The sequence below is a fragment of the Nocardia noduli genome (genome assembly GCF_019038455.1).
Taxonomy (GTDB): Bacteria; Actinomycetota; Actinomycetes; order Mycobacteriales; family Mycobacteriaceae; genus Nocardia; species Nocardia noduli.
Map to the genome: position 1 here is coordinate 1 of NZ_JAFMPL010000033.1, position 55,204 is coordinate 55,204.

The 55,204-nt window shown below is 66.6% G+C and carries 61 protein-coding genes and 1 pseudogene (1 of these 62 cut by a window edge); 37 read left to right on the plus strand and 25 right to left on the minus strand.

Features of this window, described 5'->3' with window-relative positions; translation table 11 throughout:
- From JZ792_RS19265 to JZ792_RS19290, 6 genes and pseudogenes are all read left to right on the plus strand, one after another.
- Positions 1-860, plus strand: a pseudogene (locus JZ792_RS19265) (glutamine synthetase family protein); the annotation flags it as partial.
- The gene (locus JZ792_RS19270; protein ID WP_308165362.1) at positions 841-1,575 is read left to right on the plus strand and encodes a gamma-glutamyl-gamma-aminobutyrate hydrolase family protein; all 735 of its coding nucleotides are present in this window, start codon (positions 841-843) and stop codon (positions 1,573-1,575) included. The pseudogene JZ792_RS19265 and the gene JZ792_RS19270, both read left to right, overlap by 20 nt.
- Positions 1,572-2,930: an aldehyde dehydrogenase family protein gene (locus tag JZ792_RS19275; RefSeq protein WP_216911909.1), complete on the plus strand. Its 1,359-nt coding sequence runs from the start codon at positions 1,572-1,574 to the stop codon at positions 2,928-2,930. The genes JZ792_RS19270 and JZ792_RS19275 overlap by 4 nt, the downstream gene beginning before the upstream one ends.
- A gap of 26 nt (positions 2,931-2,956) precedes the next feature.
- Entirely contained in the window at positions 2,957-3,724 is a 768-nt protein-coding gene (locus JZ792_RS19280; protein ID WP_308165363.1) for a 3-oxoacyl-ACP reductase, read from the plus strand.
- Between the two features lie 209 nt (positions 3,725-3,933).
- Entirely contained in the window at positions 3,934-5,274 is a 1,341-nt protein-coding gene (locus tag JZ792_RS19285) for an MFS transporter (RefSeq protein ID WP_254190048.1), read from the plus strand.
- Between the two features lie 101 nt (positions 5,275-5,375).
- On the plus strand, positions 5,376-5,726 hold the full coding sequence (locus JZ792_RS19290; RefSeq protein WP_109528562.1) for an HPF/RaiA family ribosome-associated protein: 351 nt from the start codon (positions 5,376-5,378) through the stop codon (positions 5,724-5,726).
- A gap of 52 nt (positions 5,727-5,778) precedes the next feature.
- Here JZ792_RS19290 and JZ792_RS19295 read toward each other — a convergent pair whose 3' ends face one another.
- On the minus strand, positions 5,779-6,666 hold the full coding sequence (locus JZ792_RS19295) for an NmrA/HSCARG family protein (RefSeq protein ID WP_216911911.1): 888 nt from the start codon (positions 6,664-6,666) through the stop codon (positions 5,779-5,781).
- A gap of 113 nt (positions 6,667-6,779) precedes the next feature.
- On the opposite strand from JZ792_RS19295, the gene JZ792_RS19300 reads away from it, so the two are divergent.
- Positions 6,780-7,610: a helix-turn-helix transcriptional regulator gene (locus JZ792_RS19300; protein ID WP_216911912.1), complete on the plus strand. Its 831-nt coding sequence runs from the start codon at positions 6,780-6,782 to the stop codon at positions 7,608-7,610.
- Here the strand turns inward: JZ792_RS19300 and JZ792_RS19305 are convergent.
- Together JZ792_RS19305 and JZ792_RS19310 are read right to left on the minus strand one after the other, a co-directional pair.
- Positions 7,595-8,017 carry an SUKH-4 family immunity protein gene (locus JZ792_RS19305; protein ID WP_216911913.1) on the minus strand — a complete coding sequence of 141 codons (423 nt, stop codon included), beginning with the start codon at positions 8,015-8,017 and terminating at the stop codon, positions 7,595-7,597. The two genes, JZ792_RS19300 and JZ792_RS19305, sit on opposite strands and share 16 nt — an antisense overlap.
- Positions 8,018-8,105: 88 nt before the next feature.
- The gene (locus tag JZ792_RS19310) at positions 8,106-8,675 is read right to left on the minus strand and encodes a TetR/AcrR family transcriptional regulator (RefSeq protein WP_216911914.1); all 570 of its coding nucleotides are present in this window, start codon (positions 8,673-8,675) and stop codon (positions 8,106-8,108) included.
- 100 nt (positions 8,676-8,775) lie between these two features.
- On the opposite strand from JZ792_RS19310, the gene JZ792_RS19315 reads away from it, so the two are divergent.
- Entirely contained in the window at positions 8,776-9,213 is a 438-nt protein-coding gene (locus tag JZ792_RS19315) for a DoxX-related protein (protein WP_216911915.1), read from the plus strand.
- Between the two features lie 125 nt (positions 9,214-9,338).
- Here the strand turns inward: JZ792_RS19315 and JZ792_RS19320 are convergent, their stop codons facing one another.
- Positions 9,339-10,484, minus strand: coding sequence for a transcription termination factor Rho, short form (locus JZ792_RS19320; protein WP_308165364.1), 1,146 nt, complete (start codon positions 10,482-10,484; stop codon positions 9,339-9,341).
- Positions 10,485-10,817: 333 nt separating this feature from the next.
- Between JZ792_RS19320 and JZ792_RS19325 the strand changes: the two genes are divergently transcribed.
- Positions 10,818-11,675 carry a cyclopropane mycolic acid synthase family methyltransferase gene (locus JZ792_RS19325; RefSeq protein ID WP_216911917.1) on the plus strand — a complete coding sequence of 286 codons (858 nt, stop codon included), beginning with the start codon at positions 10,818-10,820 and terminating at the stop codon, positions 11,673-11,675.
- Between the two features lie 78 nt (positions 11,676-11,753).
- On the opposite strand, the gene JZ792_RS19330 is transcribed toward JZ792_RS19325, so the two are convergent.
- Together JZ792_RS19330 and JZ792_RS19335 are read right to left on the minus strand one after the other, a co-directional pair.
- Complete coding sequence (locus tag JZ792_RS19330; protein WP_216911918.1) at positions 11,754-12,446, minus strand: DUF8020 domain-containing protein; 693 nt, start codon at positions 12,444-12,446, stop codon at positions 11,754-11,756.
- 280 nt (positions 12,447-12,726) lie between these two features.
- Positions 12,727-13,476, minus strand: a complete 750-nt coding sequence (locus JZ792_RS19335) for an SDR family oxidoreductase (protein ID WP_216911919.1) — start codon at positions 13,474-13,476, stop codon at positions 12,727-12,729.
- A 226-nt stretch (positions 13,477-13,702) separates the two neighbouring features.
- On the opposite strand from JZ792_RS19335, the gene JZ792_RS19340 reads away from it, so the two are divergent.
- The 4 genes from JZ792_RS19340 (at position 13,703) to JZ792_RS19355 (ending at position 17,219) form a co-directional block, all read left to right on the plus strand.
- Complete coding sequence (locus tag JZ792_RS19340; protein ID WP_254190049.1) at positions 13,703-14,212, plus strand: sigma-70 family RNA polymerase sigma factor; 510 nt, start codon at positions 13,703-13,705, stop codon at positions 14,210-14,212.
- Between the two features lie 217 nt (positions 14,213-14,429).
- Positions 14,430-15,569 carry an N-acetylmuramoyl-L-alanine amidase gene (locus JZ792_RS19345; RefSeq protein ID WP_216911920.1) on the plus strand — a complete coding sequence of 380 codons (1,140 nt, stop codon included), beginning with the start codon at positions 14,430-14,432 and terminating at the stop codon, positions 15,567-15,569.
- A 176-nt stretch (positions 15,570-15,745) separates the two neighbouring features.
- The gene (locus tag JZ792_RS19350) at positions 15,746-16,834 is read left to right on the plus strand and encodes a CobW family GTP-binding protein (RefSeq protein ID WP_216911921.1); all 1,089 of its coding nucleotides are present in this window, start codon (positions 15,746-15,748) and stop codon (positions 16,832-16,834) included.
- A 193-nt stretch (positions 16,835-17,027) separates the two neighbouring features.
- Positions 17,028-17,219 (plus strand): hypothetical protein, encoded by a 192-nt coding sequence (locus JZ792_RS19355; protein ID WP_109528558.1) that lies wholly within the window; start codon positions 17,028-17,030, stop codon positions 17,217-17,219.
- Positions 17,220-17,236: 17 nt separating this feature from the next.
- Here JZ792_RS19355 and JZ792_RS19360 read toward each other — a convergent pair whose 3' ends face one another.
- The 4 genes from JZ792_RS19360 to JZ792_RS19375 all read right to left on the minus strand — a co-directional run bounded on the left by JZ792_RS19360 (position 17,237) and on the right by JZ792_RS19375 (position 21,051).
- Positions 17,237-18,244, minus strand: coding sequence for an AraC family transcriptional regulator ligand-binding domain-containing protein (locus JZ792_RS19360; protein WP_216911922.1), 1,008 nt, complete (start codon positions 18,242-18,244; stop codon positions 17,237-17,239).
- 93 nt (positions 18,245-18,337) lie between these two features.
- Entirely contained in the window at positions 18,338-18,778 is a 441-nt protein-coding gene (locus JZ792_RS19365) for a molybdenum cofactor biosynthesis protein MoaE (protein WP_216911923.1), read from the minus strand.
- The gene (gene moaCB, locus JZ792_RS19370; RefSeq protein ID WP_216911926.1) at positions 18,765-19,778 is read right to left on the minus strand and encodes a bifunctional molybdenum cofactor biosynthesis protein MoaC/MoaB; all 1,014 of its coding nucleotides are present in this window, start codon (positions 19,776-19,778) and stop codon (positions 18,765-18,767) included. The genes JZ792_RS19365 and moaCB overlap by 14 nt, the downstream gene beginning before the upstream one ends.
- A 67-nt stretch (positions 19,779-19,845) precedes the next feature.
- Positions 19,846-21,051 carry a molybdopterin molybdotransferase MoeA gene (locus JZ792_RS19375; protein WP_216911928.1) on the minus strand — a complete coding sequence of 402 codons (1,206 nt, stop codon included), beginning with the start codon at positions 21,049-21,051 and terminating at the stop codon, positions 19,846-19,848.
- A 153-nt stretch (positions 21,052-21,204) separates the two neighbouring features.
- Here JZ792_RS19375 and moaA point away from each other — a divergent pair, with 153 nt between their 5' ends.
- The 4 genes from moaA (at position 21,205) to JZ792_RS19395 (ending at position 24,586) form a co-directional block, all read left to right on the plus strand.
- Complete coding sequence (moaA, locus tag JZ792_RS19380) at positions 21,205-22,263, plus strand: GTP 3',8-cyclase MoaA (RefSeq protein ID WP_216911930.1); 1,059 nt, start codon at positions 21,205-21,207, stop codon at positions 22,261-22,263.
- Entirely contained in the window at positions 22,256-22,498 is a 243-nt protein-coding gene (locus JZ792_RS19385) for a MoaD/ThiS family protein (protein WP_216911932.1), read from the plus strand. The genes moaA and JZ792_RS19385 overlap by 8 nt, the downstream gene beginning before the upstream one ends.
- A gap of 118 nt (positions 22,499-22,616) precedes the next feature.
- On the plus strand, positions 22,617-23,330 hold the full coding sequence (locus JZ792_RS19390; protein ID WP_216911934.1) for a YciI family protein: 714 nt from the start codon (positions 22,617-22,619) through the stop codon (positions 23,328-23,330).
- A gap of 77 nt (positions 23,331-23,407) precedes the next feature.
- Positions 23,408-24,586: an RNA polymerase sigma factor gene (locus JZ792_RS19395; protein WP_438804349.1), complete on the plus strand. Its 1,179-nt coding sequence runs from the start codon at positions 23,408-23,410 to the stop codon at positions 24,584-24,586.
- A gap of 70 nt (positions 24,587-24,656) precedes the next feature.
- Here the strand turns inward: JZ792_RS19395 and nadE are convergent, their stop codons facing one another.
- Complete coding sequence (gene nadE, locus JZ792_RS19400; RefSeq protein ID WP_216911954.1) at positions 24,657-25,484, minus strand: NAD(+) synthase; 828 nt, start codon at positions 25,482-25,484, stop codon at positions 24,657-24,659.
- A gap of 6 nt (positions 25,485-25,490) precedes the next feature.
- A complete protein-coding gene (locus JZ792_RS19405; protein ID WP_254190061.1) occupies positions 25,491-26,111 on the minus strand; it encodes a TetR/AcrR family transcriptional regulator in 621 nt (206 codons plus the stop codon).
- Positions 26,112-26,271: 160 nt separating this feature from the next.
- On the opposite strand from JZ792_RS19405, the gene JZ792_RS19410 reads away from it, so the two are divergent.
- The 12 genes from JZ792_RS19410 (at position 26,272) to JZ792_RS19465 (ending at position 34,666) form a co-directional block, all read left to right on the plus strand.
- On the plus strand, positions 26,272-26,841 hold the full coding sequence (locus JZ792_RS19410) for an NAD(P)H-dependent oxidoreductase (protein ID WP_216911958.1): 570 nt from the start codon (positions 26,272-26,274) through the stop codon (positions 26,839-26,841).
- 205 nt (positions 26,842-27,046) lie between these two features.
- On the plus strand, positions 27,047-27,292 hold the full coding sequence (locus JZ792_RS19415; protein WP_216911960.1) for a hypothetical protein: 246 nt from the start codon (positions 27,047-27,049) through the stop codon (positions 27,290-27,292).
- Positions 27,293-27,299: 7 nt separating this feature from the next.
- Entirely contained in the window at positions 27,300-28,139 is an 840-nt protein-coding gene (locus tag JZ792_RS19420; protein WP_216911962.1) for an RNA polymerase sigma factor, read from the plus strand.
- Complete coding sequence (locus JZ792_RS19425) at positions 28,117-28,356, plus strand: hypothetical protein (protein ID WP_216911964.1); 240 nt, start codon at positions 28,117-28,119, stop codon at positions 28,354-28,356. The genes JZ792_RS19420 and JZ792_RS19425 overlap by 23 nt, the downstream gene beginning before the upstream one ends.
- A gap of 504 nt (positions 28,357-28,860) precedes the next feature.
- Positions 28,861-29,094, plus strand: a complete 234-nt coding sequence (gene nrdH / locus JZ792_RS19430; RefSeq protein ID WP_109528165.1) for a glutaredoxin-like protein NrdH — start codon at positions 28,861-28,863, stop codon at positions 29,092-29,094.
- A 41-nt stretch (positions 29,095-29,135) separates the two neighbouring features.
- On the plus strand, positions 29,136-29,639 hold the full coding sequence (gene nrdI / locus JZ792_RS19435) for a class Ib ribonucleoside-diphosphate reductase assembly flavoprotein NrdI (protein WP_216911966.1): 504 nt from the start codon (positions 29,136-29,138) through the stop codon (positions 29,637-29,639).
- A 62-nt stretch (positions 29,640-29,701) separates the two neighbouring features.
- On the plus strand, positions 29,702-31,783 hold the full coding sequence (gene nrdE, locus JZ792_RS19440) for a class 1b ribonucleoside-diphosphate reductase subunit alpha (RefSeq protein WP_254190062.1): 2,082 nt from the start codon (positions 29,702-29,704) through the stop codon (positions 31,781-31,783).
- A gap of 284 nt (positions 31,784-32,067) precedes the next feature.
- Positions 32,068-32,340: a hypothetical protein gene (locus tag JZ792_RS19445; RefSeq protein ID WP_216911970.1), complete on the plus strand. Its 273-nt coding sequence runs from the start codon at positions 32,068-32,070 to the stop codon at positions 32,338-32,340.
- Positions 32,333-32,623, plus strand: coding sequence for a YbaB/EbfC family nucleoid-associated protein (locus tag JZ792_RS19450; protein WP_216911972.1), 291 nt, complete (start codon positions 32,333-32,335; stop codon positions 32,621-32,623). Before JZ792_RS19445 ends, JZ792_RS19450 begins: the two co-directional genes overlap by 8 nt.
- Positions 32,620-32,916, plus strand: coding sequence for a type VII secretion target (locus JZ792_RS19455; RefSeq protein WP_216911975.1), 297 nt, complete (start codon positions 32,620-32,622; stop codon positions 32,914-32,916). Before JZ792_RS19450 ends, JZ792_RS19455 begins: the two co-directional genes overlap by 4 nt.
- A complete protein-coding gene (locus JZ792_RS19460) occupies positions 32,913-34,139 on the plus strand; it encodes a DUF6973 domain-containing protein (protein WP_216911977.1) in 1,227 nt (408 codons plus the stop codon). The genes JZ792_RS19455 and JZ792_RS19460 overlap by 4 nt, the downstream gene beginning before the upstream one ends.
- Positions 34,139-34,666: a hypothetical protein gene (locus JZ792_RS19465; RefSeq protein WP_216911978.1), complete on the plus strand. Its 528-nt coding sequence runs from the start codon at positions 34,139-34,141 to the stop codon at positions 34,664-34,666. The genes JZ792_RS19460 and JZ792_RS19465 overlap by 1 nt, the downstream gene beginning before the upstream one ends.
- A 39-nt stretch (positions 34,667-34,705) precedes the next feature.
- Here the strand turns inward: JZ792_RS19465 and JZ792_RS19470 are convergent, their stop codons facing one another.
- Positions 34,706-35,326 carry a TetR/AcrR family transcriptional regulator gene (locus JZ792_RS19470; RefSeq protein ID WP_216911980.1) on the minus strand — a complete coding sequence of 207 codons (621 nt, stop codon included), beginning with the start codon at positions 35,324-35,326 and terminating at the stop codon, positions 34,706-34,708.
- A 151-nt stretch (positions 35,327-35,477) separates the two neighbouring features.
- Here JZ792_RS19470 and JZ792_RS19475 point away from each other — a divergent pair, with 151 nt between their 5' ends.
- Positions 35,478-36,212 carry a nuclear transport factor 2 family protein gene (locus JZ792_RS19475; RefSeq protein WP_216911982.1) on the plus strand — a complete coding sequence of 245 codons (735 nt, stop codon included), beginning with the start codon at positions 35,478-35,480 and terminating at the stop codon, positions 36,210-36,212.
- Positions 36,213-36,225: 13 nt separating this feature from the next.
- On the opposite strand, the gene JZ792_RS19480 is transcribed toward JZ792_RS19475, so the two are convergent.
- The gene (locus tag JZ792_RS19480; protein WP_216911984.1) at positions 36,226-36,591 is read right to left on the minus strand and encodes a DoxX family protein; all 366 of its coding nucleotides are present in this window, start codon (positions 36,589-36,591) and stop codon (positions 36,226-36,228) included.
- A 107-nt stretch (positions 36,592-36,698) separates the two neighbouring features.
- Here JZ792_RS19480 and JZ792_RS19485 point away from each other — a divergent pair, with 107 nt between their 5' ends.
- Both JZ792_RS19485 and JZ792_RS19490 read left to right on the plus strand, forming a co-directional pair.
- Positions 36,699-37,067 (plus strand): winged helix-turn-helix transcriptional regulator, encoded by a 369-nt coding sequence (locus JZ792_RS19485; RefSeq protein WP_216911986.1) that lies wholly within the window; start codon positions 36,699-36,701, stop codon positions 37,065-37,067.
- A gap of 140 nt (positions 37,068-37,207) precedes the next feature.
- Positions 37,208-37,426, plus strand: coding sequence for a type II toxin-antitoxin system VapB family antitoxin (locus JZ792_RS19490; RefSeq protein WP_216911988.1), 219 nt, complete (start codon positions 37,208-37,210; stop codon positions 37,424-37,426).
- 49 nt (positions 37,427-37,475) lie between these two features.
- On the opposite strand, the gene JZ792_RS19495 is transcribed toward JZ792_RS19490, so the two are convergent.
- The 9 genes from JZ792_RS19495 to JZ792_RS19535 all read right to left on the minus strand — a co-directional run bounded on the left by JZ792_RS19495 (position 37,476) and on the right by JZ792_RS19535 (position 47,084).
- Entirely contained in the window at positions 37,476-38,468 is a 993-nt protein-coding gene (locus JZ792_RS19495) for an LLM class F420-dependent oxidoreductase (RefSeq protein WP_216911990.1), read from the minus strand.
- A gap of 206 nt (positions 38,469-38,674) precedes the next feature.
- Positions 38,675-39,628: a TauD/TfdA dioxygenase family protein gene (locus JZ792_RS19500; RefSeq protein WP_216911992.1), complete on the minus strand. Its 954-nt coding sequence runs from the start codon at positions 39,626-39,628 to the stop codon at positions 38,675-38,677.
- A gap of 111 nt (positions 39,629-39,739) precedes the next feature.
- A complete protein-coding gene (locus JZ792_RS19505; RefSeq protein ID WP_216911994.1) occupies positions 39,740-40,066 on the minus strand; it encodes a 4Fe-4S dicluster domain-containing protein in 327 nt (108 codons plus the stop codon).
- Entirely contained in the window at positions 40,063-41,649 is a 1,587-nt protein-coding gene (locus JZ792_RS19510; RefSeq protein WP_216911996.1) for an FAD-dependent oxidoreductase, read from the minus strand. Before JZ792_RS19510 ends, JZ792_RS19505 begins: the two co-directional genes overlap by 4 nt.
- 4 nt (positions 41,650-41,653) lie before the next feature.
- Complete coding sequence (locus JZ792_RS19515) at positions 41,654-42,859, minus strand: MFS transporter (protein WP_216911998.1); 1,206 nt, start codon at positions 42,857-42,859, stop codon at positions 41,654-41,656.
- Between the two features lie 35 nt (positions 42,860-42,894).
- A complete protein-coding gene (locus JZ792_RS19520; protein WP_216912000.1) occupies positions 42,895-44,235 on the minus strand; it encodes an LLM class flavin-dependent oxidoreductase in 1,341 nt (446 codons plus the stop codon).
- A gap of 35 nt (positions 44,236-44,270) precedes the next feature.
- A complete protein-coding gene (locus tag JZ792_RS19525; protein WP_216912002.1) occupies positions 44,271-45,158 on the minus strand; it encodes an ABC transporter permease in 888 nt (295 codons plus the stop codon).
- The gene (locus JZ792_RS19530; RefSeq protein WP_216912004.1) at positions 45,151-46,008 is read right to left on the minus strand and encodes an ABC transporter ATP-binding protein; all 858 of its coding nucleotides are present in this window, start codon (positions 46,006-46,008) and stop codon (positions 45,151-45,153) included. Before JZ792_RS19530 ends, JZ792_RS19525 begins: the two co-directional genes overlap by 8 nt.
- Positions 46,005-47,084 (minus strand): ABC transporter substrate-binding protein, encoded by a 1,080-nt coding sequence (locus JZ792_RS19535; protein WP_216912006.1) that lies wholly within the window; start codon positions 47,082-47,084, stop codon positions 46,005-46,007. Before JZ792_RS19535 ends, JZ792_RS19530 begins: the two co-directional genes overlap by 4 nt.
- 697 nt (positions 47,085-47,781) lie before the next feature.
- Between JZ792_RS19535 and JZ792_RS19540 the strand changes: the two genes are divergently transcribed.
- Entirely contained in the window at positions 47,782-48,279 is a 498-nt protein-coding gene (locus JZ792_RS19540; protein ID WP_254190050.1) for a GNAT family N-acetyltransferase, read from the plus strand.
- Between the two features lie 88 nt (positions 48,280-48,367).
- Here the strand turns inward: JZ792_RS19540 and JZ792_RS19545 are convergent, their stop codons facing one another.
- Positions 48,368-49,102 carry an IclR family transcriptional regulator gene (locus JZ792_RS19545; protein ID WP_216912010.1) on the minus strand — a complete coding sequence of 245 codons (735 nt, stop codon included), beginning with the start codon at positions 49,100-49,102 and terminating at the stop codon, positions 48,368-48,370.
- A 163-nt stretch (positions 49,103-49,265) separates the two neighbouring features.
- Between JZ792_RS19545 and JZ792_RS19550 the strand changes: the two genes are divergently transcribed.
- From JZ792_RS19550 to JZ792_RS19560, 3 genes are all read left to right on the plus strand, one after another.
- The gene (locus tag JZ792_RS19550) at positions 49,266-49,793 is read left to right on the plus strand and encodes a hypothetical protein (protein ID WP_216912012.1); all 528 of its coding nucleotides are present in this window, start codon (positions 49,266-49,268) and stop codon (positions 49,791-49,793) included.
- 389 nt (positions 49,794-50,182) lie between these two features.
- Positions 50,183-51,547: a magnesium transporter gene (gene mgtE / locus JZ792_RS19555; RefSeq protein WP_216912014.1), complete on the plus strand. Its 1,365-nt coding sequence runs from the start codon at positions 50,183-50,185 to the stop codon at positions 51,545-51,547.
- Between the two features lie 137 nt (positions 51,548-51,684).
- Positions 51,685-52,632, plus strand: coding sequence for a dioxygenase family protein (locus JZ792_RS19560; protein ID WP_216912016.1), 948 nt, complete (start codon positions 51,685-51,687; stop codon positions 52,630-52,632).
- A gap of 102 nt (positions 52,633-52,734) precedes the next feature.
- Here JZ792_RS19560 and nrdF read toward each other — a convergent pair whose 3' ends face one another.
- Entirely contained in the window at positions 52,735-53,697 is a 963-nt protein-coding gene (gene nrdF / locus JZ792_RS19565) for a class 1b ribonucleoside-diphosphate reductase subunit beta (protein WP_109528146.1), read from the minus strand.
- Positions 53,698-54,271: 574 nt separating this feature from the next.
- Between nrdF and JZ792_RS19570 the strand changes: the two genes are divergently transcribed.
- On the plus strand, positions 54,272-55,204 hold the 5' portion of the coding sequence (locus JZ792_RS19570; RefSeq protein ID WP_216912024.1) for an MMPL family transporter. It continues 1,188 nt past the right edge of the window; the window shows 933 of its 2,121 coding nt (coding positions 1-933); the start codon lies at positions 54,272-54,274; its stop codon lies off the right edge, out of view.

Consider the following 55,204-nt stretch of genomic DNA (forward strand, 5'->3'; position numbering starts at 1 on the left):
CCGCCAACCAGTACAACGTCGACTACTCGGTGCTCGGCACCGCCCGCGTCGAACCGCTGCTGCGCCGTATCCGCAACGACATGTCGGGCGCGGGTATGTATGTCGAGTCGGCCAAGGGGGAGTGCAATCCCGGCCAGCACGAGATCGCCTTCCGCTACGACGAGGCGCTGGTGACCTGCGACAACCACAGCATCTACAAGACCGGGGCCAAGGAGATCGCCGCGCAGGCCGGTCGGAGTCTCACCTTCATGGCGAAATACGACGAGCGTGAGGGTAATTCGTGCCATATCCACATCAGCCTGCGCGCCGAGGACGGCACGGCGGTCTTCGCGGGCGACGGACCCGCGGGCACTTCGGCCCTGATGCGGCATTTCGTGGCGGGCCAGCTCGACTGCCTACGCGAACTGACCTATCTGCTCGCCCCGAATATCAACTCCTACAAACGTTTCGCGCCGGGAAGTTTCGCTCCGACCGCCCTGACCTGGGGTGTGGACAATCGGACGTGCGCGCTGCGCGTCGTCGGCGACGGTGAGTCGCTGCGGATGGAGAACCGCGTCCCCGGCGGTGACGTGAATCCCTACCTCGCGGTGGCGGCGACGATCGCGGCCGGACTGCACGGCATCGAACACGCGCTGCCGCTGGAGCCGGAGTTCCGCGGCAACGCCTACCGGTCGGATCGGCCCCGGGTGCCGGGGACGCTGCGCGAGGCCGCGCGACTGTTCGGGGAGTCCCCGGTCGCGCGGGCGGCCTTCGGTGATGATGTGGTGGAGCACTACCGCAACGCGGCGCGGGTCGAACTCGACGCCTTCGACGCCGCGGTCACCGATTGGGAGCGAATCCGTGGTTTCGAACGACTCTGACGGTCCCCGTCCGGTCATCGGCCTGCCCACCTACGCCGAGCGTGCCGTTTTCGGCGCGTGGGACACCCGCTGCGCGATCCTGCACCACAGCTATGTCGACATGGTGGCGCGGGCGGGTGGGATTCCGGTGCTGCTGCCGCCGACCGGCGTCGCGCGTCCGGAGTTGGTCGCGCGGCTCGACGGCCTGGTGCTGACCGGCGGCGCGGATATCGATCCCGCTCGGTACGGCGGGTCCGCCGTACCCCATGGCTACACCAGGGCGGATCGCGACGAGTCCGAATTCGAGCTGTTCCGGCTGGCCCGCGCGGCGCGGCTGCCGGTGCTCGCGGTATGCCGCGGATTGCAGCTGGTCAATGTGGCCCTCGGCGGCACGCTGGTCGGCCATCTGCCCGACGTGATCGGCCACGAGGGACACTCCGGTGGTCCCGGCTCGTTCACCCCGGTCTCGGTGACGACCACCGCGGGCAGCAGGGTCGCGGCGGTGGCCGGGGCGAAGGTGACAGCGCACTGTCACCACCACCAGGCCATCGACCGGCTCGCGCCCGGGCTGACGGCCACCGCGCACGCGGCGGACGGCACCATCGAGGCGGTGGAGACAACGAGCGGGCCGTTCCTGATCGGCGTGCAGTGGCATCCCGAGGCCGATTCGGCCGACGATCGCCTGATGCGGGCCGTGGTGACGGCGGCCGCCCGGCGAGAGGAGTGCGCGGCGTGACGACGGCACAGGTGATCAACCCGGCGACCGAGGAAGTGGTCGCCGCGATCGAACTCGCCGACGAGGCGGCCACCGACGCCGCCATCGAACGAGCCGCCGCGGCGGCACCCGCGTGGCGCGCTGTCGCGCCCGGTGATCGCGCGCGACTGCTGCGCCGTTTCGCCGACGCCGTGGACGAGGATCTGGAACATCTGGCCCGGCTGGAGGTGACCAACGCCGGTCACACCATCGGCAACGCGCGCTGGGAGGCGGGCAATGTGCGCGATGTGCTGCACTACGCGGCCGGGATCCCGGAACGACTGCTCGGCCAACAGATTCCGGTCGCGGGCGGAGTGAACATCACCTTCCACGAACCCCTCGGCGTGGTCGGGGTGATCGTGCCGTGGAATTTCCCGATGCCGATCGCCGCGTGGGGATTCGGTCCCGCCTTGGCCGCGGGCAATACCGTCGTGCTCAAACCCGCCGAACTGACCCCGCTGACGGCGATCCGGCTCGGTGAACTCGCGCTGTGGGCCGGGCTGCCCGAAGGCGTATTCCAGGTGTTGCCGGGTAAGGGCGCGGTGGTCGGGCAGCGTTTCGTCACCCATCCGGCCGTGCGCAAGGTCGTCTTCACCGGGTCCACCGACGTCGGCAAACAGATCATGGCCGGATGCGCCGACCGGGTGAAGCGGGTGACGCTCGAACTCGGCGGCAAGAGCGCCAATATCGTCTTCGCCGACGCGGATCTGGAGAAGGCGGCGGCGACCGCACCGTACGGCGTCTTCGACAACGCGGGCCAGGACTGTTGCGCCCGGTCCCGGATTCTCGTGCAGCGCAGCGTTTTCGATCGCTTCCTCGAACTGATGGAACCGGCCGTCGCCGGTGTGCGGGTCGGTGATCCGAACGACGAGGCGACCGAGATGGGCCCGTTGATCTCGGCGGCGCACCGGGAGCGGGTGGCCGGATTCGTCTCGTCGTCGACGAAGATCGCCTACACCGGGACCCGCCGTGACGGCCCCGGATTCTGGTATCCGCCGACGGTGGTGCTGCCCGACGGCCCCGACGACCGGATCCTGACCGAGGAGATCTTCGGGCCGGTGGTCGCGGTGCTGCCGTTCGAGGACGAGGCCGACGCGCTGCGGATCGCCAACGACACCGAATACGGTCTGTCCGGATCCATCTGGACCGGCGACGTCGGGCGGGCGCTGCGGGTCGCGCGAGGGGTTGAGGCCGGGAATCTGTCGGTGAACTCGCATTCCTCGGTGCGGTACTGGACGCCGTTCGGCGGATACAAGCAGTCGGGTCTGGGCCGTGAACTCGGTCCCGACGCGGCGCTGTCGTTCACCGAGACCAAGAATGTCTTCATCGCGACCTAGCGGTATCGACTCGTCGAGAAGGAGATGTGTTGCAGCGCTTACAGGATCGAGTCGCCGTCGTCACCGGTGGCGGTAGCGGTATCGGGCTCGCCACGGTGCGCCGGTTCGCGGCCGAGGGCGCCAGGGTCGTCGTCGCCGATATCGACACCGAGTCCGGTGCGGCCGCCGCGGCGGCGGTGGACGGCACCTTCGTCCGGGTCGACGTCACCGACGAGGAGCAGGTGCGCGCCATGTTCCGCACCGCCGTCGACACCTACGGCGGTCTCGACATCGCCTTCAACAACGCGGGAATCTCACCGCCCGAGGACGATTCGATCCTCACCACCGGGCTCGAGGCCTGGCAGCGGGTGCAGCAGGTCAATCTGACCTCGGTGTATCTGTGCAGTAAATACGCGATCGAGCACATGCTCGAACGCGGTCGCGGTTCGATCATCAACACCGCTTCGTTCGTCGCGGTGATGGGCGCGGCGACATCCCAGATCTCCTACACCGCCTCCAAGGGCGGCGTGCTCGCGATGAGCCGCGAACTCGGCGTCCAATTCGCCCGTCAGGGGATCAGGGTCAACGCGCTGTGCCCGGGGCCGGTGAACACACCGCTGCTGCGGGAATTGTTCGCGAAGGATCCCGAGCGCGCCGCCCGCCGCCTCGTCCACATCCCCACCGGCCGTTTCGCCGAACCGGAGGAGATCGCGGCCGCGGTGGCCTTCCTCGCCAGCGACGATTCCTCGTTCGTCACCGCCTCCCAATTCCTGGTCGACGGGGGTATCTCGGGGGCCTACGTCACACCGCTGTAGGCGGCGTTCGCGGCGATATGTGACTCGGATCACAATTCCTGATATCGGCGCAGGTAGCCCGGGGTGTGCGAAACCGCGCGGAACGCCGCCGTTGTTTGCGTCGCGGCGAACACGGGTATCGGTCCTTGTCGTGCCGGTTCTGGGAAATTTCCCGGGACCGGACGTACCGATCGAGGTCTGCGGGGACGGGCCGGAAGAGGAGACGCGCGATGCCCGACAACTCCACGGAGCTCGAGAAGCAGCCGAGACAACTGCGCCGCTCTGTCGCCGCGTCGGCCATGGGCAATGCCACGGAATGGTTCGACTACGGCGTCTACGCGGCCACCGCGACCTACCTCACCGACGCGTTCTTCCCCGGAGATCTCGGCACCCTCGGCACCATGCTCGGTTTCGCGGTGTCGTTCGTACTGCGTCCGCTCGGCGGTGCGGTCTGGGGCCCGCTCGGTGACCGGGTCGGCCGAAAAGTGGTGCTGGCCACCACGATTCTGCTCATGGCCGCCGCCACCGGTGCGATCGGTCTGATCCCGACCCACGCCACCATCGGTGTGGCCGCTCCGATCCTGCTGATCCTGCTCCGAGTGGTGCAGGGCTTCTCCACCGGCGGCGAATACGGCGGCGCGGCAACCTATCTGGCCGAATGCAGTACCGACCGCAAACGCGGCTTCCTCGGAAGCTTCCTCGAATTCGGCACCCTCGGCGGATTCGTCGGCGGTTCGGCGGTGGTACTGGTCTGCCAGCTCGCGCTCGGCTCGGACGCGATGCACGACTGGGGTTGGCGTATCCCGTTCCTGCTCGCGGTTCCGCTCGGCCTGATCGGCTGGTACCTGCGCTCACGCCTGGACGAGTCCCCGGTCTTCGAGGAGGTCGCCGAGCGCCCGAAGCCGCCCGGCGGTCTGCGCGAGGTGCTGACCACCTACCGCAGGGAGACCCTGACGCTGGCCGGGCTGGTCGTCGCGCTGAACGTGGTCAACTACACCCTGCTCACCTATCAGCCCACCTACCTGGAGAAGACCATCGGGATGGGGGAGTCCGCCACCACCGCGATGATGCTCACCGGGCAGGTGGTGATGATGCTGGTGCTGCCCTTCTTCGGTGGTCTGTCCGATCGGGTCGGCAGGCGTCCGATGTGGTTGGTCTCCCTGATCGGTCTGGCCGTGCTCGCGGTGCCGATGTACTGGCTGATGGGACAGGGAACCGGGTGGGCGATCGCCGGGTTCATCGTGCTCGGCCTGCTCTACGTCCCGCAGTTGTCCACCATCAGCTCGACCTTCCCCGCGATCTTCCCGACCCACGTGCGCTACGCGGGGTTCGCGCTGGCGTACAACGTGTCGACCGCGCTCTTCGGCGGTACCGCGCCGCTGGTGAACGAAGCCGTCATCGAGGCGACGGACTGGGCGCTGTTCCCCGCGCTCTACATGGTCGGCGCCTCCCTGATCGGCCTGGTCGCCTGGAACTTCCTGCGCGAGACCGCGGGCACATCCCTGCGCGGTACGGAGGTACCCGACGCCGAGAACCCGACGTCGGAGTTGGCCGTGCAGTCCGCGACCTGAGCCGATCCCGGCGGGTACTGTCGGGATCGCGGACGGGTAACTGCTCTCGCGGAGGCGCCGTCGCCTTCGCGGGTGAAACACCGAACGAAAGGGAGATGCGCGTGCAGATTCAGATCAACACCGACAGCAATATCCACGGCGGGGAAGACCTGATTCGGCAGGCAGAGGAAAGGATCTCTTCGATACTCGAGCGATTCGAACCGCATCTGACCCGGATCGAAGCCCATCTGAGCGACCAGAACGGCGACAAGGGCGGCCCGGAGGACAAACAGTGCGTGCTCGAAGCGCGCCCCACCGGTCAGCAGCCGGTCGCGGTGACCAATCGTGCCGATACGGTCGAGGCCGCCTACACCGGGGCCGCCGACAATATGGCCAAACTGCTCGACAGCCGTTTCGGACGGCTGCACCAGGCCAAGGGCGGCGAGTCCATCCGCCACCTGCCTGTCGAATGAGCTCCGGCGACCGGGCGAGGTCCGCCCGGTCGTCGCCCGCTCGACCGGGGCGTCACGGCTTCCAGTCGGTGGCCCGCAGCCACGTCGCCAGATCCATCAGGCCGGGGTGGTGTGCCCGCAGCGCGGCCGTGTCGATCGCCTCGTCGGGCCGTTCGTTGAAGTAGGCGAACATCTTTCCGACCTGCGCGTCGAAGGCCGCGACCTGATCCACCGGAATCCGAAGACTGCGGGCGGGCAGATCGGCTGCTCGCCCGAAGGTTTCGGCGATCTGGGGCGGGGTCAGCCTGTCGCCCGCCAGTGGCACGATCCGGCCGCGATAGTCGTCCGGGCGCTCGAACGCGATGGCGGCGAAAGCGCCGATATCGTGCACCGAGATCAGTGACATCGGAATATCCTCTCGGACAGCGAGATTCACGACCAGCTCGCCGTTGCCGTCCACCACCGGCCGGTTGTAGGCGCCGAAATTGTCCATGAAGAAGACCGGCCGCAGAATCGTCGCGGGCAGGCCGAGCTTCTCGATATGCGCCTCGATATTCTCCTTCGCGGCGTAGTACTCGACGCCGGAGTTCTCGCCCGCGCCGCGCAGCGAGCTGTACACCAGGTGTTCGACGCCGGATTCGCCCGCGATATCGGCGACCGCCTTACCCCGTCGCTCCTCGTTCGCGATGCCTTCGGCGGTGATGTGCGGGCCGGTCATCATGGTCAGCATCAGGAAGACGCCGTACGAGCCGTCCATCGCCGCCCGCACCGACGCGCTGTCATCGAGATCGCCGACGACCAGTTCCGCCCCCGCGTCCCGCAGCGCGATCGCGGCGGGCGCTTGCGGGTCGCGTACGAAGGCGTTGACCCGCCTGCCGCTCTCGAGCAGTCGGTATGTGGTGGCGCGGCCCTGCTGACCGGTCGCGCCGATGACCAGAATCGGTCCGTTGTCGTTCGTCATGTCATGCTCCCAGGTGGTGGGCGATTCGGTGTCGATCACCCGTTGGATATGACGTTAGGGACGAGCGCCGCCGTGGTCCTGGCACCAATACTGCTACCCATAAAGGGAACTCGATGAGTGACAACCAGCGGGCCGAACTCGCCGCCTTCCTGCGCGCGCACCGCGCCAAGCTGGCACCGGCCGATGTCGGACTGCCACCGGATCTGGAACCGGGCAGGCGTCGCACCCCCGGATTGCGCAGGGAGGAGGTCGCCGAGATCGCCGGGGTCAGCCATACCTGGTACACGTGGCTCGAGCAGGGCCGCAAGATCGTGGCGAGTTCGCAGGTGGTGGACGCGCTGGCCCGGGCATTGCGGCTCGACGCGGTCGAGCACCGGCACCTGCGCACGCTGGCGGGTCTGTCCGATCCCACGGTGGAACGTGATGTGACCGAGGCGATTTCACGGATGCAACGATTGGCGGACTCGATGTCGCCGAGCCTGGTGGTCGTGCACGACTCGTATTTCGATTTCGTGGTCTGGAACGAGGCGTTTCGTCGGATCCGCACCGACCCCGCCGAACTCGCGCCCGATCGCCGCAATCTGCTGTGGTGGATGTTCACCGACGAGCGCAATCGCGCGGCCATGCGCGAGTGGGAGCGGGCCGCGCGTGCGGTGCTGAGTCAGTTCCGCGCGGTGGTAGGGCGTCGCCCCGACGACGCGCGCCTGGCCGCGATCGTGGCCGGAGTGTCCGAGGCGAGCGCCGAGTTCCGCACCTGGTGGTCGGAGTATCCGGTGCGCGACTTCCGTCCGGCCACCATCGTGATCGAACATCCCGAGGCCGGTCCGATCGAGTTGGCGCTGTATCAGCTACGGCTGGTGGAGAATCCGGATCTGCTGCTGGTGGCGCAACTTCCCGCGACCGAGGCGGATCGGGCGCGGGTCGCCGGTCAGCTCGACTCGTAATCGATGGCGAGGACAGCGTCGTCGACATCCTCGCCGGTGGCGGTGGTGACGAGGTCGAAATCCTCGGGGTCGGGCCAACTGTCCTCGACCACCAGGCGTCCGGTGTCGCGCATCACGGCGTACTGTTCGGCGATCAGGGCGGTCGGATAGGTCGGCCAGAAGGAGATCGCGCCGGTCGATTTGTCGATGACGCAGACCGATCCGCCGATCGCGGGCTTGGGTAGTCTGCCCGCTTCCGCGGTTCCGCGTACGGCGGCCACCGTGAACCCGGCGTCGAATTCCGTCACCACCGAACCGATGTCGTCGGCGGCGTCGTCCGGATCGCGCAGGTGTAGATCGGCGATGCGTCGCGCTTCGGCCAGATCCACCGGCACGGTCGCTTCGGTGGGATAGGCGTGGACTTCCATGGTGCCCCTTTCACTGGTCCCTGCCTATCACCGAGGCAATGGGCACGGCCCAGTGTTCCCGGAAATCGAGGCCGGGAACAATTGCGGTTCAGTCGAACTGAACGGTATCGATCATAGCCCTGGCCAGCGTCTCCGGATCATCGGACGTCGTCAGCGCCGAATTCGCCAAGGCCCCTTCGCGCCACAGCGTGGCGAAGCCGTGCACGAGCGACCAGGCGGCGAGTTGGGTGGCCCGGTCACGTTCCGGTGAACGGCGTGCGGGGAGTTCGGCGACCCCGGCGCGCAAGGCCGCCCCGGAGTCGGTGCGGGCCCGGGTGAGTTCCGGATCGTCGGTGCGTAGCAGGTCGCCGCGGTACATCACGTCGAAATGGCCCCGGTGCCGCAACGCGAAGCGGATATAGGCGACCGCGACCTCGCGGAAATCCGATCCGGCCCCCGTCAGTTCGGCGGCGAGCAGGTCGAAACCCTCGATCGCGAGCGCGGTGAGCAGACCCGCGCGGTCGCCGAAATGGTGGGCGGGCGCCGCGTGCGAGACGCCCGCCCTGCGGGCCAGTCCGCGCAGCGACACCGCGTCGACGCCGTCGGCGGCGATCTGTTCGGCGGCCGCGGCCAGGATGGTCGCGCGCAGATCGCCGTGGTGGTATCCGCTTTTCGTCATTCCCCCATGGTGACGCCCAATCTTGTCATTGACAAGTTCCCTCCGGCGTGGTTAATCTTGCCACTGTCAAGATTGGCCGTGAGATCCCCGGAGGCCCCCGATGGCACCCCTGCTCGTACTCCTCGTCGTCACCGCGCTCGTGCGCCTGGCCGGATGGCTCGGCGATATCGGTCCGCTCGATTCCTTGGCGCGCGCCGCCGCGCTCGGACTGGCCGCGATGTTCCTGCTCACCGGTATCGCCCACTTCCAGCAGCCGCGCCGCGACGCCCTCATCGCGATGGTGCCGCCCCGACTGCCGAATCCGGCCACCCTGGTCACCGTCACCGGAATTCTCGAGTTGGCGGGCGCGCTCGGCCTGCTGATCCCGCCCACCTCGGCACTCGCCGCGGCGGGCCTGGCCCTGCTGCTGATCGCGATGTTTCCGGCGAACGTGCACGCCGCGCGCGCCGGTGTCGGCGTGAAGACCATGCCTCTACCGCTGCGCGGCCTGGTTCAACTCGTCTTCCTCGGCGCGACGGCCCTGGTGATATTCGGATAGCCGCGTCGAACCGACGAAAGGGCCCCGGCGGGCCCTGCTCCCCCCTCCTGGAGCAGGCCCCCACCGGGGCTGAAATAAATATGCCTGGGGTGCCTTGACAGCGGCTTAAAGAGCCCTTAAAGCCGTCAGCGCCCCGGGGTGGAGAGCTGGGTGAGGAATTCGGCGTTGGTCTGGGTGCGGCGCAGTCCCTCGAGAAGTAGTTCGAGGGATTGGCCGCTGTCGACGGCGGCGAGGGTGCGGCGCAGCGCGTGGGTGGCGGCCAATTCGGCCGGGGCCAGCAGTAATTCGTCCTTGCGGGTGCTGGACTGGGCGATATCGACCGCGGGGAAGACGCGCTTGCTCGCGGCGGCGCGGTCCAGTTTGAGTTCGGCGTTGCCGGTGCTCTTGTATTCCTCGAAGATCACGGTGTCGGCCTGCGAACCGGTTTCGACCAGGGTGCTGGCGATGATGGTGAGCGAGCCGCCGTGCTCGATATTCCGGGCCGCGCCGAGGAAGCGCTTGGGCGGGGCGAGGGCCGCCGCGTCGACGCCGCCGGAGAGGATCCGCCCCGACGCGGGTGCGGCGAGGTTGTAGGCGCGGGCCAGGCGGGTCAGCGAATCGAGGAGGACCACCACGTCGCGGCCCATCTCGACCAGACGTTTGGCCCGTTCGATCGCCAGTTCGGCCAGTGCGACATGTTCTTTCGGCGAATGGTCGAAGGTGGCCGCGGCGATATCGGCGGGCACGGACCTGGCCAGATCGGTGACCTCTTCCGGACGTTCGCCGACCAGGACCAGCATGAGTTCGCATTCGGGGTTGTTCTTGGCGATACCGTGCGCGATCGCCTGGAGGACAGAGGTTTTCCCCGCTTTCGGCGGTGCGACGATCAGGGCTCGCTGGCCCTTGCCGATCGGCATGACCAGATCGGCGACCCTGGTGGTCATCTCGTGCTGCTCGGTTTCCAGACGCAGGCGCTGATTCGGGTAGATCGGCGTGAGGTCGGCGAAGTTCGATCGGAGTTTCGCCCGGGCCGGATCGAGGCCGTTGACGGTGTCGACCCGGGTGAGCGGGTCGTGCCGGTCGTTCCTCGACGCGGCGCGGGCGGTTCCGGTGACGAAATCGCCGCGCCGCAAACCGTTGTCGTGGATCAGTCGGGGCGTGACGTGGAGGTCGCGCGGGTCGGGCAGATAGCCCTCGACCCGCAGCGTCGCGTTGTTGCCGACGATATCGAGGATACCGCTGACGGAATATTCAGTGGGACGGGAGTTTTCGTGTGTACTCGTGGGAGAAATGTTGTCTTTCATGGGTTTTCCTCAGGTGGGCGTGGGTGATCCGGAAGGTCGTCGAAGGTTCGGACGAGCCGGAAACGAAGAGGGGAGCCGCGAGTGGCTGCTCGGCGGGTGCCGCAGTGGTCCCGCTGTGACGGCATACAGCCGTACGGGGGAAGAGGTTCGAACTCGCCTGCGGGAGATGCGGCCGGATGAATCGGCCGGGACATTTGTCTACATCCACAAGGAGGTGTCCACCGCGACAGTACCCGGTACCGCACTTCCTGCGCAAATGGTGAACCCCGACGGCGGTCCCGACGTATCCCCTGTAGTCGTCCACAACGAGGGAGGTACGCCATGGGAGCGTTGAAACCGTTCTACGAGGATGTCCAAGCGCACTACGACCTGTCCGACGAGTTCTATCGAATATTTCTCGACCCGTCGATGACCTACAGCTGTGCCTACTTCGAAGACGACGCGATGACGCTGGAACAGGCCCAGACCGCCAAGATCGACCTGGCACTCGGCAAACTCGGGCTCGAACCCGGCATGCTCCTGCTCGACATCGGATGCGGTTGGGGCGCAACGATGTTCCGCGCGGCCGAGAAGTACGGGGTGCGGGTCGTCGGCCTGACGCTCAGCCGCAATCAACACGATCGCGTCGCATCGGAGATCGAACGGCGCGGCCTGTCCGATGTGCGGGTGCGGCTACAGGGCTGGGAGGAATTCGGCGAATCCGTGGATCGGATCGTCAGCATCGGCGCGTTCGAGCATTTCCGGCGCGAACGGTACCAGGACTTCTTCCAGCGCTGCTATCGAATCCTGCCCGCCGACGGGCGGATGCTGCTGCACACCATCGTCGGTCACACTCTCAACGACCTGCGCCGGATGAATATTCCGGTGACCCGCGAGACGGCGCTGTTCCACATCTTCATCAAGCGGGAGATCTTCCCCGGCGGGCAGTTGCCCCAGCCCGCGGTGGTGACCAGATCGGCGGGTATGGCCGGGTTCGGTACGGAGCGGATCCAGCCGCTGCAAGCGCACTACGCCCGCACTCTCGATCACTGGGCGCGCGCCCTGGTAGCCCACCGTGACGAGGCGGTGCGCCTCACGTCCGAACAGGTGTACGCCCGCTATCTGAAATACCTCACCGGCTGCGCGGCGCATTTCCGCAGCGGGCACCTGGATGTCATGCAGTTCACGCTGTCCAAGTAGCGCGTGACCCGTGAGGACACAGATGCCCGGCGCGCCACGTCGAGGTGGCGGCCGGGCGATCGGTGACGCGTGGTGGGATCAGGCCCCGTAGACCGCGTTGTAGAACTGGATGGCGCTGGCGATGCCGACGGGGACGCCGAGCACGATCATGCCCGCCGCCGCGCCGAGCGCGATACCGACGCCCGCACCGGCGACACAGAGGCCGAGCGGTCCGGCGAAGAAGGTGGGAACGACCAGCGGAGCGCCGATGATCGCGCCCGCGACACAGCCGAGGACACCGCCGACCAGGGAGCCGACGAGGGTGCCGATACCGGTCGCGAGACCGAACTGGGTGGCGGCGACGCTCAGCGAGGAGTTGAAGTCGGCGCCGCCGATGTCCTGGGCGGCGACCGGCTGCAGCATGGTCGCCGGACGGGCGTCAGCCACGTCGGTGCTCGGCGTGAAAGTCGCGGTATTTCCGTCGACCTGGGCGGCGATCGGCCATTCCATGCCGTCTTTGAGATAGGTCAGCGGCATTCCGGCAACCAGGTTGCCCTGGCCGTCGAGCACCTGGAACTGCGAGCCCTGGGTCGTCAGCGATCCGGCGTCGGTCTTCAGTACAACGGAGTTGTCCACGATATTCGCGGTGTAGTGAATTCCGGGAAGCACATCGGTCTGGATCGTCGAACCGGGCGCGGGTGCCGGAGCCGGAGCGGCGTAGGCGGTCGCGCTTGTGACGCCAACAGCGGCGATAACCAGGGCAGATGTCGCAGCGAACTTCTTGAGCTTCATGAATTTGGAACACTTTCCTCAGCAGGAGCACCTTCGGCCCCTCGGGGCTCGAGCCGGCGCGGCTCGCAGAAGCAAACCTTCCAGTAGGTTTGTCTTCATTGATTACGGGAAGGTAACGAAACCCGCAAGTAAAGCGTCAATTCGGAGTGAACTGCGTTAGGAAGTTGTTAATTCGGACATTTAGCAAACTTTCAGCGACGTCAAATGTGGCGTAACGCACAACATCGGAGATGGAAATGTGATCCGAGGTTGCTGAGAGGTGTCTATGTCCCGGTATCGCTCAGCCGAGCTTGGCGACGACTGCGCGCGGGAGCAACGGGAGAGCCTTGTCGATGAACCGCCACGGCCAACCGGGCACGCAGGCGCGGATCTGTTCCTTCTCGATCGCGCGAACCATCGCGGCCACACCTTTGTCCAGTGGCGCGACCAGCTTCGCGTCACCGGCCTTGGCAGCCATATCGGTCGCGATGAAACCGGGAAGCAGGGTCGTGACCGCGATGGGGCCGGGCGCCAGTTCGACCGTCAGCGCCTCGCCCAGCGCGGCCAGTCCCGCCTTGCTCGCCGAATACGCGGCCTTGGTGCCGGGAAGTCCGCGCACCGCGCTCATCGAGGAGACGAGAACGAGGTGACCGGCCTGCTGGGCGCGGAAGATCTCCATCGCCGCCTCTATCTGTGCGAGCGCGCCGACGAAGTTGGTGGTCGCGGTGGCGATATTGGCGTCGGCGCGGCCGGTGCCGATCCGCGCGCCCTTGCCGAGGCCCGCGTTGACGATCACCCGGTCCAGGCCGCCGAGATCGTCACGTAATTCACCGAAGACCCGGGGGACTGCCGCGTGATCGTCGACGTCGAGCGCTCGCACCGCGACCGTGATTCCCGGATGCGCCGCGGTGAGTTCGGCGCGCAGACTCTCCAGGGCGTCGAGCCGCCGGGCGCACAGCGCCAGATCGCGGCCCTTACGTGCGAAATCCCGTGCCATGCCCGCGCCGAGGCCCGCGCTCGCCCCGGTGATCAGAATCCTGCTTCTCGTCATGCGGCAGACGATAGCGGCGTGCCGGATCCGCCGGAGATGGTTATCCGCTCGTAGTCGATAGCGGGATTTGCCTCACATACGCTGAGGTGATGGGCCTCGGATCTTCGAAAGATTCGGTCGCGGCGCGGTTGTCATTCCCAGGCTTGCCCGCGATATCGATGGTGTGAGTGGAATACGGTCGGTCGCCGCGGGACCGCGGCGGATGTGTGGCATCCGCTGCGCTGGATTGTGCACGGATGCGGGGATCGCCGCGGTACTGGCCGCCGACCGCGCGCTACTGCACTGGCGCGCGATGCGCGGACTGGGTGGCGATACCGGGCAGGCCGAGCAGGTGGTGCAGGAAACCCTGCTGCGGGCCTGGCGCTCGTGCTCGCGCTTCGACCCGGACAAGGGGTCGGTCCGGACCTGGCTGTTGGCCATCCAGCGCAACGTCATGATCGACCTCGCGCGTTCGCGCGCGATCCGGCCCGGTGACGTTCGATGGGACGAACTCGGCGATACCGGCGACGGGTGCTACGCCAGTCCGGATTTCACCGACAACGTCACCGACGGGTTGCTGGTCGCCGATCTGCTCGCGCGACTGCCCGCCGCCCAGCGCGAGGCCGTCGTCGAGGTGATCCTGCGCGACCGTGCGTATCAGGAGGTCGCCGACGATTTCGGCGTGCCGGTCGGCACGGTGAAGACCCGGGTGCACTACGCCCTGCGGTCCCTGCGCAGACTGCCGCTCGGGGCTTGATTCCCCGCCGTGGCCGCGCCGAGGAAATCGGCGCCGATCCGGTGACCTCTCGGCGATTCGACCCGTCGGCTGGCCCCTGAACAGGCATAATCTCGGTACGTTACGTTTCCGTAACAGTCCTTGCTTGGAGATGAAGACGTTGCAAGAGTGAATTACTGGGTTTGGTGTTACTAGTGGGAAGGGAGGGGTGCTCCGTTCCGGGGCACCGACACCGCACATGAAGCCAAGCATCATCAAGACCGGTATCTGCACCGCCGTGACGGCCGCGGTAGTGGTGACCGTCTCCGGGATGGTTCCGACCGCCGCCGCCGCTCCGGTCTCCCCGGACGCCGCGACCGTGCTCGTGGGCCGGACGATATTCCTCGATCCGGGCCACGCGGGCTCGAACCACAACGAGAATCTGGCACGACAGGTCGACAACGGCCGCGGTGGCACCAAGGATTGCCAGACCACCGGCATGACCTCGCTCAACGGAATACCCGAGCACACCATCAACTGGAATGTCGCCCAGCTGGTGAAGACCTCGCTGGAGAGCATCGGCGCGCGCGTGGTGCTGAGCCGCCAGGACGACGCGGGCTTTGGCGGTTGCGTCGACGACCGGGCCCGCGCGGCGAACGAATCCGGCGCCGCCGTCGCCGTCAGCATCCACGCCGACAGCGCCCCCGCGCAATCCAAGGGTTTCCACCTGATCGTCCCGCAGCTGCCGATTCCGAATGCCAAGGCCGACCAGGTGCAATCCACCCAGGGACTCGCGGCGTCCAAGGCGGTGCGCGACGCCTACGTCCAGGCCGGTTTCCAGCCCGCCGATTACGCCGGGGTGCGCGAAGGTCTACAGACCAGGGCCGATATCGCGGGGCCCGCGCTGACCGCCGTGCCCAATATCTTCCTCGAGATGGGTAACGGCGCGAACGCCGAGGACGCGGCGGCCCTGGAATCCCCGGACGGGCAATTGCGCCACGCCCTCGCGATCACCACCGGTGTCGTCAGCTACCTGCTGTCGGCCACCCCGGCCGCCGCGCCGGGAGCCAGCGGTTCGGCGGGTGACCGCCCGGCCACCGCGCCTGCGAACCCGGTACCCGGGCAGGTCGCGCCGGGAGCGGCGGCTCCGCAGTACAAGACGGCGCCCGGGACCACCGTTCCCGGCGCGCAGTCCACGCCCGGTACCGGCGCCACGCCGGGGACCGGTGCGACCCCCGGCACCGGCGCGACACCGGGCAGTGACGACATCATCGGCAGCATCACGAAGTTGCTCCTGCCGCTGGCGAAGGCACTCGGCATGGACGAATCCGCGATCAGCGGCGAACTGATCAACCTGGCGTACACACTCGCCGCCGCACTGTTCGGTCCCACCGACTAGACGGGGACGAAACGCTCGTCTCCGACGTGACCGCGCGCGGCGGAGACCCGAAAGGCCACGGAGCCGGACCTCTGCACGGGGTCCGGCTCCGCGTCGCGTCCGGGGCGGGGTACGGACCTTCGGTAGCCGATCGCCGCGCGGAAATCACCCCGGCCGCACCGACTAGGGTGGTCCGGGTGGCTGAGCGGATACCTGTCCTGATCGTGGCCGGTTTTCTCGGATCGGGGAAGACGACCCTGCTCAACCACCTGCTGCGCGACAATCGCGGCACCAGGATCGGTGCCGTCGTCAACGATTTCGGTGCGGTGAACATCGACGCCATGCTCGTCGCCGGGCAGGTGGACGCGACGGTGTCGTTGAGCAACGGGTGCGTCTGCTGCGCGGTCGACGTCAGCGAACTCGACGGATTGTTCACCCGGTTGGCGCATCCGAAATCCGAAATCGACGTGATCGTCGTCGAAGCGAGCGGACTGGCCGAGCCGCGCAATCTCATCAGAATGGTGATCGGCAGCGACAATCCGCGCATCCGGTACGGCGGTCTGGTGGAAGTGGTCGACGCCGAGCAGTTCCCGGCGAGTCGCGAGCGTCATCCGGAACTGGCGACGCACCTGAAACTCGCCGATCTGGTCGTGGTCAACAAAGCCGACAGGGTGCCGGAGGACGATCTCGAACGGCTGCGCGCCGAGATCGCGGGCATCGCGGGCCCGGTTCCGGTGTACGCGACCACCTTCGGCCGTATCGATCCCGGTCTGCTCTTCGATGAACCGCTGCGCGAGAAGTCCTCGGCCGCCGAGCAGTTGAGTTTCGACGCGCTGCTCGCCGACGACCACCACGACGGGCACCACGCGGACGGTGGCCACGCGGACGGTGGCCACGCGGACGGTGGCCACGCGGACGGTGGCCATCGCCACATGCACGACGAGTACACGAGCGTGTCGTTCGACAGCGACAGGGAATTGGATCCGCGCAGGCTGGTCGCGTTCCTGGAGGATCCGCCCGCCGGGCTGTTCCGCGCGAAGGGCATCGCCGCGTTCGGGGTCGCCGAGGAACGGCGAAAGTTCGTGTTCCACATGGTCGGACGTCATCTCGTCTTCGAGCCGCGCGGCTGGGGCCGCGGCGAGTCACGGGCCAGCGCGGTGGTTCTGATCGGCACCGGACTCGATTCGGAGACGGTGTCGAAGCGGCTTCGCGACACCGTCCACGACGGCGACGATCCGCTGGATTCGCAGGCCATGCTCGGGGTCTGGCGCTACACACCGCACTGACGCCGAGGATTGGCGCGTTCCGGGCGAAACTGGCGCGTTTCGTGCTTTTCGCGGGGCGTGTCGGCCACGAGACTGGAGCGAGGCCCGCCACGCCGTCGTCCCGGCCCCCTCCGCACCGAGACTGCCGTCGAGCGAGGTCGATGCCCGTAGAACCGTGATCGCCGTTCAGTTCCGCGACCGATTGGAGAGTTCCGTGACCGAGACCTGCGAAAGCGCCACGGCGTACGTGATCGCCGCGCTGGAGGCCAAGGGAACCGCGACGCGCGAGGACTTCGATGTGCCTGCGATCGTGGCCGCCACCCGCGATATCGCGGACAGCTGGGATTTCGGCTCGATCGAGACATCGACCTTCTGGCGGATAGCGGCCACCTTCCTGCGGGTGTAGGGGTGGCGGCGAATCGCTCAGTCGAAACGACCGGTGCGATTCCCGGTGTCGGCGGCGGTCCAACGGCGTGCCGCCCGCCGCATCGATGCGGCGTCGGAATAGCCGACCAACTGCGCCTGCCTGGCACGACTGAGCGGACCGCTCGCGCCGGCCTGGCGCAGGATGGCGTCGCGAGCCCGGTCCAGTTCCTTGCGCCAGGTGGTGCCCGCCTCCATCAGCCGTCGTTGCAGAGTTCTCGGACTGGTCGCCAGCCTGCGCGCCACCCGTTCGAGCGAGGCGTCGCCTTCGGCGAGGGCGTCGGCCAGCGCGTCGGAGACACGGTGCGACCATGCGGAGGCCAGTGGCGGGGGCGGGGGGAGCGCGTCGGCGAGCGGGCGCAGAATGGCGGCGAGAGTCGGATCGCTGGTGATGAGGGGGCGATCCATATCGGAGCTGCGGAAGGTCATCGCGTCGACCGCCGCCTCGAACTCGATCGCGTTCGTGCCGAACACGTCGACGAAGGTGCGGGTGTCCGAAGGCGCGCGCTGGCGCAGGGACACCCGCACCGGCACGAGCGGGCCCGCGATGATGCGACGTGCCCGGCTCAGCACCGCGGTCAGGCCCCAGAGCTGGGTGAGGTCACGGGCACGACCCTCGCCCTCGATCATCTCGAGGTAGAGGCTGGTCTCGTATTCGTTGTCTGCGACCAGGTCGAACCGGTGATTGGTGGTCACCGAGCAGACGTAGGGCCCGCAGGTCGCCAGCCCGGCCCCGAGCGTGGGGGCGGTGGAGAACAGGTAGTCGTAGAGGCCGAGGGCGGGTAGTTCGTAGCGCCGCGCGACCTCGAGCGCGACATTCGGATTGCTCAGCCCGTGCTCGCCCAATTCCCACAGCCGGGAGAAGGTCTGTGACGGCAGGTGGACGTCGTCGCCCGCCATCGTCCACTCCGGCAGGCCGGATTCCCGGATGAGTTTGTCCCGGTCGAGCCCGGCCGCGCTGAGCTGGGAGATGACGAAACGATGCAGCAATACTTGATCGGTACCCACACGCCCTCCTGCCGCACGATCGGACGAACACGCTTCGGGGCCGACGCTATCGTGGCGCTATTGATTCGTCACCGGATTCGTGTCACGGAATGGTTAATGACCACAGGCATTGACCCATTCGGACAGACCATCGGCGAACAACTGACGCTTCCAGATCGGTACATCGTGTTTGATGCGATCGACCAATTCCGCGCAGGTCCGGAACGCCTCGGCACGGTGCGGGGCCGCGACGGCGACCACGATGGCGAGGTCCCCGATCGTCAGCGGACCGACGCGATGGACCGCCGCGACCGGTAGTCCGGAGGAAGCGGCCAGTTCGGCGCAGCACGCCCGCAGGAACCGGGCCGCTTCGGGATGGGCCGAATACTCGAGCGCGGACACCGCCTGACCCTCGTCGTGATCGCGGACCTTTCCGGTGAAGACGACGACCGCGCCGTGTTCGGGCCCGGTGACCGCGGCTTCCACTTCGGCGGGGTCGAGATACTCGTCGCTGATGCGGGCGACGCGGACGAGTGCGTCTTCACGGGTTGTCATGACTGCCGCCTCCGGCTACTTGCGCTAGCAGGTGATCGAGAAGGGGTTCGAGGACGGCGACACCGTCCTTCACCCCGCCGGGGGATCCCGGCAGATTGACCACGACCGACGATCCCGCCAGTCCGGCCACCCCGCGGCTCAGCGCCGCGAGCGGGAATTTCGCGGTGCCGCGCTGCCGGATCGCCTCGGCGACCCCGGGCAGTTCCCGGTCGATGACCGACAGCGTCGCCTCGGGGGTCGCGTCGGTGGGTGACGCTCCGGTGCCGCCGGTGGTGACGACCAGCGACGGGCTCAGGTGCAGGGCGTCGGCCAGTCCGACGGTGATGTCGGCGTCGGCGTACACGAGTGGTCCGCGCACCGAATAGCCCAGTCCGGCAAGCCATTCGACGAGAACGGGACCGGTGGTATCGGCCCGGGTGCCCGCCGCGACACCGGTCGAGGCGACCACGACGGCGGCGGTCCTGATCGCCGCGTCCGGGTCCGCCGGGTGGACGCGCACGGGTGCGGGTGCCGCCGGGCTGTCCTCGGTCTCGGGGCGCTCCCAATGTCCGTGCTTACCACCGTCTTTGGTGAGTAGCCGGACACCATCGATGGTCGCGGCCGGATCGACGGCCTTCACCATGTCGTGCAGCGTGAGCCCGGCGACGGCGACCGCGGTGAGCGCCTCCATCTCCACGCCGGTCGGCCCCTTGGTCTTCGCGCTCGCCTCGATGGTGATGGAGGTTTCGGTGAATCCGAATTCCACCGTCACCGACGACAGCGCGAGCTGATGGCACAGCGGGATGAGTTCGGAGGTCTTCTTCGCACCGGAGATACCGGCGATGCGCGCGGTCGAGAGCACATCGGCCTTCGGCATGTCGTCGGCGCGCACCAGCGCGATCACCTCGGCGGTGGTCCGCAGCTCACCGGCCGCGACGGCGATCCTGGTGCTGTCGGATTTCGCGCTGACATCCACCATGCGGGCCCGGCCCTCGCGGTCGACATGCGACAACTCACTCATACAACCCACCCTGGCACAATCGCGTGTCGCGACGCGAGACGCCCGCGTACACCTCTCGGGGGCGAGGTCACAGCGAGAGCACGCGGACGGTGGCGCCCGCGGGGAGTTCGGTGGTCTCGGCCGCGATATCGATGAGGACATCGGCCCACGCCATCGCCGCCACCAGATGCGAACCCTGACCCGACACCGACTCCACCCCGGCGTCGGTGACGCGCCCGCGCAGGAACTGGCGACGCCCCCCGGGTGAGCGCACCGGCTCGGTCAACGGCAACTCGCGCGTCAGGACCGGCTCCAGACCGGCCAGCCGACGCAGTATCGGTCGCGCGAAAACCTCGAACGAGACCATGGTGCTCACCGGATTGCCGGGGAAACTCAGCACCGGAACGCCGTCGACGACCGTCAGGCCCTGCGGCCCGCCCGGCTGCACCGCGACCGAGCCGAATTCGCCGCCCATCGGTGCCAGCACATCCTTGACCACCTCGAAATCACCCTTGGACACCCCGCCGGAGGTGAACACCAGATCGGCCGAACCCGTTGCCGCGGTGATCAATCGGCGGAAGACATCGGGATCGTCGGTACTGTGCTCGACCGAGACGACGGTGACGCCGTTGGCGCGCAACGCGGCGGCGAGCGCGATGCCGTTGGAGTTGTAGATCTGGCCGGGACGCAACGGCTGTCCGGCGGGCACGAGTTCGTCGCCGGTCGTGATCACCGCGGCGCGCACCGGAGCGAATACCGGCACCTCGGCGAGTCCGACCGCGGCCAGCGCGGCGATATGCCGCGGGGTCAACGCCGTCGCGGCGGGGACGAGCAGATCGCCCACCCGCACATCGGTGCCCGGTTCGCGGATGAACTCGCCCGCCGACCGGCCGCGGTCGATGACGACCTGCGCGCCCTCGGCCCGCGTGTCCTCCACCGGAACCACACAGTCGGCGCCCGGTGGGATCGGTGCGCCGGTCATCACCTTGACGGCCGCGCCCGGCGGCAACGGATCCCGGCCCGCGTCGCCCGCGGCCACCACACCGGCCATCGGCAGTGTCACCGGCGTCACCGCGATCGAGTCGGCGCGGACCGCGTAACCGTCCATGGCGGAATTGCGGAAGACCGGCAACTCGACCGGCGAGCGCACATCCTCGGACAATTGCCTGCCGAGCGCCCGCGGCACCGGTACGGATTCGATCGCGCGCGCCGCCAACGGGCGCAGCAACCGTTCGATGGTGTCGCGGTACTCGTCGACGGACCTGGCCGGGATGCGGACGGGCCGAGAGCTCATGCGAATCAGCCTATCGTTCGCCCCCGGCCGGGCCGCGCGGTCGTCGCCGATCGCGACTCACCGCGTGACATGCTCATTCGTGAGGTCGTGGCGACCCCGTGACGTTTCGCCTCCCCACGGTCCTCCCGGGGTCGGCGTGGTCATAATGGGAGTGTGACGTTGGTCGAGATGGGCATTCCCGCGGTTCGGTCCGGCCGCCCCTCGCTCGACGGACGACCGGAAACGCCGTATCTGGTGGACCGATTCGGGCGGGTCGCGCGGGATCTCCGCGTCTCGATCACCGAGAAGTGTTCACTGCGCTGCACCTACTGCATGCCCGAGGAAGGTCTGCCGCCGATCCCGGTGGACGAACTGCTGACCGTCGACGAGATCGTCCGGTTGGTCGCGCTCGCCGTGACCGAACTCGGTGTGCGTGAGGTCCGGTTCACCGGTGGCGAGCCGCTGCTGCGCCGTGATCTGGAGAAGATCATCGAGGGCTGTCACGAGCGGGCGCCCGAGACACCGCTGGCGATGACGACCAACGGCGTCGGCCTCCGGCATCGCGCGCGCGGTCTCGCGGCGGCCGGACTCGGCCGGGTCAACGTCTCGCTCGATACCGTCGATCGGCTCGGATTCGCCCGGCTGACCAGGCGTGACCGCCTCGATTCGGTGTTCGCCGGTATCAGGGCGGCCCGCGACGCGGGTCTGGCGCCGGTGAAGGTGAACGCCGTGCTGATGCGTGACACCCTGTCCGGCGCGCCGGATCTGCTGCGCTGGTGTCTGGACGAGGGCTGTGAACTGCGCTTCATCGAGGAGATGCCACTTGACGCCGATCACGAGTGGGCGCGCGCGGAGATGGTGACCGCCGCCGAACTGCTCGACGTGCTCGGCGCTCGATTCACGCTCACCGAGGCGGGGCGCAGCGATCCGTCCGCGCCCGCGGAGAAATGGTTCGTCGACGGCGGCCCCGCGACCGTCGGCATCATCGCCACCGTCACCCGCAAATTCTGCGACACCTGTGACCGGACCCGGCTCACCGCCGACGGGATGCTGCGCTCCTGCCTGTTCAGCGATCAGGAGTTCGACCTGCGCCAGGCCCTGCGCGGTGGCGCCGACGACGACGATATCGCCGCCATCTGGCGCGGCGCGATGTGGAACAAATGGGCGGGTCACGGTATCGACGCCGAGAATTTCGTCCCACCGGAACGCACGATGGGAGCCATCGGTGGTTGAGGTCCGCTATTTCGCCGCGATCGCCGATGCCGTCGGCAAGGACAGCGAGGTGCTGGAGCTGCCCGCCGATGCCACCATCGCCGATCTGCGCCTGACCCTCGCCGCCGCCTACGGCCCCGGACTCGACACCATGCTCGGGGTCTGCGCGTACCTGATCGGTGACGAACTCACCCGAGACCCGGCGGCCGCGCTCACCCGCCGCGTCGATGTGCTGCCCCCGTTCGCGGGCGGCTGACCGCGCGCCCGGCCCGTCCGGAAAATATTCGCCGATCGATGTAGAGATCCCGATCCGGCGTTCGTCGTCCTGGTAGAGAGGGGTACGAGATCCCCTCGGCACTGGGAAGGATGGCGACATGTACTACCTGGCGACATTGACCGGACGTGAGGACGGACCCGACGCCCGGCCGGGCACCCCGGAATTCGAGGCGATGGTGGCGCGCTACGGCGCCTTCGAGGAACGGGCGGGAGCCGCGATAGCGGGCGGCGCCGCCCTGTATCCGTCGGCGACGGCGGTGACGGTGCGCCCCGGTGCGGGCGCGGCACTGGTCACCGACGGTCCCTACCCCGAGCAGGCGGAGGTGATCGGCGGTTTCTACGTCCTGGATTGCGCCGACCTGGACGAGGCGATCGAATGTGCCCGCCGGATCCCGGCGGCCGAGGACGGCACCGTGGAATTGCGGCCGATGATCATGTACTCCCCGCACGAGACGCCTGGACCGGACTGGTGGCTGGCGCTGCTGTGGTCGGCGCCGGACACGGTCGTCGCGCCGGAGACCCCGGAATGGGAGACGGCGATGACCGAGCACCAGCGGTTCGGGGAGAAATTCGCCGCGGCGATCCGCGGCGGCGGCGCGCTGACGCCGCCGACGACGGCGACCACGGTGCGGGTACGCGACGGGGAACTGCGCATCAGCGACGGACCGAGCCCCGAATTCACGGACGTGGTCGACGGGATCTACCTGTTCGCGGCTTCGGACCGGGACGAAGCGTCCGAGATCGCGGCCGCGATCCCGCTGGCCGAGCGCGGTCACACCGAGGTGCGTCGCATCGTCGACCTCGCGGGCTGACCGTGCCGGACCCGGCCGAATCGATCGACGGTGTCTACCGTGCCGAATTCGGCCGGGCGCTGGCCACGGTCGCCCGTATGGTCGGCGATATCGCGACCGCCGAGGACGCGGTGCAGGAGGCTTTCGCCGACGCGTTGCGCACCTGGCCCGTCGCCGGGATGCCCGCGAATCCCGGAGCCTGGATCACCACCGCGGCACGCCACCGCGCCCTCGATCGGCTGCGGCGCGAATCCACCCGAACCATCAAGGAACACAATGCCTTCCGGCTCGACGACGGCCGGATCGGCGCGCTCGCCGTCGAGTCGGAGGAGATCGAGATGTCGCCGGTCGTCGACGATCAGCTCCGGATGATCTTCACCTGCTGTCATCCCGCTCTTTCCGTCGAATCGCGAGTGGCGCTGACGCTACGACTGGTGTGCGGGTTGCGGACCGCCGAGATCGCGCGGGCCTTCCTGCAACCCGAACACACGGTCGCGCAACGACTCACCCGCGCCAAGGCGAAGATCCGCGCCGCCGGTATCCCGCTGCGGGTGCCGCCCGCGCATCTGCTGCCCGAACGCACCCCGGCCGTATTGGCGTGCGTCTACCTGGTTTTCAGCGAGGGTTACTTCGCGACCGCCGGACCTTCGGCGATCCGGGACGAACTGTGCGACGAGGCCGTTCGGCTCGGCAGACTGCTGTGTGTCCTGCTGCCGGAGGAACCCGAGGCCCGCGCCCTGCTCGCCCTCATGCTGCTCAACGACAGCCGCCGCGCCGAACGCCGTTCCGCCGACGGCGAACTGGTGCCCCTGGAGGAACAGGACCGCAGCCGGTGGAACCGCGCCGAGATCGACGCGGGCCTGCGCTGTCTGATCTCGGCCGCCGAAACCGGCGGTAGCGGACCGTATCTGGCACAGGCGCGGATCGCGGGCGCGCACGCCCTCGCCGCGACCTGGGCGCGGACCGATTGGCGCGCGGTGGTGGGCGGGTACGACGAATTGCTCCGGTACACCCGCTCACCGGTCGCCGAGGTGAACCGGGCCGTCGCGGTCGGCTTCCGCGACGGATTCCAGGCGGGCTTGACCGCACTGGACGCCGTCGCCGATCACCCGCGCCTCGCCGGTTCGCACCTGGTCGCGGCCACCCGCGCGGATCTGCTGTCGCGCGCGGGTCGCAAGACCGAAGCCGTCGAGTACTACCGGCAGGCGGTGGACCTGGCCGCCAACGACCAGGTCCGCCGATTCCTCACCCGGCGGATCGCGGAGATCACCGGGTGAGCGGAGGCCGTCATCGCCAGCGCACCGACCGAGCGGAGTTCATCGCCCTGCCTCGCACGCCGAATAACGGTCAGCGCCACCAGGTGTCGAGCGGTGTCACCGGAACGGTGCGCTTGTGCCGGGTGTTGCGGTAGATGGTCTCCAGCTTCTCGGCGACCTCGGGAGTGACGTCCATCCCCTCGAGGTAGTCGTCGATCTCGCTGTAGCGCAGGCCGAGGGCTTCCTCGTCCGGCAGCGCGGGCCGGTCGTCCTCCAGATCGGCGGTGGGAACCTTCGACCAGATACTGCTCGGCGCGCCGAGTTCCTGGAGCAGCGCCGCGCCCTGGCGTTTGGTGAGTCCGGTGAGCGGTGTGAGATCGACGCCGCCGTCACCGTATTTGGTGAAGAAGCCGGTGACCGCCTCGGCCGCGTGATCGGTCCCGACGACGAGCAGATTCTCCTGGCCCGCGATGGCGTACTGGACGACCATGCGTTCGCGGGCCTTCACGTTGCCGCGTACAAAATCCCGGAGTTTGTCCACCGACAGCGCCGAGGCCACCTCGCCCGCCACCGCGTTGGCTCCAGGCCGGATATTGACGACCACCGAGCGGTCGGGCTGGACGAACCGCATGGCGACCCTGGCGTCGACCTCGTCGGATTGGACACCGTAGGGCAGCCGGACCGCGACGAAGGTGGCGTCCGCCATCCCGTCCGCGCGCAATTGCTCGACGGCCAGCTGACACAGCCGCCCGGTGAGCGCGCTGTCCTGACCGCCGCTGATGCCGAGCGCGAAACCCCGTGCGGGCGTGCTTCGCAGAAACCCCACGAGGAAATCGACGCGACGTCGGACTTCGACCTTCGGCTCGATAGTCGGCTGGACGCCCAACTCGGAGATTATCTGTTCACGCACACTGCCCATGGCAGCTCACTCTACTGGCGGACGCGGCCCGACGATCCGCTCTATGAAGGCTTCCCAGTTGTCGCCGATCTGTACGCGGTCGTACCCGAGGACCCGCATCTGGTACATCACGAGCGGGGCGTCCAGCACCGCGAGCACGGTATCCGCCAGCAGCGGGATCTCCCCGGTCGCGCCCGCCTCGCGCAGCAATATCGACACGTGGGTCTTCAGCAGGTTGTAGGGGCCGCCGGTGTAGCGTTCGCCCGCCTCGCTGATCTCCGCCGCGCGATGTAGTTCGCCCTCGACCTCGATATCGAGCAGTCGCGCCCGTCCGAACGCGACCAGGCGCCGCACCGCCGGCGCGCCGGGCCCGAGCGGCGGCGGTCCGAACATGAACGCGTCCTGGTATTTGCGTTCGGAATGGTCGAGCAGGGCGCGCATCAGACCCGAACGGCTGCCGAAGCGGCGGAAGACCGTGCCCTTGCCGACGCCCGCGCGTTTGGCGAGTTCGTCCATCGTCAGCGCGTCGACGCCGTGCTCGCGCACCAACTGTTGGGCCGTGTCCAGCAGCAATCGCCGGTTGCGCGCCGCGTCGGCCCGTTCGGTGGGCTCCGGAGCGCCGAGCAGGGGCGCGCCGATGCCGAGCAGACGGGGCGCCGGTGCGGGTTCACCGGGCTCGGCCTCGTCGGGCAGGGGTGTGCTGTAGGTCACGGGCCTGTCGGGCTTTCTGGGGGAATGGAATCGGACCATAGTCCGGTTAGTGCAGAGTGAAAGTTCGGATACAGCATTCAGTAGACCAGGAGTCGTCATGAGCCAGCCCCGCATTCTCGCACTTGTCGGCAGCCTTCGCGCCGCGTCGATCAACCGCAAACTCGCTGAGGCCGCCGTCCAGACCGCGCCCGAGGGTGTCGAGGTCACCATCTACGAAGGGCTCGGGGATATCCCGTTCTACAACGAGGACATCGACGTCCCCGGTTCGGTGCCCGCCGCCGCCCAGGCGCTGCGTGACGCCGTCGCCGCCGCCGACGGCCTGCTGCTGGTAACCCCCGAATACAACGGGACCACCTCCGCGGTACTCAAGAACGCCATCGACTGGGCCTCCCGCCCGTACGGCGCGGGCGCGCTCAAGGATCGCCCGGTCGCCGTGCTGAGCGGTTCGATCAGCCCGAACGCCGCGAAGTGGGCCCACGGCGACACCGTCAAGTCGGTCGGCGTCGCCGGTGGACGGGTCATCGAGGAAGCGCACCTGCACTTCGCCGGTTTCGGCGAGCGTTTCGCCGACGCGCACCCGCGTGAGGACGCGCAGGCGCTGACCGAACTCGCGGGCGCTGTCGCCGCGCTGGTCGAGGCCGCGCGCGGCACCCTGGTCTCCGCCTGACGCACTGACGACGCCTCGGCCGAACGCCGTTTCCTCAGACCGCCTCCGTCCCGGTTTCCGGGCCGGAGGCGGTCTTGTCCGTGTGGCCGACGGTCTCGGTTCGCCCGTGATCATTTCGGTATTGCCTTCGTCGTCGCACGAGTTCACGTTCGGGCCGCCGCACGCCACTACATGGGCAAAGCGGTACGTCTGGAAAGGCAACTCGATGAACGGGGACGTGGTCGGTGCGGTCGTGGTGATCGCGGGTCTCGCCATACAGGTGGTGCAGGCCGGGATCGCGGGTATGCAGTTGCGCAGTACGCTGCGCCGGGATAGGGGGCTGGTGCCGACGTGGCAGTGCGTGCCTCCCTCCGAAGAGTTCGCCGATCCGGGATATCGCGCCCATGCTGGTGGGACAGCTGCGCGACAGCAGGCTCGAACGGGGGCCCGTGATGACGATCTACGTCACTGACCGGTCGATGACCAGCGACCGCACGCCGGAGTCGGCGTGGTCGGTCGGTGGGGGGTGGCGGCTGAGCTGGCTGCCGGAAGTCGAACTGAGCCGACGCGACGCGATGCTCGGCATGACCATCGACGAACTGCTCAGCGATCCGGAACTGGTCGACGACGTGGAGATCTTCCGGATCGTCACCGAACACGCCGAACGGCTCGGCTGCACGGGCGAACAGGCGGCACTCGCGCTGGCGCGGCGCATGCTCGACCGATTGGCCGACGCCTCGCCGCGACTGATCGAGCAGCTCGTGCTCGCCGAGGACGCCGCCGAGCGGGCCAGGGTGCGGGCGGCGGCGCATCGCGCGGGCGTCGACCGCGAGGAGTTCGCCGCCTTCTATCGGGATTTCATGCCGCGACTGGTGGCCTTCGTGATCCGCCACGGCGCGCAGCCCGCCGACGCGGCCGATATCGCGCAGGAGACCATGATCGAGGCCTATCGCTCCTGGCCGAGGATCACCTCCCCGTCGGCGTGGTGCTTCCATGTCGCGCACCGCAAATTCCTGCGGGCAAGGACGTCGCGGTACGAACACCCGCGCGAACTCCTCGCTGAGCAGCGCTCCGCTCTGACACCGCCCGAGGTGGAATTCCTCGGCAACGACACGGCGCAGCGCGTACTGGCACGGCTGCCGGGGCGGCAACGCCAGATCATGGCGTGGATCATGTTCGGATTCACTCCCAAAGAGATCGCGGAGGAGCTGAAGATCAGCCCCGAAGCGGTGCGTGGCAGCCTGAAGAAGGCACGCCGCGCACTGGCGATCATGGCCGGCGACGAGAGGGATCGAGATGACCGAGCAGACAACAGATGAGGTGGTCGAAGCGCTGGCCCGACACGACCGCGCGCTCGTCACCGCCCTCGCCGAAACGCTCGACCTGACCGCCGGTCTGCGGGACGTGTTCCACCGCGCGCCCGTCCGAGCGGGCTGCCCGGCGGCGGAACCGCCGCGTCCGCCCGATTCCGCCCCGCTTGAACCCGCGTATTCGCGCGCCTGGCTGCGACTGCTCGCCGTCGGCCGCCCCGGTTAGCGGGGCTCGACTCGCGTTTGCGACCATCGCCTCCGTGTCCGATCCGGGACGGGGGCGATCTCGTGTGCCCGGTGTTCCCGGGTGCTGCGGCAGGGGCGGGCGATACGGTCGTGGCCGGTGTGACACGGGTGCCGTATGTGTTTGCTGGGAATAAGCTCCGGTATGAAATTGTGATGTATGCCACCCTCGTGTCGGGTGGTGAATCGACTGTCCTGGGACTTACCGCGTGGGAATTACATCCGTGCGACTCGCAACATGTCGTGTTGTATGAATCTGTCGGCCACTAGGTGTAGTGTCTTGCTCACTGGAAGACGGCAGGAATCCACCGCGTGAACCATCTCGGCCCGAAGGGCCTGAGCAGGGGTCGAAGGGGATTTCCGAGTCGGATCCAGGAGTTTGCGCAGCGTACATCGGAGCATGCATCGCCAGCGGCCGTTCACCGGTCGCTCGATCGATCGGCATACGGATCACCGGCTGTGGACTAGGCATAGGAGAGAGGGATATATGACCGTCACCGTGTATACCAAGCCCGCTTGCGTCCAGTGCAATGCCACCTACAAGGCGCTCGACAAGGTCGGGGTGGAATACGAAGTCGTCGACATCTCCGTGAACGACGAGGCCCGTGACTACGTCATGGCGCTGGGGTACCTGCAGGCGCCGGTCGTCGTCGCCGGTGAGGACCACTGGTCCGGGTTCCGGCCCGACCGCATCAAATCTCTCGCGACCGTGGCGGCCTGACCCGTCCCGTTCGTTCCGACAGGGGAGGGGAGGTAGTCGGCATGACCGAAGTTTCCACCCTGGGGTATTCGGGTCACTCCGCAGGCTCCGCTCCCGCCGCGCTGGTGTACTTCTCCAGCGCATCGGAGAACACGCACCGCTTCGTCGAGAAGCTGGGAATCCCGGCGACTCGAATACCACTGCACACCGCCGATTCGCTGCGCGTCGACGAACCGTACGTGCTGATCGTTCCCACCTACGGGGGCGGTCGGCACGTGCTGGGGGGTGACCGATCCGACAAGGATTTCGTCCCGCGGCAGGTCGCCAAGTTCCTCAACGATCCGCACAATCGCGCTCTGCTGCGCGGGGTCATCGCGGCGGGCAACACGAACTTCGGCGATACCTTCTGTTATGCGGGAGAGGTGATCTCGCGCAAATGCGGGGTGCCGTACCTGTATCGCTTCGAACTCATGGGAACCGCTGAGGACGTGGAACGCGTCCGAGAGGGATTGGGATTGTTTTGGCAACAGCAACCACCGCACCGACCGGTAAAGCAGCTCGTCTAGAGCAGGCACCGGTCCGCAACGCGGAGGCCAGCGAGGTACTCGACTACCACGCCCTCAACGCGATGCTGAACCTGTACGGCCCGAACGGCGAGATCCAGTTCGACAAGGATCGGGAGGCCGCGCACCAGTACTTCCTGCAACACGTCAACCAGAACACCGTCTTCTTCCACAATCTGGAGGAGAAGCTGGACTACCTGGTCGACGAGAACTACTACGAGGCAGAGGTTCTCGAGCAGTACGGCCGCCCGTTCATCAAGAAGCTGTTCAAGCAGGCCTACGCGAAGAAGTTCCGGTTCCCGACCTTCCTCGGCGCGTTCAAGTACTACACCTCGTACACGCTCAAGACCTTCGACGGCAAGCGCTACCTCGAGCGGTTCGAGGACCGCGTCGTGATGGTCGCGCTGACGCTGGCCGCCGGTGACGAGGTGCTCGCGAGCAAACTGGTCGAAGAGATCATCGACGGCCGCTTCCAGCCCGCGACCCCGACCTTCCTCAACTCGGGCAAGAAGCAACGCGGCGAGCCGGTTTCGTGCTTCCTGCTCCGCATCGAGGACAATATGGAGTCCATCGGGCGCTCCATCAACTCCGCGTTGCAGCTGTCCAAGCGCGGCGGCGGAGTCGCGTTGCTGCTCAGCAATATTCGCGAGCACGGCGCGCCGATCAAGAAGATCGAGAACCAGAGCTCGGGTGTCATCCCGATCATGAAACTGCTCGAGGACTCCTTCTCCTACGCCAATCAGCTCGGTGCGCGTCAGGGCGCGGGCGCGGTGTACCTGCACGCCCACCACCCCGATATCTACCGGTTCCTCGACACCAAGCGCGAGAACGCGGACGAGAAGATCCGCATCAAGACGCTCTCGCTCGGCGTCGTCATCCCCGACATCACCTTCGAACTGGCGCGCAAGAACGAGGACATGTACCTCTTCTCGCCCTACGACGTGGAACGCATCTACGGCAAGCCGTTCGCCGATATCGACGTCACCGAGAAGTACTACGAGATGGTCGACGACAAGCGGATCCGCAAGTCGAAGATCAAGGCGCGCGAATTCTTCCAGACCATCGCCGAATTGCAGTTCGAGTCGGGCTACCCGTACATCATGTTCGAGGACACGGTGAACCGGGCCAACCCGATCGCGGGCAAGATCACCCACTCGAACCTGTGCTCGGAGATCCTCCAGGTCTCCACGCCGTCGGAGTTCAACGACGACCTGTCCTATTCCAAGGTCGGCAAGGACATCTCCTGCAACCTGGGTTCGCTGAACATCGCCAAGGCGATGGATTCGCCCGATTTCGCGCAGACCATCGAGGTGTCGATCCGCGCGCTGACCGCCGTGTCGGATCAGACCCACATCTACTCGGTGCCCTCGATCGAACAGGGCAACAACCAGTCGCACGCGATCGGCCTCGGCCAGATGAACCTGCACGGATACCTGGCCCGTGAACGGGTGCACTACGGGTCCGAAGAAGGCATCGACTTCACCAACATCTACTTCTACACCGTTGTCTACCACGCGATTCGAGCCTCGAACCGGATCGCGATCGAGCGCGGCAGCTACTTCGGCGGTTTCCCGGAATCGAAGTACGCCACCGGCGAATACTTCGACAAGTACACCGATCGGGTGTGGGAGCCCGCGACCGAACGCGTCGCCCGGCTCTTCGCCGACGCGGGCGTGCGCATCCCGACCCAGGACGATTGGCGCGAGCTGAAAGCCTCGGTCATGGAGCACGGCATCTACAACCAGAACCTGCAGGCCGTCCCGCCGACCGGTTCGATCTCCTACATCAACCACTCCACCAGCTCGATCCACCCGGTGGCGTCGAAAATCGAGATCCGCAAGGAAGGCAAGATCGGCCGCGTCTACTACCCGGCCCCCTACCTCGACAACGACAATCTCGAGTACTACGACGACGCCTACGAAATCGGCTACGAGAAGATCATCGACACCTACGCCGCCGCCACCCAACACGTGGACCAGGGCCTGTCGCTGACCCTCTTCTTCAAGGACACCGCCTCCACCCGCGACCTGAACAAGGCCCAGATCTACGCCTGGCGCAAGGGCATCAAAACCCTCTACTACATCCGCCTGCGCCAAATGGCCCTGGAAGGAACCGAAGTAGAGGGCTGCGTCAGCTGCATGCTGTGATTCTCCAGCTCCGGGTGACCACAGGCAACGGTCGCCCGGAGCTGTTCGCCGTGTGAGGCGCGTTTGCGCTCCGACAGCCTCGGTGCCGGATGCGTGAGTACGCGTAGTGTCCGTGCGCGCGTCCGGTCGGCTGCGATGGTCGGCGCGGATCGCGACAGATCATCCAGGTGACAGCGGGATTCGCGGTCGCCTACTTTTTGCGGACCTTCTTCGAACCGTATACGGTGCGCTGGGGGATTGTGCTGCCCAGGCCGTTCCGAAGGATGCGAAGCAGGGGGTGGGATGTGAGTACTGGGCGAGTCGACACCGAGCTGGACCGGCGGATCGCGTCGATCCGTGGTGAATCGAGCTCCAACGACAGGAGTGTCGCCGTCGAGACCGACCCGGCAGGTCGGATCACTCGGCTCTATGTCGCCGACTACGCGATGGATGACGGGCCGGACCGTTTGGCCGCGATTCTCATGGAGCAGCACCGGATCGCCCACGCCGCGGCCATCGAACAGGCCGTCGACACATTCGAATCGGATTCGTCACGTTCACGGGTCGGCAATGACTGAGGATCTGGATCGGCTCGCCCACCGCGTCGCCGAACTCAACGCAGCCGTCGGCGAGGTCCGCGGCACGTCGTACTCGCCGGACGGCTCCGTTCACATCGAGGTCGATATCTACGGCGCGATCACACATCTGCGGCTGAACGAATTCGCGATGGAGCACGGTCCGGAGCGGTTCGCCGAACTCATCGTCGACTGCCATGATCGCGCGCACGCGGCGGCCGTCATCGATGCCAGAAGTGCCTACGAGTCCGTTCGGGCGCAACAGGATTCGCGAGGAATACGGTGAACGTCGATCCGGTCGAAATGCGAGAGTTGGCGACGAGTTTGCGATGGCAGGCGGGCATCGTCGAAAGCCATCAACCCTTGGCGAAGGCCACGCGTGACGCCGCTCGTGAGGGCACGGACAAATCGCAGACGTTCGCCCGGGTGCAGGAAACACTCGAGGCGCTCGACAAGGTCGTCCGATATCACGCGGACCGGATGCGCGCTGTCGCGAACGAGATCGACACCGCGGCCACCGAGTATGAAGCCAAGGACAGCGCCAACGCGAAGTCGATCGAACAGGCGGGCCCGCGATGACCGACGCGAACCCGATCAGGATATCCACCGTTCTGGAGTGGAAACTCAGTGCCGCTCAACGGCTCCCGACCGAATTGAGTTCGCTGGCCAACATCATCGAGACCGATGTCGAAGCGGCCAACCGTGAGGTCCAGAATTCTCGCGACTTCTTCGACAGCGCGGCCGGTGACGCGATGCGTTCCCGCTTCGAGGTCGACCGGAGAAACGCCCTCGCCACCGTCGATGCGGTCGACTCGATGGCGGCGCCCGTACGCGAAGTCGCTTCACAGTTCGATACAGCCACCGCGACGATCAGAGACACAGTACGGAAGATCGAAGCCTCCGAGTATCAACTCTTCTACAAGGACGACGGGCAGGTGCTGTCGAGAAAGTCGCTGATGGACTGGATTGATGACAACGTCCTCACCGGTCTGACGAAGTCACTGTCGGTCGAGCGAACTCGCCGGGCATACCAGAGCGCGCTGCAAGGTGCGCTGAACGACATCTGGACAGCCGATTTCCTCTACAACGGCAAGATCGGTCTGGTTCTGGAGAATCTCCCCGAATCCGTTCGCGAGGCATTGATTTCCATCCCGACCGATCCCGAGTTGGCTCGCATCCTGCGGGAGAATCAGGTGGCGGCGTCGGATACGACAGTCGTCTTTCCCTCCGGTGACTTGCTCGACAAGATTCGGATGTTCGCCCCGGAGTTCGAGCCGAGGGCGATGTCGAAAGAAGAGGCGGCAGCGCTGGTCGATCTCGCCACGTCGAGTGTGGACGGCCCATTCAAGTTGATGGAGTTCTACGCGATCCAGGACGAGGCGAAAACTGCTGCTGCGAGCGCTTTTCCGAATCTCTCCGAAAAAGAGAACGAACAGTCTCTCTCGGACGGGCATTCCGATGCGTTTCGTCACGCGTACTGGAACGCGCGAATGACGCAGGAGTTCGGTCCGGAATGGACGAGTACCTTCGCGAGCGCGCACGAGATGAACGGGAGTAATCCAGCGGCCCGGGAGGCGATGGATCTCTATAACAACCAGTTGGGTCGAGCGATTGGCGCGCAGAATTCGGATGCGAGTCCCGAGGAACTGCAGCAGAAGGTTCTCGAGGCGATCAACAACAACCAGGCGATCGTCATTCAGAACAGCCCCGATGGTGGGCAGATCGCATTCAGCAATTCCGTTCTTCCCGGAAAGAATGCGATCCTGCCGGGCGGTGGAATTCCGATGCCGGGAGGAAAGTAGTGGTGCGCGTATCGTCTGTCCTGCTCGCGGTCGGCGTTCTGTCGATGGTCGTCGCGTGTGTGCCGGGGGGTTCTGAGTCCAGGGGTGCCGCGTGCACGTCGCAGACCTTTGATCTGAACAGTCGTTCGGAGCCGCTGGGCTCCACAAAGGCTTTGGTTCAAGCATTCGAGGATGCTGTCGAACAGCAGGTGGATTTCACGACGATGGCCGAAACGGCCGGCCGTGCGGGCTGGTCGCCGGAGTGGGACCGGGTTATCTATGTAGGTACTCTTACCACCGATGAGTCGCTGAAGCGTAAATCCGCCACCGACCTCCAGTTGGCCTGCTTTGTCGGCTTGCCGAAATCGAACAGTAATTCCGATCAGCCCGGTCCGCATGCAACCTTGTTCCTGGCAGGTGGCAAACCCGTCCAGGCAGTGTGGTGGAACGAGCCGGAGTCGAGCCTGGATTTCGGAAGTCGAGAGTTCATCTTGTCCGACACCCCGATTCGCTACAACCCCGAGTCTCGAACAATGAGAGTGGAGTGACGATCCTCGTCCGGTGAGCACGGCTCCTTGTCGTCGGCGCTATCTTCGTCGCGTATTCAGGAGTGCCAGAACGACGTCGACCGCTGAATCGACCAGGCGGTCGCGCGGTACGTCGAGGCGGTTGTCGGACCAGTCGAGGTAGAGGGCGATGAGTGCTCCCGCCATCGCGGTGGCGATGATCGCGAGATCCTCTTCGCCGCCGGCCAGTAGCGGTTCGGACTCGGTTCCGAAGATCGGGGCGAGGGCGAGGATGAATGCGGGGCTGCGCTGGGCGCTGTGCCTGCGCAGTGTGTCGTCGCGGCGGGGTTCTCGGAGCAGGATCCGGGCCAGGCGGGGATCGTCCTGGAAGTAGTCCGCGCAGATTTCCAGTGCCACACGGATATCGGCTCGGAGTTCGCCACCGCGCGGTGCGGTGCGCATCCGGTCGAGTAGGCCCGTTTCCACGTGGTCGTATACGGCGGTCAGCAGCGCTTCGATGTTGTCGAAACTCTCGTAGAAATAGCGCGGGCTCAGATTCGCGGACCGGGTGACGGCCCGCATGGTGACGGCGTTCGCGCCTTCGGTGCCGAGCAGATCCAGTGCGACATCGAGCAGTTGTGAACGTCGGTCGGCCGACCGGTCGTGCAGGGTCCGGCCCCTCCACAGCTTGGGTGCGTTCACCGCGTCATCCTCGCATCGACGATCCGGCGGTTGCCGACCACCGCCGGACGATTGACATCACCCGATTCAACATGAATCATATGATTCTAGTTGTCTCGGTTCTGGAGGGCGACCGCGTATCCGGACCTGAAGACGATCAGGAGGATGCGCCGTGTTCGATGAGGAACAGTTCCAGCAGGCCTTGCGGCGTCCGCGACTGTCGCGCCCCGCTCCGGAATTCCTACAGTCCAATCGGGCCGTGCCGATACGGGTGATCACCGAGCCGGAACTCCAGGCGAATACCGAGGAATGGTTCGTCCAGTTCGGCGCGAAACTCGCGTTCTACGAGAAGCTCGGGGTCGATCTGAGCTGGGTGATGGACTGGGCCAAGAAGTATTGGTGGAGTTTCCTGGTCAGGGATATGAGTGTGAACGACGAACTCTATGCCAGGGATGTGCGCTACACCGACGTCACGACTTTCGGGCGCACCATCGTCGGCATCGATGAATTCGTGCGGTACAACTTCGCCTTCTTCGAGGCGATTCCCGATTGGCGTTACGACCCGCTGCCGGGTCAGGTCTACCTGGATATCACGCCGGAAGGCCGGGTGCGCATAGTGATTCGCTACGTCGGCAGCGGCCACTGGGACGGCCCGCTGCGGCTGTACCCGTACGACGACACCGCTCCCGCCATTCACGGCAGCGGGCGGTTCATCCAGTGCACCGCGGTCGACCGCTATCACTTCGACGACAACGGCCTCATGGAGGAGGGAGAAACCCTCTACGACTTCCTCGACGCGACCCAGCGCGGCGGCGTCCTGCCACGTGATGACAGCTGGCAATTCCGCGCGCTGATGTCGGCGTCGAGAATTCCGGCGCTGGTCCGGCGTCTCACCTCGCGCGGTTAGTTCGGCGGTTGGTTCACAGCCACGTGGTCGCGAGCCAGGCGGCCACGCAGGCGAGGACGAGCAGGGCGATATTCAACCCGATCACCTTCACCTCGCCGCGGCTCAGGTGCACCGCGATCCCGCCGACCTGGACCAGCGCGAGCCCGATCGCCGCGACCAGGGCGAGCACCGGTGCGATTCCCGTCAGCGGCGGCAGGATCAATCCCAGCGCGCCGAGAACCTCCAACACGCCGATGGCGCGCACGAAGGCCAGCGGCACCGCATCGATCCAGCCCATCATCGGCCGCAGCTGATCCGCCGATCGCACCACCTTGATGCCGCCGGAGTACAGGTAGAACAGCGCCAGCAAACCGGCGACGATCCAGTAGGCCACGGTCATGTCCGCGCGCTCCTCTCGAGTACCACTTGTCAACAGCGTCATTGTCGACCAGCATCGGAGAGCTTACAAAAGTTACATCCGTGTGCCCGGCCGTCAGCGAGGTAATCATGTCCGACGTCTGTGCGATCAGAGGCGACCAGGGCCGGGCAATTCGCGCGTTACTCGAGCGGATCGCCGACAAATGGGCCCTGGTCATCATCGCGACCTTGCATACCGGGCGATTGCGGTTCACCGGATTGCGTCAGCACATTCCCGGAATATCGCACCGCATGCTCGCGCTCACTTTGCGCAAACTCGAACGGGACGGGCTGGTGATCCGGACCGCGTATGCCGAAGTGCCACCTCGGGTCGAATACGAACTCAGCGAACTCGCCGTCACGTTGATCCCGCACGCGGTGGCGCTGGCGGATTGGGCCATCGAGCACAATCCCGATATCGCGGCGCGCCGTGCGGAATACGACGAGCGCGAACATTGACCACGCCACGAATTCGTCGCGCCCCGGGCAAGAGCAGGCAACGAACCGAACCCGCTCACGCTACGACGCGGGTCGGGGGTACTGCGAAACCCGTTGTCGTCCTACGATTCGGTGGGGGCGGGTGAGCGGGAGGTGCGGGTATGTCCGAGGTGACGATCGATGTGGACGACGCGGTGCTGGCGGTGGTCGGGGCGCTGCTCGGCACCACCACGCCGGAGGACACGGTGCACGCGGCATTGCGACAGGTGCTGGTGCAGCGGCAGCGGATGGCGGTAATGGAACGGATGATGGTGCGTTCCCACGAACGGATCACCGACGATTCGGTGGATCGATGGCGTAAGACGCCCGCGTGGCGGTAGTCGCCGGGGCGGTTCGCGGGACATCACACCGCGAACCGCTCCGCCCCGATCACGCCAACGCCGGCGCGACCTCGCGTTCGAACAACTCCACGCCCGAGGTGTCGTAGGCCGTCTCCGGGAAGTTCAGGATCGCGTACTCGAGTCCGAGTCCCTTGACGGCGGTGAGCTTTTCGATCACCTGCTCGGGAGTGCCGACCGCCGCGCTGGTGCGGTACACATTGTCGATCTGCGCCGCCGCGGCCTCGGCCCCGACGAACTTCGCGAGCCGATCCTGGAGCGTGCGCAACCGCTCCTCGACTTCGGCCTCGGTCGCGCCGATGGCGGCGTTGAAATTCGACGACCGCACGATCGCGTCGAAATCGGTGCCGACATCGGCGCAGTGTGCGCGCAGCAGTTCGGATTTGTGCGTGAATTCCTCGGGGACGCCGCTGAAGTTGGTGTACTGCGCGTATTTGGCCGCGATCTTCAGGGTCACCTTCTCGCCGCCGCCCGCGATCCAGAGCGGAATTCCGCCTTCCTGCAACGGAAGCGGGCGGACGATGGCACCGTCGACCTGGTAGTGCTTGCCGTCCAGGGTCGCCTCGCCCTTGGTCCAGGCCTGCTGGAAGATCTGCACGCCCTCGTCGAGGCGGCGCAGCCGATCGCCCGCGGACGGGAATCCGTAACCGTAGGCGCGCCATTCGTGTTCGTACCAGCCGCCGCCGATACCCATTTCGACGCGGCCGCCGGAGATCAGGTCGACGGTGGCGGCGACCTTCGCCAGGTAGGCGGGATTGCGATAACTCATCGCCGTACACATCTGGCCGAGCCGGATCCGCGAGGTGGTCGCGGCGAACGCCGACATCAGCGTCCACGCCTCGTGGGTGGCTTCCTCGGTCGGCACGGGCACGGTGTGGAAGTGGTCGTAGACCCACAGTGATTCCCAGATGTCGCTCGCGTCGGCGCGCTGGGCGAGGTCGCGCATGACGGTCCACTGTGACGCGGGATCGATTCCGACCAGGTCGAGTCGCCAACCCTGTGGGATGAAGATACCGAAACGCACTGAAATCTCCTCTGTCGTTGCTCGAACCTCGTCGCGGTGACCCCGCGCGATGACGCGCCGCGGTGACGGCGTGGGCCGCCGAACACTGTCGCGGGTGGTCGAACGCGGGTCAAGAGTTCGGCGCTGCCTGCGTGCAACCCCGAGCCTAGGCGACCCGCGCGGACGGGTCCGGCCGAACGACGCTCGACCGGACCCGTCTGTCCGGTCTAGGCGCCGGTGAACTGTTTCCCGGAGATGGAGGTCGACGGGCGTCCATCGACACCGACCGGGATGTCACCCTCGAGGGTGGTGCGGTACAGCACGCGGGTGACGTCGAGGTGGTCCAGATCGCTCGGCGCCAGGTGCGCGGTGGCCCTGTTGTCCCAGAACGCGATGCTGCCCTCTCTCCAGCGGAAACTCACCGTGTAAGCCGGGTTGGAGATCTCGTCGAACAGCAGTTCCAGCAGCGCGTCGCTCTGGCTGGGGCTGAGCCCGACGATGCGGGTGGTGAAACCCGGATTCACGAACAGCGCGCGTTCGCCGGTCACCGGATGCACCCGGACCACCGGATGTTCGGTGACCAGCGGGGCGGTGGCGACCTTCTTGGCGTAGTCGCTGTCATCGCTCCAGGCGGGTTTGCGACCGCCGAAACGATGTTCGGCCCGCAGTCCGTCGAGGAAACCGCGCAGTGATTCCGGCAGGTTCGCGTAGGCGGCGGCCAGGTTGGTCCACCGGGTGTCACCACCGCGCACGGGGGCGATCTCGGCGCGCAGGATCGACGCGGCGGGCGGGTTGATCAGCGATGAGACATCGGTGTGCCAGTGATTGGTGTAGCTGACCTTGCGCACCCCGAACCGCTTCTCGTACAGGCGGCTGTCGACGGCGAGGATCTCCGGGAATTCGGTCGGCGCGTCGGTGTCGTAGGGATGCGACGGGGTGACCGCGCCGAAACGCCGGGAGAAGGCGATCTGCTCGGCGTGGCCGATGTGCTGGTCGCGGAAGAACAGCACCTTGTAGGTGTGCAGCGCGGAGGTGATCGCCTCGACCTGCGCGTCGGTCAGCGTCTCGCGCAGATCGACGCCGGAGATGTCGGCGCCGATATGACCGGCGACCGGCTCGATACGCACGGTCTCGGCGGCTTCGGTGGCGAGGATGGTCGGGTTCTCGTGTACAGCGGTCATGGCGAACTCATTCGGGAGAGTCGGGCGGGCTGGTCTCGGGGCCGATCGTGGGGCGACAGGCACTGCGAAACACGCGCATGAAGTCGACCTCGCGCCGTTTGGTCAGCGGGATCATGGCAGTTCGGGGCCGATGGCGACGCGCGCGCCGAGTTGTCCGCCGCCCCAACCGAGTTTCCTGCGGTAACTGCCGAGCAGTTCGCGTTCGATCAGATAGGACTCGTCGAGTTGCGGGTCGCCCGCGGGCAGCGGTTCGGTGCGCGGCGCGACGAACAGGGCGTCGACCGGGCAGTACGCCTCGCACATGAAGCAGGTCTGGCAATCGGATTGCCTGGTGAGCACCGGAATGCCGTCCGCGCCGCGATCGAAGACGTGGGTGGGGCAGACCTCGATGCATTTATCGCATTCGATGCAGCGTTCGGCCGAGACGACTTCGATCATGCCGACACCAACTCCGCGCCCGCGAGGAATACCGGTTCCGGCGCGGTCCAGATCTCGTCGAGTCCACCGGTGAGCAGTCGGTGGTGCTGCGCGGGATCCAGATCGGGGAATTCCTCGCGCCGCGCCATGCCGCGTGATTCGGTCCTGGCCAGCGCGGCGGTGTACATCCACCTGGCGTGCGCCGTCATCGCGGCGGCCGAGCGGACCTTCGACGGATCGGTGCCCGTGTGATCGAGTCCCTCGCGTGCGGCGAACCACACGTCGTCCAGTGCGGCCAGTGCGGGACGCAGACGGTCGCCGTGGCGCAGGTAGTTCTTCTCGTAGGGCAGCACCTCGCGTTGCACCGCGGCCACGATCTCGCCGTGGGAGAGCCCGGAATCGATCCGTCCGGTGGGGCGCAGACCGATCTCACCGGCGCCGAAGCGTTTGCGGTCGCCGGACGAATTCCCTTGGCGCAGTGCGTATCGAGCCGCGCCCGCACCGGCCCAGCTGCCCGAGGACATGGCCCACGCGGCATTGTGGCTGCCGCCGCCGGTGAACCCGCCGCAGATCAGCTCGCGGGTGGCGACATCGCCGGCGACGTAGAGACCGGGCACGCCGGTCGAGCAGTCCGCCCCCGCCACCCGCACCCCGCCGGTGCCGCGCACCGTGCCCTCCAGCAGCAGCGTGATCGGGAAACGGTCGGTGAACGGGTCGATGCCGAGCCGGTCGAAGGTGAGGAAGAAATTGGGCTGACCCACGCGCATGGCCCGACGCTGGGTCTCGTCGGCCTGATCGAGTGTGCAGAACACCGGCTCGGACAGCAGGGTCCGCGCGATGACGGAACGTCCGCCCTTGCTCGACGCGCCCTTCAAGACCTCGCCGTTGCCGAGATAGAAGGTGGCGAAACCGTAGTACGCGGTCTTGGTGACCGAGGTGAATTCCGGGGCGATGGCGTAGGCGTTGGAGAATTCCATGCCGGACAGCTCGGCGCCCGCCTCCACCGCCATCAACGCGCCGTCGCCGGTATTGACGTTGCAACCCAGCGTTTTCGACAGGAACGCGCAGCCACCGGTGGCAAGAACCACCGCGCGGGCGGCGATATCGACACGCGTTCCGTCCGCGAGTCGGTGCAGGCGCGCGCCCGCGACCGCGCCGTCGGCGGTCCTGAGCAGTTCCAACGCCGGACTGTGATCGAGGATCGTCACACCCGCGCGCTGCACCCGAAGCCGTTGGCGTTTCATATATTCCGGTCCCTGCACGCCGGTGCGCAGCGAGGTGCCGTCCGGGCTCACCGGGAACGGGTAGCGACCGGCCTCGGCGAGTTCGTTGACGCGGTCGTAGGTTTCGTCCAGAACCCGCGTCATCCACTCCCGGTCGGCGAGGTGGCCGCCGAGCGCTTCGCGGCTCGCCATCGCCTTCTCGCGCAGTTCGGCTTCCGGCCGCACGTACCAGATGCCGGTGCCCGCCGCGGCCGTCGCGCCGCTGCTACCGCAGAATCCCTTGTCCGCCAGTGTGACCGAGGCCCCGGTCGCGGCCGCCTTCAACGCGGCCCAGGTGCCCGCCGGGCCGCCGCCGAGGACGAGAACATCGATTTCGGTCATGGTGTCACCTTTGGTTGGAGGGTTCCGATCGTTGCCCGGCGGGTGGCCAGGGGACGTACACCGGGATATAGCGCGCCATCACCGTCGCGCCGAGTGCCGCGACCCCGCCGATGGTCAAGGCCGCCACCGCAAGTGGCGCGGCGGTCGCGAGCGTGCCGATCAGCAGCGGTCCGCCGAACGCGCCGCCGTCGTGGGTGAGACGCCACGCCGCCAGGAATTCCGAGCGGATCGCGGCCGGGGCCACGTCCGCGCCGAGCACCATGATCACCCCGTTGCCGATGCCGTTGCCGATTCCCATCGCGATCGCCACCGCGCCGAGTGTGATCGTCGAATAGGTGAGCGGCACTGCCAGATACGCGACCGAGAGGATGGCCAGCGACGGCACCGCGACGGGACTGCGCCCGAACCGATCCATCAGATGTCCGGCCGGGTAGGCGAAAACCAGTTCCAGCGCCGCTCCTATCCCGAAGAGCAGACTGGCGGTGGCCGCGCCGATGCCGATGTGGTTGGCCCACAGCGGCAGGATCACTTCGCGTGAGGCCCGCGCCGCGCCCATCAGCAGCGATCCCGCGCCGAGGGTGAGAAGCACCCGGTGGTGCAGTCGCCCGACGCCGATCAGCGACAGCGGCGGCGCCGCGACCAGGGCCGGACCGCCGACGCCGGGCAACGGTGTGCGCGCCATCATCCAGCCCGCGAGCAGGAAGGCGACGAACTGCACCGCGAAACCGCCCCTGGTGCCCATCCCGAGAATCGCCAGCGCGCCCAGGAAGGGGCCGACGAAGAACCCCAGTCGCATCGCCCCGCCGAACAGCGACATCGCTCGGGCTCGCCGCTCGAAGACGATGGCCTCGGCCATGTACGTCATCTGCGCCAGCCCCCACACGGCATTGGACAGTCCGACGATCAGCAGCGCCGCGCACAGCACCAACACATTCGGCGCGAGCAGACACAGCAGCACTCCGATCAAACCGACCGTCGTGCCACCGATGGTCGAGGCCCGTTCGCCGACCCGCGCCACCAATTGCCCGGCCGGAATATCGCCGAGTACCTGGCCGAGGCCGACCAGGGCCACCGATAAGCCCGCGACCGCCACCGACGCACCGAGATCGAGCGCGGTGAGTGTCATCACCGGTGCGGCGGCGCCCATTCCGATACCCCGCGCCAGTGTGGGCACGTAGACCGTGAACACCAACGGGCGCAGGGAATCCATCGGCGTGGGTAGCGGTGCGGACTCCGAACACGAGGTCATGCGCTCGCTTCGGTGCGAACTTCGGCGAACTGGCTCTCGACCGCGTCGAGCCCGTAATGCCCACGCAGCGTGTCGGATTCGTAATCGGTCCGGAACAGTCCGCGCTCCTGCAGGATCGGGACGACCTTGTCGACGAAATCCTCCAGGCCGCCGGGCAGATACGGCGGCATGATGTTGAATCCGTCCGCCGCGCCGTTCTCGAACCAGCTCTGCAATTCGTCGGCGATCTGGGTGGGAGTGCCCGCGAAGGACCGGTGCCCGCGTCCACCGCCGAGTTTGCCGATCAGCTGACGCACCGTGAGGTTCTCGTTCTCGGCCAATTCCTTGACCAGGCTGAACCGGCTCTTGTTACCTTCGAATTCGGTGACCTCGGGCAGTGGGGGCAGCGGTGCGTCCAGCGCGTGCTGGGTGAGGTCGACGCCGACCAGTCGTGAGAGCTGACCGAGCGCGTAATCGGGGGAGATCAGATCGGTGAACTCCTGTTCCAGCGCCTTCGCCTCCTCCTCGGTATCGGCGATATAGGGCACCAGTCCCGGCAGCACTTTCAGTTCGTCGGCCGAACGCCCGTATTTGGCCAGCCGTGACTTCAGGTCGCGGTAGAAGGCCTGTCCCTCGGCGAGGGTGCGCTGCGCGGTGAACACCGCCTCGGCGTACCGCGCAGCGAAATCCTTACCGCTCTCCGAGGACCCGGCCTGTACCAGCAGCGGACGTCCCTGCGGGCTGCGCGGGGAATTCAGCGGTCCGCGCACCCGGAAGCGCGGACCGTCGTAATCGATGGTGTGCACCTTCGACGGATCGGCGAAAACGCCTTCCTTCGGGTCGAGCACGATCGCCGACGATTCCCAGCTGTCCCAGAGTCGAACGGCGACATCGACGAATTCCTGAGCCCGTTCGTAACGCCGCGCGTGCTCTGGAATCTCGTCGTAACCGAAGTTCAGCGCCTCGTCCTCACCGGCGGAGGTCACGATATTCCACCCGGCCCGCCCGTGGCTGATGTGATCGAGCGAGGCGAATTTGCGGGCGAGGTTGAACGGCTCGTTGTAGGTGGTCGACGCGGTCGCGATGAGCCCGACCTTCGAGGTGACCGAGGCGATGGCGGCCAGCAGGGTCACCGGCTCGAATACCGCGAGGGTATTGCGTTCGATACGTGGCCCCACCGCGAGTCCGTCGGCGAAGAACACCGAATCGAGTTTGCCGCGTTCGGCGATCCGCCCGAGTTCCTGGAAATGGGCGACATCGAGTACGCGCTGCTCCTCGGTCCGAGGATGACGCCACGCGGCCTCGTGATGCCCGACTCCCATGAGGAAGGCGTTGATGTGGAATTGCTTCGGGGACATGGGTGGATCTGTTTCCTAACCGGTGGAACGAATTGTCAGTGGTTGGATTCGACGCGCCAACGCGAGAACCGGCGTTCGAGAGTGACCAGCAGACCGTTGAACGACAGGCCGAGCAGCGAGATCGCGAGAATGCCCGCGTACATGTTCGGGATCTGGAAATTCTGCTGTGCCGCGGTGATCAGGTAGCCGAGACCGGCACGGGCGCCGACCATCTCGGCGGCCAGCAGCACCAGGATGGAACTCGCCGCGGCCATCCGCAGACCGGTGAAGATGGACGGGATCGCGGCGGGCAGGATCACCTTCTGGAACAGCCGGATCGGCGTCAGCCCCAGTGACACAGCCGATTTGATCAGCAGCGGGTCCACGGTGCGCACACCGGTGATGGTGTTGAGCAGGATGGGGAACACACTCGCGTAGACCACGAGCGCGACCTTGGAGGTCTCGCCGATACCCAGGATCAGGACGAAGACCGGAAGCAGCGCGAGCGCGGCGGTATTGCGGAACAGTTCGAGAATCGGGTTGAGCAGGTCGGCGACCGGCTTGTACCAGGCGATGGCGATACCGAGCGGAACGGCGATCACCAGCGCGAGGGCGAAACCGCTCAGCGAACGATTGAGGCTGGCCGAGACATGGGTCCACATCTCACCGCTCTGCACCAGGTCGATGAAGGCCTGCGCGACCGTGGTGAACGGCGGCAGGAAGACCTTGTCCACCAATCCCACCTGCGGCGCGAACTGCCACAGCAGCAGGAAGGCGACGATCGCGACCAGCGGCTTGGCGATTCGCCACGCTGTCCGGACGATCAGCGCGGCGACGCGTTGCGCCACCGACGGTCCGCGTTCGACGGCCTCGGCCGCCGGTCGAGGAGTGACCGGCGCGATCGCGCGGACCGGCTTCGCGAGGAGTTCCACTGCACTAGACATGGATCGGCCTTTCGGTACGGGATTCGGCGGCGGAGCTTTCGGTGAGCAATTCGCGTTCCTGGCCCTGCGCTCGCTGCACTTCGCTCTGCAACAGCGACCAGATCTCGTGCCGGTAGGAACGGAACGCCTCGGTGGAACGGATGTCCTCGCCGGTGTCGCGCTCGATATCGACATCGATCACGGCCTTGACCCGGCCGGGTCGCGAGGTCAGCACCGCCACCCGCTGACCGAGGTACACGGCCTCGTCGATGCCGTGGGTGATGAACAGGATGGTCTTGCCGGTGGCGCGCCAGATTCGTAACAGCTCGTCCTGCAACGACTCTCGGGTCTGCGCGTCCAGCGCGGCGAACGGCTCGTCCATCAGCAGCACTTCGGGATCGAAGGCCAGGCTGCGGGCGATGGCGACGCGCTGCTTCATGCCGCCGGACAGTTCGTGCGGGTACCGGTCACCGAATCCGGTGAGACCGACCAACTCGAGATATTCGTTCGCCAGTTCACGACGCGCCTTGCGCCGCAACCCCTTCGCCTCCAGTCCGAATTCGATATTCGTGCGCGCGGTGCGCCACGGCAGCAGCGCGTACTGCTGGAAGACGATGCCGCGGTCGAGACCGGGACCGGTGATCGGCGCGCCGTCGAGCAGGATCTGTCCCGACGACGGCTTGCTCAGACCGCCGAGTAGATCCAGCAGGGTCGACTTACCGGAACCACTCGGCCCGACCAGCACCAGGAATTCGCCCTCGCGCAGTTCCAGCGAGATGTCGTCCAACGCGGTGAACTTCTCGTTTGTACCGCGGATCGAGAATTGCTTGCCTACTCCATTGAGCGCGAGTTTCGCTGTCGTGGTACTCATTTGGCAATCGCTTCCCCGGTCGGCCCGCTGGTGGGCTGATACGTTCCGTTGGCGTACGGGTTGAACTTGTTGGTGAACAGATCGGTCGCCTTCAGCTGGCCGTCCTTCAACTCGCCGTTGCGTACCAGCCAGTCGATCCAGATCTGGAGTTCCTTCTCCGCGACCACCGCGCCGGGCACCGGAAGGCCGGAACTGCGCCAGTACTTCAGCAGTTCGGTGTTCTCGGAGCGTCCGCGCTTCTCGATGATCGTCTTGAATCGCGCGACCACCTCGTCACGCGGAGTGAGCTGCAACCAGCGGGTCGCCCGAGCGGTGCCCTGGACGAAATCCTGCACCGCGTCGCTGTTCTCGGCGATGAAGTCATCACGGAAAACGTAGGTGCCGTAGTCGAATTCGCCGAAGATGGCCTTGTCGGTGTAGAGCGGACGGATCCCGCCGCGTTCCACCGCCGTCTCACGGAAGACGCTACCGAGGGTGCCGACCTCGACCTGGCCCTTGCGCAACGCGTCCTCGGTATTGGCGGGCGGCACGACCAGCAGTTGTACCTGCTTGATCTCGGCCTCCGACAGTCCCTGCTGGTGCAACCACTCCCTGGTGATGAACTCGTGGTGCGCGCCGAGGGTGTTGACCGCGACCTTTTTGCCGATCAGGTCACGGGCGGAGGTGATCGGGGAATTCTCCTGCACGAAATATCCGGTGTAGGACTTCTCGTCGGCGCCGTAGGAACTCAGCACCGAGGTGACCTTCGCGCCACCGGAGATCAGTTTCACCACCGCGCCGTTGAAAGCGCTGCCGAATTCGACCTGATTCGTCGCGGCGGCCTGGATATTGGCCGGACCGCTGGTGGTGTCGCCTTCCCACTTCAGCGAGATCTTGCTGAAGTAGCCGAGATCGTCGGCCAATTCGAACGGAGTGACCTGGCCGGTCTGTCCCTGGTAGCGCAGGACCGTCTTGCCGTCGGCGGTCGTGGTGGTTTCGGAGGAGCCGCACGCACTGAGTACGGATGCGCTCGCCAGAACGGTGAGTGCGGCGGCGAAAACTCGGTAGACGCGCCGCGGTGATGCGGTGGAGGCCATAGGTATTCCTTCGAGAAGGCGAGCCGTGCCACCCGAAAAGGGCATGCGGCGGCGACGCCGAGAAATGGGATATTCCCGGTGGGACGGTGTGTTCGGAATTCGGAAGCGGTGCGCCCGTGCGGTTCGGCCGGGCGCGCTACCGCCTCAGCGGCGACAGATCCCGTGCGGAACGCGCATCAGGTCGATCGCGCGGCGGCGGATCAGCGCGGTGCGTATCAACACGTCGAAACCTTCATGAGCTGGGTGGGTGACAGGCGTCGTCCCATGGTGTGGGTCGCGGTGGCGGCGAGACAACAGGCATTCCACATTGTGAAAATCGGGGTGATTTCAATTACCCCTACCTGGTCATCGTCTCTCCGCGACATGTGCCCAGCTAACAGGGACCGACGGCCGGGCAGAAGGGTTGTAATCAGCGGGATTCACGTCGTGGACCCGCTGCCAGGGCCGCCGGTGCTCCCGGTTTCGCACTGATTCGTCGTCCCACGCGGCCGTTCCGCGCCATAGCTCGATGACGTCGAAGGCATGCGCATCCTCAGTGTGGAGCAGGGATCGGAGTGCCCCGAGAAGTACGCGAATTCCTCCACCGAGCACCCTCGAACCAGCGGCCGTCGAAGCGAACAGATACCGAAGTGTGTGCTGCCGAATTTATGATGATCAGGTGGAAGCGGACGACGCGTCCCGTGGGTGTGGCGGGCTGATGTCTTTTGATTCTCCGTTGGTTCGTCCAGCGAGCTCGGACGATTGGCGGGTCTGGCGAGAACTTCGGCTCGAGGCTCTCTCGGCTGCCCCGTATGCCTTCGCGTCGCGGCTCGAGGATTGGCAAGGTGACGGTGACCACGAGGAGCGCTGGCGTGCTCGCCTGAGTATTCCGGGGTCGTGCAACCTGCTAGCCGAGGCGAACGGGCGACCGATCGGAATGGTGAGTGGCTTCCCCGGCCCGGGAGACGGCGTCGTCGAGTTGGGAACGTTGTGGATCAAACCGATGGCCCGGGGGCAGGGGGTCGGCGATCGCCTGGTTCAGGCAGTCGAACAGTGGGCGGTGCGCGGGTGTGCCACGGTCCTGCGGCTCACGGTCTCGCCCGAGAATGAACACGCCATCGCGCTGTACCGGCGCAACGGATTCGATGATGCCGCACGGCCGGGGGATCCTCGAGCCGCCGGGTGGGGGCCGAATTCGATGGCGAAGTGGTTGTGACCGAGCCGTTGACGAATACCCATAGGCGGGATCAGGCGCGCAGCGCTGACGTCATGTTCGGCATCGAATCCTCGCCGGTGCGGAGCGTCTACTGCGGGTGGGTGGAATTCTGGACGACCGTTCCGATGCGGACGGCGATCTGCTGCATCGCGGGCAGGATCTCGCGGATCAGGGCGTCATTGAGGCGAACCGCCCGCGCTTGCACGCTCAGCGCGCCCCAGACCTGCCGGTCCGGGCTGAAGACGGGGACGGCGATCGAGCGGATCGGATCGGCGTCCTCGAATTCGTCGGTTTTGAACTCTTCGAGGGCGAAACCTTTGCGCCGCACCGGATCCAGGTCGGTGCGCAGACCGCAGTCCGCCTGTGAGTAGGCGAGCAGGGCCCGTCCGGTGGCGCTGGAACGCAGTGGTTGACGCAGGCGCGGCAGTTGATGGCGACAGAACAGTACCGGCGGCCTGGCCTGGAAGACGGTGACGGCGTCGCTGGAATCGGCGACGCTGAGGCTGGCGGTGATCTTGATCCCGGCCGCGAGCGCGTACATGTGCGGGGCGGCGGAATCGATGCCGAGGCGGGTCAGGGCGGGCCGCGCCAGGGTGGCCAGGCCGTGGCCGACCCGGTAGCGGTCGGTCAGCGGATCCTGTTCCAGCAACCGTCCCCGCACCAGCGCCTGAGCCAGGCGGTGCGCGGTGCTGACCGGAACTCCGGCCAGATGCGCCAATTGGCTGATGGAGAGTTCGGGATCGTCGCCCTCGAAGCAATTGAGCAGGTGGATGGCCCGCTCGACGGCCTGAGATCCCGAACGCGGCTTGTCGGTGTCGGCCATGACGTCGTCCTCGTATCCCGGTCCGGGCTGCTCCGGACTCGGCGAGAACTGTTCCGCTTCGTCGGCGCGCGGACAACCGTTCGACGCTGGATGCGTCTAATCCGGGTGTCCGCGTGGAAAAGCGGTAGCGGCCGCGCGGGCGAACGGTCACGCTGAGAGAGCTATGAATACGAAAGAACAACCGAACACGAGAGAACAACCGAGACTCGGCGTCGATTTCGGCCGGGTCGTCCAAGGGGCCGCACTGTCCCCGGGCGTGGCGGACACGGTATTCCTGTCCGGGGGATTCGAGGAGGCAATGCGAACCCCGCCCAGTCCCGGTGCCTTCGACGTGCTGCCCCGGCTCGTCGAACTATTCGGCGGCCGCGCCTGGATCATCTCCAAATGTGGTCCGCGCGTTCAGGATCGGACACGACAGTGGCTCGACCACCACGAGTTCTACGACCGGACCGGGCTGTCGCGCGACAACCTCCGTTTCTGCCGTGCGCGCGCGGAGAAGGCACGGCATTGCGCCGAGTTGTTGATCACACACATGATCGACGACCGGATCGACGTGCACGTCGCGTTGCGCGGTCTGGTGCCGAACCTGTACCTGTTCGGTGTGCAGACCGAACCGGCGCCGGACTGGGTCAGCCACACCGTGACCTGGTCGGATGTCGAAAACGCCGTCGAGGCGAGTTTCGCCGCCTGAGCGGTCGGGATACGCGAATTCGAGCGGGCGCGCCGGTGCACGGACGGCGTCACTGCGGTGAATATCGGGCAGGCGGGGCGGTGAACGCGTTCGAGTGGGTGGATCGGTGGCCTGACGCATGTATCCTTTGCGAGGAAGCTTTGTGCCCGGCCTTTCTCGGCGGCGCATTCGGAGTCTGCGGTGGTGATCTCCCCGCAGCGATATGGAGGAGGTGGGGTTGCCATGCGCAGCGAACCTCCGAGTCGAAAGCCGCGCGGCGCCGCTCTTTCGTACTGACCGAGCTTTTCTTCGAACAGCCTTCGCTGTGATCCGGTCGTGAGCGGTCGCCTCGCGGTGTGACTTCGTGTCATCGATTCACCCGTCACTCGTCGCTGTGCTGAGGACCACCCATGTCGCAGACCGATCTCGTCGAAGTACGCCCGACGCTGTCCGAATCTCTCAACGACATCGTCGAAAGTCACCGTGTCGACGCCGCGCTCGACTGGCTCGGCAACCATCCGCCGCACGTCATCGCGGACCAGTTGGCCCGCATGGACGCCGTGCAGGCGGGTGTCGCCTTCCGCCTGCTCGGTAAGGATCTCGCCCTCGCCGTCTTCGAGGAACTCGAACCGGTCGACCAGCAGCAGATCCTCCAGGGCCTGCGCGATCAGAGTTTTCGCGAACTCGTGGAGGGCATGGCCCCCGACGATCGCGCGCGGATGCTGCACGAGGCGCCCGCGAAGGTCGCCAAGAAGGTGCTGGCAGGTCTGAGTCCGCGCGAGCGTCGCATGACGGCCGCGCTGCTCGGCTACCCGGAGGGGTCCGTCGGACTGTTCATGACACCGGAAGTCGTTGCGCTGCCGCGTGATCTGACCGTCGCCGACGCCCTGCACACCGTTCGCGCCAAGGGCACCAACGCCGAGACCGTCTACACGCTCCCGGTCGTGGACGCGGGCCGCAGGCTCATCGGGATCGTGGAACTGCGCGAACTGGTGCTGAGCGAACCCGACACCATGGTGTCCGAACTCGTGGTGACCGAACCCGCCTTCGTGCGGGCGACCGATTCGGCCGAACGCGCCGCGCGACTGATGCGCGAAACCAACGATCTCAACCTGCCGGTCGTCGACAGCGAGGACCGCCTGGTCGGGCTGCTCACCTTCGATGACGCGGTCGAGGTCATCGAGGCCGCCGACAGCGAGGACGTGGCCAAACAGGCCGGGTCCGCGCCGTGGGCCGGGCATTACATGGCCGCCGGCGTGTTCCAGCTCGCCCGCTACCGAGCGCTGTGGCTGCTGCTGTTGCTGCTCGCGGCGACGCTCACGGTGAGCGTCACCGATTTCTTCCAGGGGACCCTGGAACAGGCCGCTCACCTGGCTCTTTTCATCCCGCTGCTCATCGGAGCGGGGGGAAACGCGGGTGCGCAGGCCGCGACGTCGTGTGTGCGCGCGGTCGCGGTCGGCGAGGTGCGCGGCTCGGATCTGTTCAAGGTGATCTGGCGGGAATGCCGCGTCGGACTGGTGCTGGGCGCGATGCTCGCCAGCGCGGGCGTGGTGATCGGCGCGATCTTCGTCGGGACGAAGATCGCCGTCGTCGTCGGTATCACGCTGATCCTGATCTGCGGCTGGGCGGCCACCATCGGCGGCACGATGCCGTTGCTGGCGAAGAAGTTCCGTATCGATCCGGCCGTGGTCTCCGCCCCGATGGTGACCACGCTCGTGGACGCCACCGGTCTCATCATCTACTTCACCACCGCCAAAATCGTCCTCGGCATCTGAATCGACCACTCCGCGCCGGGCCTGCGCGGAGTGGTCGGTCCTTCTCGTTCACAGCGAACTCGCGGCTACGTCCCAGGGTGTGCCGAGTGGCGCCGCATAGCGTCGGTGGTACCGAGACGACGAGTGGAGAGCAGAACATGGGCGCAGCACGCCGCAAGGGCAGGGATGAGGGGGCGCACGAGCACGATCTGGGGCTGGCGCACGATCTGAAGGTGATGGTGTCCCGCAGGCGCGCGCTGTACTTCCTGGGCGCGGCGGGCGCGGCGACGGTGGCGGCGGGTTGTTCCTCCTCCGACACGACGGGTTCGACAGCGACGTCGACGAGCGCGTCATCGGAAACGTCCGCCGCGGTGGCTGCGACTCCGCAGGAAACCGCGGGACCCTATCCGGGCGATGGCTCGAACGGGCCGAACGTCCTCATCGAATCCGGAGTGGTGCGTTCCGATATCAGAACCAGTTTCGGGTCGTATTCCGGAGTCGCGCAGGGAGTTCCGACCGAGATCCGCCTGACATTGCAGGATCTGACGCGCAGCGCCGCGGCGGGCGAGGGCATGGCCGTCTACCTCTGGCATTGCGACAGAGCGGGCAAGTACTCGCTCTACAGCGAGGGAGTCACCGACCAGAACTATCTGCGTGGGGTCCAGGTGGCCGACGCGTCCGGCTCGGTCACCTTCACCTCGATCTTCCCCGCCTGTTATGACGGCCGCTGGCCCCACATCCACTTCGAGGTCTACGACACCCTCGAATCCGCGGTGGCCGGTGCGAACGCCCGGCTGACCTCCCAGATCGCCCTGCCGCAGGATGTCTGCGAATTCGTCTACGCCTACGATTCCGGCTACTCCGCCAGCACCCGCAACATGTCGGGCGTCACACTCGCCTCCGACAACGTCTTCGGTGACGGCTGGGACGCGGAACTGGCGAAGATCTCCGGCACCCCGGCGACCGGCCTCAACGTTTCGCTCACCGTGGGCGTCGCGGCGAAATCGCAGAACACGCAGTCCGGCAACGGTTCCGGACCCGGACCCGGTGCGGGCGGGCCCCCTCCCGGTGGCACACCCCCCGGCGGGCGCCCACCGGGCCGGTGAGGCTCGCGGGCCGTTCTCCCGTGACCGGTCGCCGCGCCGGGATATAGCTGTCGGTACGACGAAGGCCCCGCCGGAGCGAGGCCTTCGTATGCGGAGACGGGCTCAGAACTCCCAGTCCTCGTCCTCGGTGTTGACGGCTTTACCGATGACGTAGCTGGAGCCCGACCCGGAGAAGAAGTCGTGGTTCTCGTCGGCGTTGGGGGACAGGGCCGAGAGGATGGCCGGGTTCACGTCCGTCTCGTCCTTGGGGAACAGTCCCTCGTAGCCGAGATTCATCAGCGCCTTGTTGGCGTTGTAGCGCAGGAATTTCTTGACATCCTCGGTGAGGCCGACTTCGTCGTAGAGATCCTGGGTGTACTCGACCTCGTTGTCGTACAGCTCGAACAGCAACTCGAACGTGTAGTCCTTGAGCGATTCGCGTTCGGCCTCGGAGACCAGCTCCAAGCCCTTCTGGTACTTGTAGCCGATGTAGTAGCCGTGCACGGCCTCGTCGCGAATGATCAGGCGGATCACATCGGCGGTGTTGGTGAGCTTGGCCCGCGAGGACCAGTGCATCGGCAGGTAGAAGCCGGAGTAGAACAGGAAACTCTCGAGCAGCGTGGAGGCGACCTTGCGTTTGAGCGGGTCGTCACCGTTGTAGTAGTGCAGCACGATCTCGGCCTTGCGCTGCAGATTCCGGTTCTCCTCCGACCACCGGAACGCGTCATCGATCTCGCGCGTCGAGCACAGCGTCGAGAAGATGGAGCTGTAGCTCTTGGCGTGCACGGATTCCATGAACGCGATATTGGTGAGCACCGCCTCCTCGTGCGGGGTCAACGCGTCGGGAATCAGGCTGACCGCGCCCACGGTGCCCTGGATGGTGTCGAGCAGCGTGAGGCCGGTGAACACCCGCATCGTCAGCTGCTTCTCGTCGGCGGTGAGGGTGTTCCACGAGGGGATGTCATTGGACACCGGAACCTTTTCCGGCAGCCAGAAGTTGCCGGTCAACCGGTCCCAGACTTCGGCATCCTTCTCGTCGGGCACCCGATTCCAGTTGATGGCCGACACCCGGTCGATCAATTTCATCCTGCCTCCACACCTTTCCGCTGAGCACGCTACCGTCACGGATTCGTCGCCCCGAACACTACTCCTAGTGGGTGACATGTTCATGCAGCACAACACCTTGTGTCATGGTGAAATGTGTCGGAGAGGAGAAACGTCGGGCCACATCGCCTGCGGCACCTCATTGTGCGGTACGTCCGCGTCGGCGCACGCGGGGGTATGCCTTGACCGCCGAATCGATCGCTGAGAACTTGCTGCGCCGCCGCGAAAGTGGTCACGGTGACGGGGTCCGTTTGCCGGAGGTGTCGGGGATCCTCCCGCGTATGTATAGGCATCTATACATACGCGACGCGCTTCCGTCGAATCCGAACGAATTGTCCGATAGCGGAATTCGGACCGATGCGGACCCGGGTGGCGCGGTCGATAACGGGTGGTCAGCCTCGGCCCGCACCCCCGGCACGCGGCGATTCGGCGCACGTCCGGCGGTCGAGGTGAGACAACCGGCGAACCCTGTCCGGCAATGAAGATCACACAACCGTATTGTCGGGTTGCGTACGTACGATACGGCCGTACTGCTGCTGCACGAGGGGGCCCGGCGATGTCCGCACCAACCGATCCGGATATGAACGACCTGCTCGGCAAACTCGCACGGATTCCGAGCGGGCGCCGGAGCAAATGGGTCGTGCTCGGCGTGTGGATCATCGCGTTGTTCGCCCTGTTCCCGCTGGCGGGCAAACTCACCGACGCGCAGCAGAACGACAGCGTGAACTGGCTGCCGGACAGCGCCGAATCCACCCAGGCGTATCGACTGGCGGAATCGTTCGGCAACAGCGAGCAGATCCCGCTGGTGCTGGTCTACGAGCGCACGGGCGGCATCACCGAAGCCGACCGGACGGCGATCGCCGCCGACGCGCGCCGGGCCGCCCAGGTCGAGCACGTGGTCGCGGACAAGATCTTCGGTCCGATCCAGTCCGATGACGGTCAGGCGGTGGAGGTCCTCGTCCCGATCGAGATGGGCGCCGAGGGCTGGAGTCGGCTGGCTGTCGTGGTCGAGGAGATCAAGGACGCGGCGGGCGAACGGCCCGAAGGGCTGTCCCTGCACGCCACCGGTCCCGCGGGATTCGGCGCCGAATTCGGTGAGGCCTTCGCGCAGATCGACGGCCTGCTGCTGTACGCGGCCGCGGCCGTGGTCATCGTGATCCTGCTGCTCACCTACGGCCCCATGCTGTGGGTCCTGCCGCTGCTGGCCGCGGGTTTCGCGCTGATGATCGCGCAGGGGGCCGTCTTCGGGGCGACCGAAGTCGGTCTGACCATGAACGCGCAGAGCCAGGCGATCCTGGCCGTTCTCGTCTTCGGCGCGGGCACCGACTACGCGCTGCTGCTCGTGGCTCGATATCGCGAGGAATTGTGTCGTCACGAGGACAGACACGAAGCCATGGCCGTCGCGCTGCATCGGGCCGGACCGGCCGTGCTCGCCAGCGGTGTCACCGTCATCATCGCCATGCTGGCGCTGCTGGTGGCGGAATTGAAC

Coding starts and splice junctions, on each gene's coding strand:
- JZ792_RS19285 (WP_254190048.1), top strand. CDS start 3,934: ATGCCCGACAACTCCACGGAGCTCGAGAAGCAGCCGAGACAACTGCGC.
- JZ792_RS19295 (WP_216911911.1), bottom strand. CDS start 6,666: ATGACGAACGACAACGGACCGATTCTGGTCATCGGCGCGACCGGTCAG.
- JZ792_RS19300 (WP_216911912.1), top strand. CDS start 6,780: ATGAGTGACAACCAGCGGGCCGAACTCGCCGCCTTCCTGCGCGCGCAC.
- JZ792_RS19305 (WP_216911913.1), bottom strand. CDS start 8,017: ATGGAAGTCCACGCCTATCCCACCGAAGCGACCGTGCCGGTGGATCTG.
- JZ792_RS19310 (WP_216911914.1), bottom strand. CDS start 8,675: ATGACGAAAAGCGGATACCACCACGGCGATCTGCGCGCGACCATCCTG.
- JZ792_RS19315 (WP_216911915.1), top strand. CDS start 8,776: ATGGCACCCCTGCTCGTACTCCTCGTCGTCACCGCGCTCGTGCGCCTG.
- JZ792_RS19325 (WP_216911917.1), top strand. CDS start 10,818: ATGGGAGCGTTGAAACCGTTCTACGAGGATGTCCAAGCGCACTACGAC.
- JZ792_RS19330 (WP_216911918.1), bottom strand. CDS start 12,446: ATGAAGCTCAAGAAGTTCGCTGCGACATCTGCCCTGGTTATCGCCGCT.
- JZ792_RS19335 (WP_216911919.1), bottom strand. CDS start 13,476: ATGACGAGAAGCAGGATTCTGATCACCGGGGCGAGCGCGGGCCTCGGC.
- JZ792_RS19345 (WP_216911920.1), top strand. CDS start 14,430: ATGAAGCCAAGCATCATCAAGACCGGTATCTGCACCGCCGTGACGGCC.
- JZ792_RS19365 (WP_216911923.1), bottom strand. CDS start 18,778: ATGACAACCCGTGAAGACGCACTCGTCCGCGTCGCCCGCATCAGCGAC.
- moaCB (WP_216911926.1), bottom strand. CDS start 19,778: ATGAGTGAGTTGTCGCATGTCGACCGCGAGGGCCGGGCCCGCATGGTG.
- JZ792_RS19375 (WP_216911928.1), bottom strand. CDS start 21,051: ATGAGCTCTCGGCCCGTCCGCATCCCGGCCAGGTCCGTCGACGAGTAC.
- JZ792_RS19390 (WP_216911934.1), top strand. CDS start 22,617: ATGTACTACCTGGCGACATTGACCGGACGTGAGGACGGACCCGACGCC.
- JZ792_RS19395 (WP_438804349.1), top strand. CDS start 23,408: ATGGTCGGCGATATCGCGACCGCCGAGGACGCGGTGCAGGAGGCTTTC.
- nadE (WP_216911954.1), bottom strand. CDS start 25,484: ATGGGCAGTGTGCGTGAACAGATAATCTCCGAGTTGGGCGTCCAGCCG.
- JZ792_RS19410 (WP_216911958.1), top strand. CDS start 26,272: ATGAGCCAGCCCCGCATTCTCGCACTTGTCGGCAGCCTTCGCGCCGCG.
- JZ792_RS19415 (WP_216911960.1), top strand. CDS start 27,047: ATGAACGGGGACGTGGTCGGTGCGGTCGTGGTGATCGCGGGTCTCGCC.
- JZ792_RS19420 (WP_216911962.1), top strand. CDS start 27,300: ATGACCAGCGACCGCACGCCGGAGTCGGCGTGGTCGGTCGGTGGGGGG.
- JZ792_RS19425 (WP_216911964.1), top strand. CDS start 28,117: ATGACCGAGCAGACAACAGATGAGGTGGTCGAAGCGCTGGCCCGACAC.
- nrdH (WP_109528165.1), top strand. CDS start 28,861: ATGACCGTCACCGTGTATACCAAGCCCGCTTGCGTCCAGTGCAATGCC.
- nrdI (WP_216911966.1), top strand. CDS start 29,136: ATGACCGAAGTTTCCACCCTGGGGTATTCGGGTCACTCCGCAGGCTCC.
- nrdE (WP_254190062.1), top strand. CDS start 29,702: ATGCTGAACCTGTACGGCCCGAACGGCGAGATCCAGTTCGACAAGGAT.
- JZ792_RS19450 (WP_216911972.1), top strand. CDS start 32,333: ATGACTGAGGATCTGGATCGGCTCGCCCACCGCGTCGCCGAACTCAAC.
- JZ792_RS19460 (WP_216911977.1), top strand. CDS start 32,913: ATGACCGACGCGAACCCGATCAGGATATCCACCGTTCTGGAGTGGAAA.
- JZ792_RS19480 (WP_216911984.1), bottom strand. CDS start 36,591: ATGACCGTGGCCTACTGGATCGTCGCCGGTTTGCTGGCGCTGTTCTAC.
- JZ792_RS19485 (WP_216911986.1), top strand. CDS start 36,699: ATGTCCGACGTCTGTGCGATCAGAGGCGACCAGGGCCGGGCAATTCGC.
- JZ792_RS19490 (WP_216911988.1), top strand. CDS start 37,208: ATGTCCGAGGTGACGATCGATGTGGACGACGCGGTGCTGGCGGTGGTC.
- JZ792_RS19500 (WP_216911992.1), bottom strand. CDS start 39,628: ATGACCGCTGTACACGAGAACCCGACCATCCTCGCCACCGAAGCCGCC.
- JZ792_RS19505 (WP_216911994.1), bottom strand. CDS start 40,066: ATGATCGAAGTCGTCTCGGCCGAACGCTGCATCGAATGCGATAAATGC.
- JZ792_RS19510 (WP_216911996.1), bottom strand. CDS start 41,649: ATGACCGAAATCGATGTTCTCGTCCTCGGCGGCGGCCCGGCGGGCACC.
- JZ792_RS19515 (WP_216911998.1), bottom strand. CDS start 42,859: ATGGATTCCCTGCGCCCGTTGGTGTTCACGGTCTACGTGCCCACACTG.
- JZ792_RS19520 (WP_216912000.1), bottom strand. CDS start 44,235: ATGTCCCCGAAGCAATTCCACATCAACGCCTTCCTCATGGGAGTCGGG.
- JZ792_RS19525 (WP_216912002.1), bottom strand. CDS start 45,158: ATGTCTAGTGCAGTGGAACTCCTCGCGAAGCCGGTCCGCGCGATCGCG.
- JZ792_RS19530 (WP_216912004.1), bottom strand. CDS start 46,008: ATGAGTACCACGACAGCGAAACTCGCGCTCAATGGAGTAGGCAAGCAA.
- JZ792_RS19535 (WP_216912006.1), bottom strand. CDS start 47,084: ATGGCCTCCACCGCATCACCGCGGCGCGTCTACCGAGTTTTCGCCGCC.
- JZ792_RS19540 (WP_254190050.1), top strand. CDS start 47,782: ATGTCTTTTGATTCTCCGTTGGTTCGTCCAGCGAGCTCGGACGATTGG.
- JZ792_RS19545 (WP_216912010.1), bottom strand. CDS start 49,102: ATGGCCGACACCGACAAGCCGCGTTCGGGATCTCAGGCCGTCGAGCGG.
- JZ792_RS19550 (WP_216912012.1), top strand. CDS start 49,266: ATGAATACGAAAGAACAACCGAACACGAGAGAACAACCGAGACTCGGC.
- mgtE (WP_216912014.1), top strand. CDS start 50,183: ATGTCGCAGACCGATCTCGTCGAAGTACGCCCGACGCTGTCCGAATCT.
- JZ792_RS19560 (WP_216912016.1), top strand. CDS start 51,685: ATGGGCGCAGCACGCCGCAAGGGCAGGGATGAGGGGGCGCACGAGCAC.
- nrdF (WP_109528146.1), bottom strand. CDS start 53,697: ATGAAATTGATCGACCGGGTGTCGGCCATCAACTGGAATCGGGTGCCC.